Origin of the sequence: Vreelandella piezotolerans, from assembly GCF_012427705.1 — a bacterium.
GTDB lineage: Bacteria > Pseudomonadota > Gammaproteobacteria > Pseudomonadales > Halomonadaceae > Vreelandella > Vreelandella piezotolerans.
Genome location: NZ_CP048602.1, coordinates 2241245 through 2298915 on the forward strand (window position 1 = coordinate 2241245; position 57671 = coordinate 2298915).

The 57671-nt window shown below is 57.8% G+C and carries 53 protein-coding genes (1 of these 53 cut by a window edge); 7 read left to right on the forward strand and 46 right to left on the reverse strand.

The window, feature by feature from the left end; translation table 11 throughout:
- The 10 genes from GYM47_RS10310 to GYM47_RS10355 all read right to left on the reverse strand — a co-directional run.
- Nucleotides 1–1330 carry the 5' portion of a MotA/TolQ/ExbB proton channel family protein gene (locus tag GYM47_RS10310; RefSeq protein ID WP_153843669.1) on the reverse strand. It extends 32 nt beyond the left edge of the window, so the window shows 1330 of its 1362 coding nt (coding positions 1–1330); it begins with the start codon at nt 1328–1330; its stop codon lies beyond the left edge, outside the window.
- A complete protein-coding gene (locus GYM47_RS10315) occupies nt 1327–2106 on the reverse strand; it encodes a DUF3450 domain-containing protein (protein WP_153843668.1) in 780 nt (259 codons plus the stop codon). Before GYM47_RS10315 ends, GYM47_RS10310 begins: the two co-directional genes overlap by 4 nt.
- Before the next feature lie 205 nt (nt 2107–2311).
- A complete protein-coding gene (locus GYM47_RS10320; RefSeq protein WP_231125635.1) occupies nt 2312–2719 on the reverse strand; it encodes an NUDIX hydrolase in 408 nt (135 codons plus the stop codon).
- A 43-nt stretch (nt 2720–2762) separates the two neighbouring features.
- Nucleotides 2763–3734, reverse strand: a complete 972-nt coding sequence (nrdF, locus tag GYM47_RS10325) for a class 1b ribonucleoside-diphosphate reductase subunit beta (RefSeq protein WP_139527267.1) — start codon at nt 3732–3734, stop codon at nt 2763–2765.
- A gap of 41 nt (nt 3735–3775) precedes the next feature.
- Nucleotides 3776–5971, reverse strand: coding sequence for a class 1b ribonucleoside-diphosphate reductase subunit alpha (gene nrdE / locus GYM47_RS10330; protein WP_194928585.1), 2196 nt, complete (start codon nt 5969–5971; stop codon nt 3776–3778).
- A complete protein-coding gene (nrdI, locus tag GYM47_RS10335) occupies nt 5938–6387 on the reverse strand; it encodes a class Ib ribonucleoside-diphosphate reductase assembly flavoprotein NrdI (RefSeq protein ID WP_139527266.1) in 450 nt (149 codons plus the stop codon). Before nrdI ends, nrdE begins: the two co-directional genes overlap by 34 nt.
- A gap of 9 nt (nt 6388–6396) precedes the next feature.
- Nucleotides 6397–6618, reverse strand: a complete 222-nt coding sequence (nrdH, locus tag GYM47_RS10340; RefSeq protein ID WP_139527265.1) for a glutaredoxin-like protein NrdH — start codon at nt 6616–6618, stop codon at nt 6397–6399.
- A gap of 252 nt (nt 6619–6870) precedes the next feature.
- Complete coding sequence (locus GYM47_RS10345; RefSeq protein ID WP_153843667.1) at nt 6871–7482, reverse strand: superoxide dismutase; 612 nt, start codon at nt 7480–7482, stop codon at nt 6871–6873.
- A gap of 215 nt (nt 7483–7697) precedes the next feature.
- Nucleotides 7698–8624, reverse strand: a complete 927-nt coding sequence (locus GYM47_RS10350; RefSeq protein WP_168444446.1) for an electron transfer flavoprotein subunit alpha/FixB family protein — start codon at nt 8622–8624, stop codon at nt 7698–7700.
- Between the two features lie 14 nt (nt 8625–8638).
- On the reverse strand, nt 8639–9388 hold the full coding sequence (locus GYM47_RS10355; protein WP_168444453.1) for an electron transfer flavoprotein subunit beta/FixA family protein: 750 nt from the start codon (nt 9386–9388) through the stop codon (nt 8639–8641).
- A gap of 376 nt (nt 9389–9764) precedes the next feature.
- Between GYM47_RS10355 and GYM47_RS10360 the strand changes: the two genes are divergently transcribed.
- Entirely contained in the window at nt 9765–11429 is a 1665-nt protein-coding gene (locus GYM47_RS10360; RefSeq protein WP_153842906.1) for an electron transfer flavoprotein-ubiquinone oxidoreductase, read from the forward strand.
- A 66-nt stretch (nt 11430–11495) separates the two neighbouring features.
- Here the strand turns inward: GYM47_RS10360 and GYM47_RS10365 are convergent, their stop codons facing one another.
- The 18 genes from GYM47_RS10365 to GYM47_RS10450 form a co-directional block, all read right to left on the reverse strand.
- A complete protein-coding gene (locus GYM47_RS10365) occupies nt 11496–12920 on the reverse strand; it encodes a GGDEF domain-containing protein (RefSeq protein WP_153842905.1) in 1425 nt (474 codons plus the stop codon).
- Nucleotides 12921–12996: 76 nt separating this feature from the next.
- Entirely contained in the window at nt 12997–13422 is a 426-nt protein-coding gene (locus tag GYM47_RS10370; RefSeq protein ID WP_139527236.1) for a type 2 periplasmic-binding domain-containing protein, read from the reverse strand.
- A gap of 11 nt (nt 13423–13433) precedes the next feature.
- Complete coding sequence (locus tag GYM47_RS10375) at nt 13434–14663, reverse strand: porin (RefSeq protein WP_153842904.1); 1230 nt, start codon at nt 14661–14663, stop codon at nt 13434–13436.
- 137 nt (nt 14664–14800) lie between these two features.
- The gene (locus GYM47_RS10380) at nt 14801–16999 is read right to left on the reverse strand and encodes an ATP-dependent helicase (RefSeq protein ID WP_153842903.1); all 2199 of its coding nucleotides are present in this window, start codon (nt 16997–16999) and stop codon (nt 14801–14803) included.
- Nucleotides 16996–17556, reverse strand: coding sequence for a DUF1285 domain-containing protein (locus GYM47_RS10385; RefSeq protein WP_139527233.1), 561 nt, complete (start codon nt 17554–17556; stop codon nt 16996–16998). The genes GYM47_RS10380 and GYM47_RS10385 overlap by 4 nt, the downstream gene beginning before the upstream one ends.
- A 26-nt stretch (nt 17557–17582) precedes the next feature.
- The gene (locus GYM47_RS10390) at nt 17583–18416 is read right to left on the reverse strand and encodes a TatD family hydrolase (protein WP_153842902.1); all 834 of its coding nucleotides are present in this window, start codon (nt 18414–18416) and stop codon (nt 17583–17585) included.
- 35 nt (nt 18417–18451) lie between these two features.
- Entirely contained in the window at nt 18452–18787 is a 336-nt protein-coding gene (locus GYM47_RS10395) for a PilZ domain-containing protein (RefSeq protein WP_139527231.1), read from the reverse strand.
- Between the two features lie 23 nt (nt 18788–18810).
- Nucleotides 18811–19794, reverse strand: a complete 984-nt coding sequence (locus tag GYM47_RS10400; protein ID WP_153842901.1) for a DNA polymerase III subunit delta' — start codon at nt 19792–19794, stop codon at nt 18811–18813.
- Nucleotides 19785–20438 (reverse strand): dTMP kinase, encoded by a 654-nt coding sequence (gene tmk / locus GYM47_RS10405; protein WP_153842900.1) that lies wholly within the window; start codon nt 20436–20438, stop codon nt 19785–19787. The genes GYM47_RS10400 and tmk overlap by 10 nt, the downstream gene beginning before the upstream one ends.
- 48 nt (nt 20439–20486) lie before the next feature.
- Entirely contained in the window at nt 20487–21491 is a 1005-nt protein-coding gene (gene mltG / locus GYM47_RS10410; protein WP_153842899.1) for an endolytic transglycosylase MltG, read from the reverse strand.
- 30 nt (nt 21492–21521) lie between these two features.
- Nucleotides 21522–22331 carry an aminodeoxychorismate lyase gene (gene pabC / locus GYM47_RS10415; protein WP_153842898.1) on the reverse strand — a complete coding sequence of 270 codons (810 nt, stop codon included), beginning with the start codon at nt 22329–22331 and terminating at the stop codon, nt 21522–21524.
- A gap of 6 nt (nt 22332–22337) precedes the next feature.
- A complete protein-coding gene (gene fabF, locus GYM47_RS10420; protein WP_153842897.1) occupies nt 22338–23576 on the reverse strand; it encodes a beta-ketoacyl-ACP synthase II in 1239 nt (412 codons plus the stop codon).
- A gap of 194 nt (nt 23577–23770) precedes the next feature.
- Nucleotides 23771–24004, reverse strand: coding sequence for an acyl carrier protein (acpP, locus tag GYM47_RS10425; protein WP_008956801.1), 234 nt, complete (start codon nt 24002–24004; stop codon nt 23771–23773).
- 124 nt (nt 24005–24128) lie between these two features.
- Entirely contained in the window at nt 24129–24872 is a 744-nt protein-coding gene (gene fabG, locus GYM47_RS10430) for a 3-oxoacyl-ACP reductase FabG (RefSeq protein WP_139527225.1), read from the reverse strand.
- A gap of 52 nt (nt 24873–24924) precedes the next feature.
- Nucleotides 24925–25884 carry an ACP S-malonyltransferase gene (gene fabD, locus GYM47_RS10435; RefSeq protein ID WP_139527224.1) on the reverse strand — a complete coding sequence of 320 codons (960 nt, stop codon included), beginning with the start codon at nt 25882–25884 and terminating at the stop codon, nt 24925–24927.
- A gap of 151 nt (nt 25885–26035) precedes the next feature.
- Nucleotides 26036–27049, reverse strand: coding sequence for a phosphate acyltransferase PlsX (gene plsX, locus GYM47_RS10440; protein WP_153842896.1), 1014 nt, complete (start codon nt 27047–27049; stop codon nt 26036–26038).
- A 39-nt stretch (nt 27050–27088) separates the two neighbouring features.
- The gene (rpmF, locus tag GYM47_RS10445; protein ID WP_009099300.1) at nt 27089–27259 is read right to left on the reverse strand and encodes a 50S ribosomal protein L32; all 171 of its coding nucleotides are present in this window, start codon (nt 27257–27259) and stop codon (nt 27089–27091) included.
- A gap of 36 nt (nt 27260–27295) precedes the next feature.
- Nucleotides 27296–27844: a YceD family protein gene (locus GYM47_RS10450; protein ID WP_139527222.1), complete on the reverse strand. Its 549-nt coding sequence runs from the start codon at nt 27842–27844 to the stop codon at nt 27296–27298.
- A gap of 168 nt (nt 27845–28012) precedes the next feature.
- On the opposite strand from GYM47_RS10450, the gene GYM47_RS10455 reads away from it, so the two are divergent.
- Nucleotides 28013–28642, forward strand: a complete 630-nt coding sequence (locus GYM47_RS10455) for a Maf family protein (protein WP_153842922.1) — start codon at nt 28013–28015, stop codon at nt 28640–28642.
- Here GYM47_RS10455 and sppA read toward each other — a convergent pair.
- Genes sppA through GYM47_RS10470 form a run of 3 tightly spaced genes read right to left on the reverse strand, consistent with a single transcriptional unit; the run spans nt 28608 to nt 31377 of the window.
- Complete coding sequence (gene sppA, locus GYM47_RS10460) at nt 28608–29723, reverse strand: signal peptide peptidase SppA (RefSeq protein WP_153842895.1); 1116 nt, start codon at nt 29721–29723, stop codon at nt 28608–28610. The genes GYM47_RS10455 and sppA overlap by 35 nt on opposite strands.
- 30 nt (nt 29724–29753) lie before the next feature.
- Nucleotides 29754–30425 carry an HAD family hydrolase gene (locus GYM47_RS10465; RefSeq protein ID WP_153842894.1) on the reverse strand — a complete coding sequence of 224 codons (672 nt, stop codon included), beginning with the start codon at nt 30423–30425 and terminating at the stop codon, nt 29754–29756.
- Nucleotides 30426–30435: 10 nt separating this feature from the next.
- Nucleotides 30436–31377: an RluA family pseudouridine synthase gene (locus GYM47_RS10470; protein WP_153842893.1), complete on the reverse strand. Its 942-nt coding sequence runs from the start codon at nt 31375–31377 to the stop codon at nt 30436–30438.
- Nucleotides 31378–32067: 690 nt separating this feature from the next.
- Here GYM47_RS10470 and rne point away from each other — a divergent pair.
- On the forward strand, nt 32068–35385 hold the full coding sequence (rne, locus tag GYM47_RS10475; protein ID WP_153842892.1) for a ribonuclease E: 3318 nt from the start codon (nt 32068–32070) through the stop codon (nt 35383–35385).
- 59 nt (nt 35386–35444) lie between these two features.
- Here rne and murB read toward each other — a convergent pair whose 3' ends face one another.
- Genes murB through GYM47_RS10510 form a run of 7 tightly spaced genes read right to left on the reverse strand, consistent with a single transcriptional unit; the run spans nt 35445 to nt 42975 of the window.
- On the reverse strand, nt 35445–36464 hold the full coding sequence (gene murB, locus GYM47_RS10480) for a UDP-N-acetylmuramate dehydrogenase (protein WP_231125576.1): 1020 nt from the start codon (nt 36462–36464) through the stop codon (nt 35445–35447).
- A complete protein-coding gene (locus GYM47_RS10485; RefSeq protein WP_153842891.1) occupies nt 36454–36921 on the reverse strand; it encodes a low molecular weight protein-tyrosine-phosphatase in 468 nt (155 codons plus the stop codon). Before GYM47_RS10485 ends, murB begins: the two co-directional genes overlap by 11 nt.
- A complete protein-coding gene (kdsB, locus tag GYM47_RS10490) occupies nt 36918–37703 on the reverse strand; it encodes a 3-deoxy-manno-octulosonate cytidylyltransferase (RefSeq protein WP_153842890.1) in 786 nt (261 codons plus the stop codon). The genes GYM47_RS10485 and kdsB overlap by 4 nt, the downstream gene beginning before the upstream one ends.
- Nucleotides 37703–37912 carry a Trm112 family protein gene (locus GYM47_RS10495; RefSeq protein WP_139527215.1) on the reverse strand — a complete coding sequence of 70 codons (210 nt, stop codon included), beginning with the start codon at nt 37910–37912 and terminating at the stop codon, nt 37703–37705. Before GYM47_RS10495 ends, kdsB begins: the two co-directional genes overlap by 1 nt.
- Nucleotides 37905–38921, reverse strand: a complete 1017-nt coding sequence (gene lpxK / locus GYM47_RS10500; protein ID WP_153842889.1) for a tetraacyldisaccharide 4'-kinase — start codon at nt 38919–38921, stop codon at nt 37905–37907. The genes GYM47_RS10495 and lpxK overlap by 8 nt, the downstream gene beginning before the upstream one ends.
- Nucleotides 38918–40654: a lipid A export permease/ATP-binding protein MsbA gene (msbA, locus tag GYM47_RS10505; RefSeq protein WP_153842888.1), complete on the reverse strand. Its 1737-nt coding sequence runs from the start codon at nt 40652–40654 to the stop codon at nt 38918–38920. The genes lpxK and msbA overlap by 4 nt, the downstream gene beginning before the upstream one ends.
- Nucleotides 40655–40710: 56 nt before the next feature.
- Nucleotides 40711–42975: a DNA internalization-related competence protein ComEC/Rec2 gene (locus GYM47_RS10510; RefSeq protein WP_153842887.1), complete on the reverse strand. Its 2265-nt coding sequence runs from the start codon at nt 42973–42975 to the stop codon at nt 40711–40713.
- 97 nt (nt 42976–43072) lie between these two features.
- Here GYM47_RS10510 and GYM47_RS10515 point away from each other — a divergent pair, with 97 nt between their 5' ends.
- Complete coding sequence (locus tag GYM47_RS10515) at nt 43073–43624, forward strand: DUF2062 domain-containing protein (protein ID WP_139527211.1); 552 nt, start codon at nt 43073–43075, stop codon at nt 43622–43624.
- A gap of 1 nt (nt 43625) precedes the next feature.
- On the opposite strand, the gene GYM47_RS10520 is transcribed toward GYM47_RS10515, so the two are convergent.
- On the reverse strand, nt 43626–44327 hold the full coding sequence (locus GYM47_RS10520; RefSeq protein ID WP_153842886.1) for an ABC transporter ATP-binding protein: 702 nt from the start codon (nt 44325–44327) through the stop codon (nt 43626–43628).
- Nucleotides 44328–44337: 10 nt separating this feature from the next.
- Nucleotides 44338–45579 (reverse strand): lipoprotein-releasing ABC transporter permease subunit, encoded by a 1242-nt coding sequence (locus GYM47_RS10525; protein ID WP_139527209.1) that lies wholly within the window; start codon nt 45577–45579, stop codon nt 44338–44340.
- Nucleotides 45580–45778: 199 nt separating this feature from the next.
- Here GYM47_RS10525 and GYM47_RS10530 point away from each other — a divergent pair, with 199 nt between their 5' ends.
- Entirely contained in the window at nt 45779–46849 is a 1071-nt protein-coding gene (locus tag GYM47_RS10530; RefSeq protein WP_153842885.1) for an agmatine deiminase family protein, read from the forward strand.
- 10 nt (nt 46850–46859) lie between these two features.
- Nucleotides 46860–47762, forward strand: a complete 903-nt coding sequence (locus GYM47_RS10535) for a carbon-nitrogen hydrolase (protein ID WP_153842884.1) — start codon at nt 46860–46862, stop codon at nt 47760–47762.
- A gap of 113 nt (nt 47763–47875) precedes the next feature.
- Here the strand turns inward: GYM47_RS10535 and GYM47_RS10540 are convergent, their stop codons facing one another.
- The 3 genes from GYM47_RS10540 to secA all read right to left on the reverse strand — a co-directional run bounded on the left by GYM47_RS10540 (nt 47876) and on the right by secA (nt 52898).
- The gene (locus GYM47_RS10540) at nt 47876–48832 is read right to left on the reverse strand and encodes a Nudix family hydrolase (protein WP_231125575.1); all 957 of its coding nucleotides are present in this window, start codon (nt 48830–48832) and stop codon (nt 47876–47878) included.
- Between the two features lie 75 nt (nt 48833–48907).
- Nucleotides 48908–50137, reverse strand: a complete 1230-nt coding sequence (gene argJ, locus GYM47_RS10545) for a bifunctional glutamate N-acetyltransferase/amino-acid acetyltransferase ArgJ (protein WP_139527206.1) — start codon at nt 50135–50137, stop codon at nt 48908–48910.
- Between the two features lie 37 nt (nt 50138–50174).
- Nucleotides 50175–52898: a preprotein translocase subunit SecA gene (gene secA / locus GYM47_RS10550; protein WP_153842883.1), complete on the reverse strand. Its 2724-nt coding sequence runs from the start codon at nt 52896–52898 to the stop codon at nt 50175–50177.
- Between the two features lie 547 nt (nt 52899–53445).
- Between secA and GYM47_RS10555 the strand changes: the two genes are divergently transcribed.
- Nucleotides 53446–53916, forward strand: a complete 471-nt coding sequence (locus GYM47_RS10555; RefSeq protein WP_153842882.1) for a DUF721 domain-containing protein — start codon at nt 53446–53448, stop codon at nt 53914–53916.
- Nucleotides 53917–54028: 112 nt separating this feature from the next.
- On the opposite strand, the gene lpxC is transcribed toward GYM47_RS10555, so the two are convergent.
- The 3 genes from lpxC to ftsA all read right to left on the reverse strand — a co-directional run bounded on the left by lpxC (nt 54029) and on the right by ftsA (nt 57605).
- Nucleotides 54029–54940, reverse strand: coding sequence for a UDP-3-O-acyl-N-acetylglucosamine deacetylase (gene lpxC, locus GYM47_RS10560; protein WP_139527202.1), 912 nt, complete (start codon nt 54938–54940; stop codon nt 54029–54031).
- Nucleotides 54941–55096: 156 nt separating this feature from the next.
- A complete protein-coding gene (gene ftsZ, locus GYM47_RS10565) occupies nt 55097–56281 on the reverse strand; it encodes a cell division protein FtsZ (protein WP_139527201.1) in 1185 nt (394 codons plus the stop codon).
- Between the two features lie 34 nt (nt 56282–56315).
- The gene (gene ftsA, locus GYM47_RS10570; RefSeq protein WP_139527200.1) at nt 56316–57605 is read right to left on the reverse strand and encodes a cell division protein FtsA; all 1290 of its coding nucleotides are present in this window, start codon (nt 57603–57605) and stop codon (nt 56316–56318) included.
- Nucleotides 57606–57671: the final 66 nt, after the last annotated feature.

Here is a 57671-nt window from a genome sequence, read left to right on the forward strand (position 1 = left end):
GCGCTTCCAGATGGTCTGCCAGCGTGGCGCTTGCTTCGCCTTCGATCACCTGAACAATGAAGCGACTGCGGCTAGACAGCGCCGTTTGGGCAAACAGCAGCGGCACTGCCGTGACGAGACCCAACACGGTAGTGACCAGCGCCTGACTGATCCCCCCTGCCATGAGCTGGGGGTCCCCCGTGCCAAAGACCGTGATGGCCTGGAAGGTCACGATCATGCCTGTCACGGTACCCAGCAGACCCATCAGCGGCGCAATGGCGGCCAGCAGCTTGACGATGGGTTGACCACGTTCGATTTTAGGTAGCTCGGCGAGTACCGCCTCATCCAGCCTTGCTTCGAGCGCTTCCGGCGCTTGATGTTTGTCCATTTCTTTAAAGCGCTGCAGAACACGCCCCAAAGGGTTGTCCGCGCTGGGCTGATGCAGCGCTTGACGCTGGCGACGCACGCGGGCGCTGACCACCAACAGATACAGATACTGTGCCAAGGCGACTAGCAGGCCGATGCCCCCTAGCACCACGACCACGTAACCGACGTAACCGCCCTGCTGAAAGCGCTCCCATAGCGTGGGCTGCTGGGCCAGCGCTTCGAGCACGCTGCCCTGGGTAGGGTCGATAGCGAATTCGCGGCTCTCGCCGCTGTGATAAGCCGCTAATAGATCGCGAATATCGGCGGGGGTGCGTGGCACCTCGGCGAGGCCACCTTCCTCATCTTGCCCTTGTCGAAGCAGCGCAGACTCGGTGAACGCAGCGAAATCACCCAGTCGCACGACGCTGCGCGACGCTATGTCACCGCTGGCATCTGCTACCGGTAACGCCAAGCGCTCGGCACGGCCCGTATCCATGGTGAGAGCCGCTAGACGATCAACGACGGCCTCAATGTTTTGCCGTTCGAGCACGTCGACATCGTTCAAACGCGGTGGCAAAGCATCGGCCTCAAGCGTTAGCCAGCTATCGCCGCCTAGCTCGTTGCGAACCTCTTCGCTATGACGCGTTAGCTCCGCCAGTAGCGCCGTTAACGCCTCGCCTTGTTCCGCCTGGCGCTGAGCAAGTGCCTGCGCCTGCTCGTTTTGCTCATCCTGTTGCGCTTCGAGCGCAGCCTGCTGCTCCTCGGCAGCCGAGTGGGCATCACGCGCCTCTTGCAAAGCGGCTTCTAGCGCGTCTTGATCATCCAAGAAAGATTGAAGACGCACCTGGTCACGCGCCTGGGCAGCCTCGCGGGCCTCTCTTAACGAGCTGACATCGTCGCTTTGGGCCATGCCAACGCTGCTGGTCAACACGCCGACCAATAGGGTGAGGCAAAGCCTAGCCTTGGAGCGAGAAAACAGACTCATGGCTGCCCTCCTTGGTCATTAGCCGTGATCGAGAGCGGGAGCTTTAGAAGTTCTGGGGTACGCTGGTCGGCCGCAATCCGCAGTCCATTACGTACCTGGCGACGAGCGGGCTCGTCTAACGCGAGCCAAGTTCTCTCTTCTTTATCCCAGACACCGCCCTCTCGGCCATCCGGTGTCAAGTAATAAAAGCCAATACGGCCAATCCGCAAGTATTCCACCTCCCTGGGGGAAGCGCCCTCTATCTCCAAGCGGCCACGCCAGCTATCAACCTCGCGTCCATAAGCGAGTTCTGCACGCCAAGCTTCGATCAGGCTCGCAATGCGTTCGGCACTACTCGCCTCAGGGCTACCTGCAGACGCCACCCGGGCGAGGCGCTCATCGGTCAAGAAGGGAAGATCTGACTCGATCCATCGAGTGAGCTGTTCGGTCATATCCTGTTCGATCATGGGCAGCGCTGCGCGCGTATCGCTCAAGGTATCCAGCGCTTGATTCAAACGTTGCTGGCGTTCGGCCTCACTGACCAAGCGGCTGCTGAGCGTGGCGTTGGCGGCTTCCATCTGGCGGGTTTCCTGCTCCAGGCGGCGAAGTTCTTCAATGGCGGATCGCGTGGCTTCATCCGCCCTATCGATTTGCTGCTGCAGCTCAGACTGGGCTTGCTGGGCCTCGACACTTTGGGCCGCTTGATCCACCGTCTCATCACTTGCCATGAGCGCACCGCTGGCTAGCACGCCCGCTAGACAGCATCCACGCAAGGCAAAGAAAGGCCTGTTCCGCACGTTATGTCTCCGTCACTGCTCAGCGCGCCATCACGATCGGCGTGCTAAAACTCATTAGGTATAAGAACGATTTGCGTTTAACGCGTGCAGTGCATAGCGTACCACTAATAGAATTAATGACAATATTTATCATTAACATTCAGTCACCAGCGTATTTTCTGCACACAAAAAAGGCGCCTACCGGCGCCTTGATGACTAATTAAAATTAATGGTGATTTGCTACGATATGCTCTTTAGTGAGTGGCGCCAAAGGGAGCTGCCATGCTTCTTCCCGAGTCACCCATTTTGCTTCAGCTATTTCAGCTGCCGCCGTGACACGCTCATCAAGCACAAGGCTAAAGAGATATGCGTCCAACATCACACCTGGCTCATTGGCAGCGGGCGCTGAGTACAATCCGAGTGGAGAGAGACGGTCACTATTCACTATCAGCCCCAACTCCTCATTGAGTTCACGACAAAGAGCCTCTAGGGCAGTTTCTCCTGCATCGATCTTGCCGCCTGGCTGCATGAAAAAAGATGTATTGCGTTTACGCACCAATAGCAATCGACCTGTTGAATCGCTCACTACGGCGGCTGCTATTTTCAATACATTCGCGTTACTTGTTTGCATCATTCATCCACCAGATAACTGACGCCCCCACCCATTGGCAGCACTATCAAAACGCCCAGTCGTCGTCCTCGGTGGCGACGGCTTTACCAATGACATAAGAGGATCCCGACCCTGAGAAGAAGTCGTGGTTCTCGTCCGCGCTGGGCGACAGCGCGGCCATGATCGTTGGGTCTACGTCCGTCACGCTACTGGGGAATAGCGGCTCAAAACCCAGGTTCATCAAGGCTTTGTTAGCGTTGTAGTGAAGAAATTTCTTCACGTCTTCCGTTAGACCCACGTCATCGTACAGCGATTCCGTGTAGCGAACTTCGTTGTCGTAAAGCTCTAGCAGTAGCTCGTAGGCGTAGTCTTTCACTTCCTGCTGCCGCTCGGGCGTCTCTTCTGCCAACGCCTGCTGGAATTTGTAGCCCACGTAATAGCCGTGTACCGCCTCATCACGAATGATCAAACGAATCAGGTCAGCGGTATTGGTCAGTTTGGCGTGACTGGACCAATACATCGGCAGGTAGAAGCCTGAGTAGAACAGGAACGATTCCAGGAAAACACTCGCCACCTTACGCATGAGTGGATCGTCGGAGCGATAGCGATTCAAAATCAGCTCTGACTTCATCTGCAGCGTCGGATTCTCCTCGCTCCAGCGGAAGGCATCGTCCACATCCCGCGTGGCACACAGCGTCGAGAAAATCGAACTGTAGGAGCGGGCATGCACCGACTCCATGAAAGCGATATTGGTATATACCGCTTCTTCATGAGGGGTGCGTGCGTCCTCCATCAACACGGGCGCGCCCACGCTGCTTTGAATGGTATCCAACAGCGTCAGACCGGTAAATACGCGAATGGTCAGCTGCTTCTCCTGCTGCGTCAGCGTATTCCAAGACTGAATGTCGTTGGAGAGGGGCACTTTTTCCGGCAACCAGAAGTTACTGGTCAGACGGTTCCACACTTCAAGGTCTTTATCATCCTGAAGGCGGTTCCAGTTGATCGCATTCACTCGCGACAAACGTTGCATCATGGTCATCAGCGTTCTCTCACAAACATCATCTTAAAAGCGTTACCCGTTCAAAGCGTGCAGGAGACGCAGCCTTCCACCTCGGTGCCTTCTAAAGCACTTTGACGTAGACGGATGTAATAAAGCGTCTTGATGCCTTTACGCCAAGCGTAAATTTGCGCCTTGTTGATATCCCGCGTGGTGGCCGTATCCGGGAAGAACAGTGTCAACGAGAGGCCTTGGTCCACGTGCTTGGACGCTTCTGCGTAAGTATCGATGATTTTTTCAGGGCCGATTTCGTAGGCATCCTGGAAGTAGTCGAAGTTCTCTTCGTTCAAAAAAGGTGCCGGGTAGTAAACGCGACCCAATTTGCCCTCTTTGCGAATTTCAATCTTCGCCGCCACCGGGTGAATGCTCGACGTGGAGTGATTGATGTAAGAGATAGAACCGGTCGGCGGTACCGCTTGCAGGTTACGGTTGTACAGGCCGTGCGCCATCACCGAGGCTTTGAGCGATTGCCAGTCGTCTTGCGTAGGCAGTGCAATGCCGCTGCGCTCGAAGAGATGACGCACTTTCTCGGTACGCGGGAGCCACGCCTGATCGGTGTACTTGTCGAAGAAGGTACCCGACGCATAGGTGGAGTCTTCAAAACCAGTAAAGGTCTCGCCATGCTCAATGGCCAGTCGATTCGACGCGCGAAGCGCATGGAACGCCACGCTATAGAAGTACAGGTTGGTGAAATCCAACCCCTCTTCTGAACCGTAGTAGATATGCTCGCGGGCCAGGAAACCATGCAGGTTCATCTGACCAAGGCCGATGGCGCGAGATTTGGCATTACCTTCAGCGATAGAGGGAACGCTACGCAAGTTGCTCATTTCAGACACGGCGGTGAGGCCACGAATGGCGATCTCGACACTGGTCCCGATATCGCCAGAATCCATCACCTTGGCTATGTTCATCGACCCGAGGTTACAGGAGATATCCTGCCCTACCTGACGGTAGCCGAGATCGTCATCGTACTCGGTGGGCGTATTGACCTGCAGAATCTCAGAGCAGAGATTACTCATGTTGATACGACCCGCAATCGGGTTGGCGCGGTTGACCGTATCTTCGAACATGATGTATGGGTAACCAGACTCGAACTGCAGTTCAGCCAGGGTTTGGAAGAAGGCGCGCGCATTGATCTTATGTTTACGAATGCGCGCATCAGCCACCATTTCATGGTACTTCTCGGTCACGCTGATATCACCAAACGGTACGCCGTAGACGCGCTCGACGTCGTAAGGCGAGAAGAGGTACATATCGTCGTTACGCTTGGCCAGCTCGAAGGTGATGTCAGGAATAGTCACGCCCAGTGATAGCGTTTTGATACGAATTTTCTCGTCCGCGTTTTCACGCTTGGTGTCCAGAAAGCGCAAAATATCCGGGTGGTGAGCGTTGAGATAGACCGCCCCGGCCCCCTGACGAGCGCCCAGCTGGTTAGCGTAAGAGAAGGCGTCTTCGAGCAATTTCATGATCGGGATGATGCCCGATGACTGATTCTCGATACGCTTGATCGGCGCGCCGGATTCGCGAATGTTGCTGAGCAGGAAAGCCACGCCGCCGCCACGCTTGGAGAGCTGCAGCGCAGAGTTGATGGAGCGCCCGATGGACTCCATGTTGTCTTCGATGCGCAGCAAGAAGCAAGAGACCAGCTCGCCCCGTTGACGCTTACCGCAGTTCAGAAAGGTGGGGGTCGCGGGCTGGAAACGACCGCTAATGATCTCGTCGACTAGCGACTTGGCCAGCGCTTCGTCGCCGCGTGCCAAGGTCAGCGCCACCATGCAGACGCGGTCTTCATACCGCTCGAGGTAGCGCTTGCCGTCGAAGGTTTTGAGCGTGTAGCTGGTGTAGTACTTGAACGCACCCAGGAAGCTCGGGAAGCGGAATTTATACGCATACGCTTGCTCGAACAGCGCTTTGACGAACGCGAAGCTGTACTGCGCCAGCACGTCGGCTTCGTAGTACTGCTCTTCCACCAGATAATCCAACTTCTCTTCTAAAGAGTGGAAGAACACCGTGTTCTGATTGACATGCTGAAGGAAGTACTGACGCGCCGCTTCGCGATCCTTGTCCAACTGCAGCTCGCCGTTGGCACCGTACAGGTTCAACATCGCATTCAGCGCATGGTAATCCAGCGTGCGCGCCTCGGTGGCTCCCGCAGCAGGGCGTTGATCTGCCGAGTTTTTTGCAGCTACGTTCTTAGAGACTGAGCTTGACGTTTCCAAAACTCTTCTACTCCTTTGCGGACCTTGGCGACATCGTCATCGGTGCCAAATAATTCAAAACGATAAAGCAGTGGCACCTGGCACTTTTGGGCAATAATTCGCCCCGCCAAACCGTATGCGTCACCAAAATTAGTATTACCAGCAGCAATGACACCCCTTATAAGGTGTCGATTGTGCGCGTCATTTAAAAACTGAATTACCTGCTTTGGCACGGCCCCGTTGGCCGAACCACCCCCATAGGTGGGGGTGATCAATATATAGGGCTGCTCGATGCGTGGCGTAGGGGCTTCACGATTTAACGGTAGCCGCTGTGCACCCAAACCAAGCTTTTCTATGAAACGATGGGTATTGCCTGACTTGGTGGAAAAATAGACCAGCGTACCTGCCTGATTGGCTTCCACGTCAGCCGTGTGCATGGGTGACGATTACGCCAGCGCTTGAATGCGATCCGGGCGGAAGCCCGACCAGTGCTCTTCACCAACCACGACGACCGGTAGTTGACGATATCCAAGCGCTTCGACTTCTGCTTGTGCGCCTGATTCAGCGGTAATGTCGATGACGGTGTAGTCGAGACCCTGCTTATCCAGCGCACGATACGTAGCGGTGCACTGGACGCAGGCAGGCTTGCTATAAATTTGGATTTCCATGGCTATTTTTCCTTTTCATAGCGGCAGTTTTCAGGTAGTGCGCAGCGCTTGCCCTACCTCTCTAAAAGTCACCACGCATACTATATATAGACCAAGAGAAAATCAATTCAAGCATATATGGTATTTTTTCATCCACAGGTTATTGACAGCTCATGCCCAGCGCTATACCCAGGCACAAAAAAACCGCCCCCTGATCAGGGGACGGTTTTAGGCGATGTAAAGCGCTTACATCGCGCTCACGAAGCGTGAGTCTTAGGCGGTGGCGGCTTGGTAACGACGCTCGACATCGTCCCAGTTCACCACATTGAAGAAGGCATCGACGTAGTCGGGGCGCTTGTTCTGGAACTTCAGGTAGTAAGCGTGCTCCCAAACGTCCAGACCGAGTACGGGCGTGTTGCCGTGCATCAACGGGCTATCTTGGTTGAGGGTATTTTCGACGACTAGTTTTTTCTCAGGCGTGACGGACAACCATGCCCAGCCGCTGCCGAAACGGCCCAACGCGGCTTTTTTGAAAGCGTCTTTAAATGCATCCAAGCCGCCCAACTCGGCGTCGATGGCTTTAGCAATATCACCATGCGGCTGGCCGCCACCCTTAGGCGACATCATTTGCCAAAACATGGAGTGATTCGCGTGCCCACCACCGTTATTGATAACGGCTTGACGTTTTTCTTCGGGTACGCGGTCCAGATTGGAGATCAGCTCTTCCACTGGCACATCTTCAAGGCCAGTACCTTCCAGCGCACCATTCAAGTTGGTGACATAGGTATTGTGGTGGCGAGAGTGGTGAATTTCCATCGTCATCGCATCGATGTTCGGCTCGAGTGCATCGTAGGCGTACGGCAGTTCAGGAAGGGTATGTGCCATGCTATCTTCTCCTTGAGTGGCTTCTATTGCGTTCACTACAGTAGGTGTGGTCTTACTTCACCCTTTTCAACCACCGCCACGGCAATTTTTTACCATGGGCGGCAAACCTTTATCCCAGTACCTTAGTCAACTATTGTCAGTTTATCGAACCCGCCCGCAATAAAAAAGCCGACTTCTGGCGAAGTCGGCTTTTGCTAGGCAAGCAGTTCAATAGCTTATAACTTGCTTTCCAACTCCGGCAGGATCTCGAACAGATCCCCTACCAGGCCGTAATCGGCCACCTGGAAGATCGGCGCTTCGTCGTCTTTGTTGATCGCGACGATCACCTTGGAGTCTTTCATGCCCGCCAAGTGTTGAATCGCGCCTGAAATACCCACCGCAATGTACAGCTCCGGCGCAACGATCTTACCGGTCTGGCCGACCTGCATGTCGTTGGGCACGAAGCCGGCATCCACCGCCGCACGAGAAGCGCCAATGGCTGCCCCCAGCTTATCGGCAATGCCGTCGAGCAGCTTGAAGTTCTCGCCGTTGCCCATGCCGCGGCCGCCGGAGATCACCACCTTGGCGCCGCCGAGTTCGGGGCGGTCGCTCTGCGCCAGCTCTTGCTTGACGAAGCGCGATTGGGTGTTGTCGACGACCACGTCCACCGCTTCTACCGTGGCGCTTCCGCCGCTGCCCACCGCATCGAACGCTGTCGTGCGCACGGTGATGACTTTCAGCGCGTCGTCGCTTTTCACCGTCGCGATGGCGTTACCGGCGTAGATCGGACGCAGGAAGGTATCGGCGCTGTCGACACCAATCACGTCCGATAGCTGGCTGACGTCTTTCAGCGCCGCTAGGCGCGGCAGGACGTTCTTACCCGTGGTGGAGGCGCTGGCCAGTACGTGGGTATAGTCGCCCGCCAGCTCCACCAGCAGCGCGCCCATGGGCTCGGCCAGCTGGTGGGCGTACACGGCGTTGTCCGCCACGCGCACTTTGCTCACTCCGTCGAGCTGGGCGGCCGCGTCGGCGGCGGCCTGGACGCCTTCACCGGCCACCAGCACATCGATGTCGCCGCCGATGGCTTGGGCCGCTGCGACGACGTGGGCGGTGGCGCCCGCTAACTGACCTTCATGCAGGTCGGCAAGTACCAGAATGCTCATGAGATCAGCTCCTTTTAAAGCACTTTGGCTTCGTTTTTCAGTTTGTCGATCAGCTCGTCCACCGAGGCGACTTTGACGCCGCCTTTGCGCTCGGCGGGGGATTCCACTTTGAGCAGCGTGACCTTGGAGGCCACCTCGACGCCGTAGTCGGCGGGGGTTTTGACATCCAGCGGCTTTTTCTTGGCCTTCATGATGTCCGGCAGTTTGGCGTAGCGCGGCTCGTTGAGGCGTAGGTCGGTGGTGACGATGGCGGGCAGCGTGAGGGCAACGGTTTGCAAGCCGCCGTCGATTTCACGGGTCACGTTGACCTTGTCGCCGTCTACGGCCACTTCTGAGGCGAACGTACCTTGCGGCAGGTTGGTCAGCGCGGCGAGCATCTGGCCGGTCTGGTTGTTGTCGGTGTCGATGGCTTGCTTACCGAGAATCACCAGGCCCGGCTGCTCGTCGTCCACCACCTTGGCCAGCAGCTTGGCCACCGCCAGCGATTCGGCGCGCTCGTCGGTTTCAATGTGGATGGCGCGGTCGGCCCCTAGCGCCAGCGCGGTGCGCAGCTGCTCTTGGGCGGCCTTGGGGCCGACCGTGACGGCCACGACGTCGGTGGCCACGCCCTTCTCTTTCAGGCGCACCGCCTCTTCCACGGCAATTTCGCAGAAGGGGTTCATGGCCATTTTGACGTTGGTAAGGTCCACATCGGAGTGGTCCGCTTTGACGCGGATTTTGACGTTGTAGTCGATGACGCGTTTCACCGCGACGAGTACTTTCATAGGTTCCTCGCTTGGCTCGTGATAGAGGCCGTTAACCCGAACAGGCGCCGCCACTAACGGGGCAACGCTAAAAAATTCATGCAAGCGTTTGATAGGCTGGTAAATGAAAAACCCTATCAATTTGCCACAGCCTACCCACCATCAACAACTCTCTCTGCGTGCGGCCTTGGTCGTAGCCCATGGGAGTCACTTGCCTAATCGGTATGGATAAAGTGCGCATTTGCCATCGTAGGGGTGACCTGACACGGGTATTATGCCTATCATGGGAGATAACCAGAAGCAAACGACCGTTTTAAATTAAGGCCATCTTTTCATAAGCTAGTGCCTATTCACTAGCCCGACAACGATGGCGCTTATGAGAATAAGGAGAAACCGGGTGGAAAACGTTGAGCGCGATGTAATGGACTTTGACGTTGTCATCGTCGGCGCAGGCCCATCAGGCCTTGCCGCCGCTTGCCGCTTGATGCAACAAGCAAACGAAGCCGAGCAGGAACTCACCGTCTGTGTCGTCGAAAAAGGCTCGGAAGTGGGCGCCCACATTCTATCTGGCGCGGTCTTCGAACCCCGCGCACTGGCAGAGCTGTTTCCTGATTGGGAAGAGCGCGGCGCCCCTCTGACGACGCCCGCCGTTCGCGACGAGGTATATCTGCTCAAAGATGCCGAGAAAGCGCAGAAAATCCCCAATGCGCTCGTTCCCAAAAGCATGCACAACACTGGCGGCGATCTGACGCGCTACGTGATTAGTGCGGGCAACCTGTGCCGCTGGCTGGCGGAACAGGCGGAGTCGCTGGGCGTCGAGATTTTCCCTGGCTTTGCCGCCCAGGAAGTCATCATCGAAGAGGATGTCGTTCGCGGTATTTTGATTGGTGATATGGGCGTGGGTGCCGATGGCACGCCCAAGGATGGCCATATGCCTGGTATGGAGCTGCGCGCTAAGTACACGCTCTTTGCCGAGGGTGCGCGAGGCCACTTGGGCAAGCGACTGATCAACGACTTTTCTCTGAATGAAGGCCGCGATCCGCAGCACTACGGTATTGGCCTGAAAGAGCTGTGGGATGTGCCCGCCGACAAGCACGAACCTGGCCTAGTGGTGCACGGTTCCGGATGGCCGCTAGATAGCAACACCCACGGCGGCTGGTTCCTCTACCATGCAGAGAACCAGCAGGTCGTCGTTGGACTGATCATGGATCTTGGCTACCAAAACCCGTGGCTCTCCCCGTTCGATGAATTCCAACGTATGAAACATCATCCGGAGCTCAGCCAATACCTAGAAGGCGGGAAACGCGTCGCTTACGGCGCACGGGCCATTGCCAAAGGTGGGTTCAACTGCCTGCCGAAAATGACGTTCCCAGGTGGTCTGCTGATTGGCTGCGACGCGGGCACGCTAAACTTTGCCAAAATCAAAGGCCTGCATACCGCCATGAAATCGGGCATGGTGGCTGCCGAGAGCGTCTTCGAGGCCATCAAAGGGGGTGATGAAGGGGGACAAGAGCTCGCCAACTTCACCAGCAAGTGGGAAGCTAGCTGGGCCTACCAGGAGCTAAAAGAGAGTGCGAGCTTCGGACCCGCCATTCATAAATACGGTACGGTAGGTGGCGGTGCCTATAACTTCGTGAATCAACTTCTGGGCAATAAACTACCTAACGTCCATGATACGACGACCGATCATGGGGCGCTGAAGCCGGCCGCTGAGTTCGAGAAAATCGTCTACCCGAAGCCGGATGGCAAGCTATCGTTCGACAAATCCACGTCAGTGTTCTTGTCCAACACGAACCATGAAGAGGATCAGCCTTGCCACCTGCGTCTCGCAGACCCAGACCTACCGATTCGCCATAACCTACCTAAATACGCCGAGCCCGCACAGCGATACTGTCCGGCGGGCGTGTATGAAGTCGTCGAAGACGATCAAGGCCAGCCGCGTTTCCAGATCAACTTCCAAAACTGCGTGCACTGCAAGACTTGCGATATCAAGGACCCTGCCCAGAACATCACCTGGGTAGCACCAGAAGGTGGCGGCGGACCGAACTATCCCAATATGTAAGTCCACCTCGATTGTTGCTGCCCCTTCAAAGGGGCAGCATACATGCCTCTGGCTACCTTCGCGCTCTTACACCGACCACCGCTCATGAAAATACGCGGTGTTCTTGCCCGCCTGCTTGGCGCGATACATGGCGGCATCAGCACGCTTCATCAACGTTTGCTCGTCGGCCCCATCATGGGGAAATAACGCCACACCAATACTGACCGAAATCAAACACGTTTGCCCTTGTAAAGCGAAAGGCTCTTGTATAGCGGTCACCAGCTGTTCGGTAATTCGTGTCACAGGCTCTCGCTGGGTGATGTTTCTCAATAAAATAACGAATTCATCGCCCCCCAGCCGAGCAACGACATCATGTTCGCGCACCGAAGCCAGCAGCCTCTTAGCGACTAGCCGTAGCAACTTATCTCCCGCTTCATGGCCTTGGGTATCGTTGACGCTCTTGAAGCGGTCCAAATCCAAGAACAGCAAGGCAAAGCCTTCTTCTGACTCACGATGCTGCCCAATCGTTTGGTCCACCACATAGCTCAGGTAAGCTCGATTAGGTAGCTGGGTCAGGGTATCGTGAAACGCAAGGTGCTCGATATGGCGGGCGTGGCGCAGCCGTTCATCCATCACTCGCTGACGCTCTCGCTGCAACTGATGGCTAAGCCGCGCCAAGAGCCCAAGAAACATCAGGGCGGCGACACTCACAATCAGCGCGCGCAACCAGTAGCGACGCGCCATCGGGTAAGCACTCGCCAACTGCTCCTCCACCGAGATGCCTACCACGATGGACAGAGGAAAACGAAACAGCGGCCGGACCAAGGTCATTCTCTCGACCTCCATCCAATGCGTGAGGAAGGGCTTATCGTCGCTATTCATAATCTCATCATAGGACGGCAACGCCATGATGGTGCGAGAGGTTAGCTGGGAGCCACTTCGGGCAATACGCGTGACGTTCCCAGCATCCACTAACGCGAGTAACCCGCGCTCCCCCAGTGACCCCGCATCATACCCACTGACGAAGTAGTCAGCACTGACGGTTAACGTCGCCCACTCAGGGACGTTACTCTCATTGCTAAGCTTTCTAGCAAATAGCAGCTGTTGGCGCCCCGCCGCCGAAAACGCCTCGACCACTAACTCGGTTACATCTGGCAGCGTGGGAAAAGTGTCGCCCTGTGTGGCTAGCTCCCAAGGGCTCGTGCTCTCTTTTACCCTTCCTTGACCATCAACGATGCTCACTGAAAAAATCAACCCGGGTGGCAGCAAGTTCCTCTCAGAAAGCGTGGTCAAGATATCTGAACGCTGCTGGCTAGCGACGAAATCGACGAGTTTCAAGGTGGCATCGATCTCTCGCAGCGATCTCAGTACCCTAGCTTCGTAGGTATCTGCTATATCGCCGATCGAATGCTCGATTTGACGCTTTATCGCCGCTTGCTCACGACTGACCAAATAGTGGGTACTGCTTACGATGATCAGCACGATCAAAAGGCCGACCGTACCAAAAAGCACCAATGGTTCGGCTAATCGATCGCGCCACGAATATACCCTATGCTGCGCGTCCAGGCGCAGCGATGGTCCTTTGAGGTTACTCAATCGTCACCACCCGCAACCGATCATCCAAATAACGGGCATCAATGTAGCCAAGGGCGCCGGGGTCGCGAGCGAGCCTCTCTACCACGGCCTGGCTATCGGCAAGCGTTTGAGGCGGCTGGCCTCGACCAGTAAAAATCAACCTCGCCCAATGGGCGCGCAACTGTGCCGGTGTCTTTTCGATGTAGCGACGGTAAAACTCGTCTCGCTCACGTGACCGTTCGGATTGGTCGATAGGCGTTATCGCCGCCCCCCCTTGAAGCCGCGTTCGGCTGTCCAAATAAAGGTCTTTCAGCTCTTGACGCTGGATCCGAGTCAGTCCTGTCTCTGCAGATACCACCACGACCAAGTCAGCAACGCCTGCACAGGGAAGCAAGCCGAGCAGTAAACAACAGCATGCTTGAGATAGTCGCTTTGCCATCGTCACGCTCCTTAAAACACAAAGTCGAGCGCGAGGCTAAACAGATTTATATTGCCCCCTGGCTGGAAATTGGGCTGCTGATTGATCAGCCCGCCAGGGGAACCGGAGCGAAAATCGATATGGTCATATTGTGCCGTTAGCGCCATCCCTGGGCGAAAATCCCAACGCAAACCAAGGGTGCTGCTATCTTGTGATAGCCCAGACGACAGCACGGCATTCAGCGTGCTGTTGAGCACCACGGCCGCCTCAGAAAAGGGAGAGGGATAAAATCCAGGGGTCAGTCCGGGCTCGGATCGATTGCTCAGAACACGGGCGCGTCCGAGTGCCGCATAGGGGGTCCATTGGCCAATGCGATAGCCCGCCGTCAAGTGAGCGTTTTCACTACTGCCCAGGAGAGTCGACGAAGAAAACTTGGCCCACTCCCCCTCCACAAACCATGAACCGGGGTCGTAGTTGACGCCAAAGCTCAAAATGCGGATGGGTTTGCCATCGACTTCATAACGCTCGGCCAAGGTCTCTCCCGGAGGCCCAAAAAGCCGGTAAACATCGAAGAACTGGGTCAACTCATCGGCTTGTACACTGAGCTCGCCATAGCTGGCAAAAAGTGTCGTATTGCCCCACCGCGTATGCTGAGAAAGGCCCCACGAGTCGGAAGAGTCGATATCTCCTGTCTCATACTCCACGCTACCGCCACCATAGCTCAGACGCACATCGTTGATCGCCTCACCCAAATAGTAGCGATAGCGAAGATCGACTCCATCGAAATTGGCGACGGGAACGAGACGATAAATCTCAGCAGGCGGTCTGATCCAAGGGGTAGCAAAACTCACTTTGCGGTACTCGGAATTCATGAAGCTTCCTTGCACCATGCGACCTACGCGAAAGCTTAACGACGGCGTCGCGTCATACTGAAGATAGGCCCACTCGATATCCGGCGAGTAGGAGCCATCGAAGCGTTTTTCGCTGACCACCTGAACGGTCGCGGAGAGGGAAGACGTCGCGGCAAGCGTCGTTTGAAGCCCCAATCGGCTATCAACTTCAGCACTCCACTCCCCGCTGAAACCCGCACCCGAGGAGGCGAACGGATCGGCCACGAAATCGGCATCAGCAATATCTGAATGCACGACACCTAGCGTGCCGAACCCATTCAGGCTAACGCTGGGCAGTGACGTGTCGGCCGATATAACGCCGCTGTAAACCGCAAGGGAAATGGCGCACGACCTGACAAACTGCCTTAGCATGCCGATTACCTGCTGGGTAAATGGTTAACTGCCAAGCATTTAATCGGCCAGACTAGACTAAGTCAAACGCCATTGAACCAATCGGTCCTGACAACAGTTAAAAGAGCCTCCTTGACAAGCTAAACGGAACGTCAACGCTAGCTTGCGGACTCCATGATCTCGATGGGCGCACGACGGGCAATCAAACGTCGCCGGCCGGCTTGGACAAAGCGAACGTCGATGACGGGGTCGGAGGGGTTGCCTTCGACGGCGGCCACTTCACCTTCGCCAAACACCGCATGTAGCAGCCGTTGACCAGGGTAGAAATGGCTGTGTACACGATAACCAGCCACGGTTTCGTTCACCTGAGGTGCCGCCAGGGCAATATCCTCGCGCCCGATCTTTTTCAAGTAGCGCTCGACCAAGCTTGGTGCATTCACCGCTACCGGGTCACTCGGTGGCTGGGCGTGTGCAAGATGCTCGGCAATGCGCATACCGTCTTGCCAGGCACTTTCAGCAATGAAGCGGCTTGGCTTGTGGACACCGCCATCGTGCAGAACGAGCAACTGCTCTTTGGCACGAGTAATGGCGACGTAAAATAGCCTTCGCTCCTCTTCCAATCGCTCGTCGCTCAGGGGGTTATCGTGACTGTAGTAAGGAAAGTCTTCTTCGTTGACCCCGGCCACCGCCACCAAAGGCCATTCGAGGCCTTTGGCACCGTGCACCGTACTGATCAATACGCCACCCGCCTGATTCTCCACGGGGCGCTCGAGCAGTTCGATGAACGCATCGGGGTCTTGTACACTCTCGGCCTGCTCGATCAGTACATCTAGCAGTCGTACGTCCTCCTCCCCCTTGTCGCGTCTCGCAGCGGCACGCTTCAACGTCTTTTCTGCATCGATAACCTCGACCACGTGACTGAGCAGTTTTGCCGGTGGCCAAGCACTCAGCCTCGGCAATTCACACAGCAATTCCCAGCGTTTTTTGAGGGTGCGCCGCTGAAGCGGTTTCAATGCGGCCAGCACGGGTTCATGGCGCTCCGGCCACTGCTGAGTACTCGCAAGCTGGTAGGCCAGGCGCTGCAAGCGCTCTCTGGCAACGAACGGGGTTGGCTGAGCTAATAACAGCAGCAACTGCTCGGGATCCTGTAACAGCTCTGGGCGCCTGGAGAGCTTCAGATAGCCCGCCAATGCCTGCACCAAAGGCAAGCGAAACACAAAGCGGTCTTCTCGCAACATTCGAAAGGGAATACCCGCCTGAAGCAGTGCGAGCTGGAACGGCACCGACAGTGCCCAACTGCGCACGAGCAGGCTGGCATCGCTCAGAGCGCGCCCTTGCGATTGCCAATCGATCAGCGCATCCAGCAAAAAACGGCTGCCTTGACCTGCGTTGATGCGGGTCGCCGGGTTGCGAGCCCCTGCCAAGCAGAGCTGATCAGGCCGTCGGCGGTTGGCCATGATGGCGTGATTGGCCGTAAGCGCCAGCGCGTGCCCATGACGAAAGGTCATTGAGAGCGGATAGTCGGTGGCGTCACCAAACGTCGCGGTAAAGTTTTCCAGCATCGTATCAGGGCGTGCCCCCCGCCACTCGTATATGCACTGGTTGGCATCGCCCACCGCCATAACGCTCGCAGTGGAACCGGCCAGCACGGCGAGCAGTCGTTGCTGAACCGTATTGATGTCCTGATACTCATCGACGATCACGTGATCCAAAAACCCCTCGACGCGCTGGCGAAGTGCGTCATCGGCTTCCAGGGCCTGTACGGGACGGTAGAGCAGATCCGCATAGCTCATCACTCCTTCCGCCTCCAAAAGGCGTTCGGCCTCGGCGAAGGCAGCAGGAAAGTAATCGGTGTCAGGCTCGAACTGAAGCCGCTCGTAGAGGGTCTCGGCAGATAGCATTTCCGCCTTTACCAACCCGCAAAAATGCGCCAGTGCTTCCAGGCGGTCGCCCTCTAGCGCAGCGTCACGGCGCTCCATTTGGTCGGCCAGCACGTTCAAACTAGCCTGACGCAGCAAGCGCTCCATCTGCCACTCGGCAGAGAGTAACCGTCTAGGGGCCAGCGCCCCCCAACGGCACAAGCTTTGCGTCAGACGATGCCCCAGAGAGTGAAACGTGCGCACATCGGGCAGCGGTTGCCCATCTGGGGCCATGGTGGCCAGGCGTCGCTGGAAATCCTCTTTAGCAGAACGATTGAACATCAGCACCAGCATTCGCTTGGGAGCAACGCCGCTCGATAGCAGATGAAGTACTCGAGCGGCCATGGTCGTGGTCTTACCCGCTCCCGCCACGGCGGCAACACGAGCATGCCCTTCGCCATGGTGAACCACTGCTTGCTGTTCGGCCGTTAGCTTCACGGCGCCTCACTTGGCAAGCTATCGCTCCATTGACCAAGTGGATGCCAGCTTCCTGCACTATAGAGTCGGCAAACCGTTTGTCCACTTGCCGCTTCTTCGACGCGGGCTTGCTCCACTAAGCGATAGAACACGTTGCGGTGCAGCCGAGCTGCCAAGCCAAAGCGAATGGCACACTCGGGCGCTAAATCACCTTCAGGTGTCATCGACAGCGATAAGGGATGATCAGCGTCCAGGCGCACCACATCCTCGAACTGGGTGGTCAGCCACCAGGCGTCGTCGCGAAAATCGGCCTCGACGATCACTAATGGACGATCCTCGACGCTGACGCGCCAGCGCTCAGCGGGGGTCACCAGGCAATACCCTTCCGCATCCCGCCGCAAAAGACTGGCAAGCACCTTGGCAATCGCCGGGCGTGCGAAAGGCTTGCCTTCATGCAGCCAAGTGCCATCCGCCTGGATGCGTATGTCGATATCGCCCGTGAGCTCGGGCTGCCAAGTATCGACAGGGGGAATGGTCGCCGAGCCGCCGGATTGCTGAAGTAGCCGATCAATGTTCATTGCCATGCTCCCCAAAAGATAGCGCGTTACACTACCAGCCCAGATCGTGCCAGCGCCTCTTTCACATGGGCAGGCGCATCGGGCACGGCAGCCCGGAAAAGATGGTAGAAGTTCACCGTCGTCTGCATCGCAACTTCATCGACGCTGATGCCTCGTTCACGGGCAATACACTCAGCCACCTCGACGACCCACGCGGGTTCGTTGGGCTTTCCGCGATGGGGAACGGGTGCCAAATAGGGGCTGTCGGTTTCGATGAGCAGCCTATCCAGTGGAAGCTGGCGTGCCAGCGTACGCAGTGACGCAGCGTTACGGAAGGTGATAATACCGGAAAGCGAAATGTAAAAACCCAGCCGCACGGCTTCCCGGGCCATCTCCAGATCTTCGGTGAAGCAGTGAATCACCCCCCCCACCTGAGGATTGCTGTGTTCCCGCAGCAGCGCCAACGTATCGTCTTTCGCCTCACGGGTATGGATGATCACCGGTAGTTCTAATTCGCTTGCGGCCATTAGGTGCCGTTTGAAGCGCTCATGCTGGACGCTTAGCGGTACGCTCTCCTGGTAGTGATAATCCAGCCCGGTCTCGCCAATGGCCACCGCGCCATACTGCTCGGCAGCTTCGACGATCTCGTCCACGCTGGGTTCGTGCGCCGCCTGATACAGCGGGTGCAGACCGGCGGAGATCGCAACGTCAGGGTGCTCTCTGGCAATGGCGGCCAGCCCAGGCAGCTCCTCCAGCGTCGTCGAAATCGCGAGAAACTGGCTAACGTTCGCTTGACGCGCAGCGGCCAGGGTGGCTGCTACGTCGCCACCGTGGGTATGTTCCGATAAACGATCGAGATGGCAGTGAGAGTCGACAAACATGCAGGGCTCTTTGAGTGTATAGAAAAATCGCTGAATTAAAGCGTAAATGAAGGGGGCGCTTTATCGAGCTGGCCCGCCAACAGCGTCTCGATACGGTCGCGAACGGAGTAATCCTGCTGGCTGAAGTGAACGCCGATGCCCGGCATACGCCGACCGCTCACGCCTTCGGGAGATATCCAAATCACCTGTCCTGTCACCGAAAGACGCTCACTCTCCCCTGGCAGGGTCAGCAGCAGCATGACCGACTGCCCCAGGCTGTAGAGTGTTTTCGTCGGTACGAAAATCCCACCTCGGTCCAAAAAGGGCATGTAGGCGGACAACAGCGTTGGTACATCCGGTATCGTCAAAGAGAGCGCTTTTTGGGCAGCCATCACGACCTCGTTACAACCAGTGGTTAGGAGCGTAGCAGCGCAGACCAGCGAACTAGCCACGCTTCCAAAACGAGTTGGGGATTTGGGTTGGCCCCTACGGCGAACAAGCGGCGCTGCTCTCGGGCATAATCCAGCAGCCGGAACCAGTCTTGAACGCGACCGTTTTTTACCGCCTGTCGGTAGAGTGGCACCAAATCAGGATTGTGCAACACGCTCTGCTCGCCGGAAAGCCCCAGACGAATCAAGTCCTCAAGCCAAGCGATACCGTACCATAAGATGGCATCGATCGCCTGGCGGTCCAACCTTGCTGCCTCGGATACCGGCTCTGCCCCGCGCACTAACTGCTCGAAACAGTCGTGAATTTGATGCCTCAGGGCACGCTCGTCGGGAGCGGCAAGCTCCACTGCCAAGAGCGGTAAACCACCGGAGACACGCCACCAAAAGTGCGCCTCATCACCTCCCAGATGCTGCGTCAGCCAGCCTTTACATGCCTCGAACGCTACGCTGGCCAGTGGCCACTGCTGACAGCGTGAGCGAATGGTCGGCAACGTGCGAGACGGCACGTCCGAGAGCAGGATAAAGAGCGTTTTGTCGCCAGGCTCTTCCAAGCTTTTTAACAGCGCATTGGCCGCGGCAACGTTCATCGCTTCCGCCGGGGAAATGACAATGACGCGATAACCGCCCTGCTGCGCCGTTTGCGACACGAACCGATTCACATCGCGAATAGGGTCGATACGAATTTGACGCTTCCCCTCCTCCGGCGACACCCGCAGCAAGTCAGGGTGATAGCCTGACGCCAGCATGGCACAGCTATGACACTGCCCGCAGGCCTGCTCGCTTGGCGCTGCACACAACGCTCTGGCGATCAGCGCCTCCGCTAACTGCTGTTTGCCGACGCCGTGAGCACCGCTGATCAGCAGCGCATGGGGCAAACGTCCGCTATCGGCCAGACGCACCAACTGCTGCCAGGTCGAGTGGTGCCAGGGCAAGACGCCGGTTACTGCCATTGCGCAACCCGCTCTTCCAGCACACGACCCAGCACCATTTGAACGTCTTGCAGCGGCTGGGCCGCGTCAATGAGAGCAAAACGCTCCGGAGCAGATGCAGCTCTCTCAAGGTAAGCCTGGCGAACGTCCATGAAAAATTCGACACGCTCTTGCTCGAACCGGTCACGCTGCGTATTGAGATCGCGTAAACGCCCCTCTAGCCGCACTCTGGCAGCGTCAGGCGGCATATCGAGCAAAAGCGTCAAATCAGGAGAAAGCCCTTTCTGAACGAATGCTTCTAGCTGAGCAATTCGGTACGTATCGATACCTCGCCCACCGCCCTGATAGGCAAAGGTCGCATCGGTAAAACGGTCACAGACCACCCAGGCGCCGCGCGCCAGGGCTGGCAGAATTTTCTCCGCCAAATGCTGTGCACGGGCGGCAAAGACGAGCAACAACTCCGCATCGACACTGAGCGGCTCGTTGGGCGCAGGGTCTAGCAACAGCTCGCGAATGGCCTCCGCGCGCGCCGTGCCTCCGGGTTCCCGCGTGCGCACCACATCGATTCCACGCGATGTCAGCCACGCTTCGACGAACGCCACGTTGGTCGACTTACCGACCCCTTCACCGCCTTCCAGCGTGATGAAGCGCCCACGCTTACTCATTGCTGCCCCTTACTCAATTGATACGCCATCTTGGTCGATGGCAGCGATTTAACGATTACGAATATAGCGGTTGACGGCATTATTGTGCTCACGCAGGGTACGTGAAAAATGGTGGGTGCCATCTCCCCGCGACACAAAGTAGAGTGTTTCACCAGGTTGCGGATTCACCGCAGCTTCCAACGAGGCACGCCCTGGCATGGCGATGGGTGTCGGCGGCATACCATCGATCACGTACGTGTTGTAGGGAGTCGCTTCCCTCAGGTCGGCACGGGTAATCCGCCCTTCGTAGCGCTCGCCCATTCCATAAATGACCGTAGGGTCCGTTTGAAGACGCATGCCGCGCTCCATACGCCGCTTGAAAACGCCGGCAATTTCCCGACGCTCTTCCGGCGCTCCGGTTTCGCGTTCGATTAACGAGGCCATGATGAGTGCTTCGTAAGGAGACTCGATAGTGAGATCCTCATCCCGCTCTGCCCAGACCTCTTCCAAAATACGCTCCATCCGCTGCAGGGACTGACGCAAGATATCCACATCGCTCATGCCCAAATGGTAGCGATAGGTATCGGGAAAGAACCAACCTTCTGGATGAGCTCCCTCACGCCCCAAAAGCGTCATGATCGCTTCGTCACTCATGCCAGTCGTGCGATGCTCGAGCTTGGGGGCCGTATCGAGCAACGTGCGCATCTGGCGAAACGTCCAACCTTCCGGTACGGTCAACGAGTATGTCACCACGTTATTGCTGCCCAATAACGCAATGACATCCAGTCCGCTCATCCCGGGCATCAGCCGATACTCTCCCACCCGCAGTTGCGGCACCTGCTCTGGGTCGATACGAGCCAGCAGTTGATACGCCCAGACGTCTTTCAATACGCCTTGAGAAGCCAGGTCACGTACGACTTGATGAAATCCAGCACCCGCAGGCACTTGGTAAAGCGTGGGTTCCTCAACGACAATGGGTGCCGCAAGGCGCTGCTGCCAATAGGCATAGCCACCTAGCACGGCGGCAATCGCCAGCACTACCAATACCGCTAAGACGGCAAATAACCGTTTCACGTTGATACCTCGATCATGTTATGGGGTTGCCTACGATAGAAATGTACCTGGATAACCGAGCAGCCGATGCGCCGCGACTTGCAGCGGATCCGCCTTGAAGCGCGGCCACGCCGCTAGTCGACTGCCGTGGGCGTCGCGTAGCTCACGCACGGGCCAAACCCCTTGAACTGAATTACCGACCCAAAGCCGTTCCACGCTTGACAACGCTGCAGCGGACAAACGGCTTTCGTGGATGAGGCCCTCAGACAGCAAGGCAGCACGCAGGGTGCCCTCTACACCGCAACGATCAATGTAGGGCGTATACAAACGCCCTTCTGACGACCAGAACAGGTTCATACTGGTGGCCTCCACGACATTACTCGCTTGATCGGTCAGCAACCCTTCGGCGATGTCAGGCTCTTGCCACTCCTGACGCGCCAGCACGTTCTCTAGCCGATTGAGATGTTTGATCCCGGCCAGAAGCGGTTGATGCCCCAAACGCAGTTGACACATACGAACGCATACGCCCTCACGCCAGTGCGTTTCGTTTGTCGTAAAGGGCGTACGCCGAGTCATCAGCCGGGGCGCTACCTGGTTAGGAATCGCGTAGCCACGACCACCACTCCCACGGGTCAAAATGAGCTTGAGAACCTCGAGAGCGGCCCTAGGGGGGGCTTGCCACGCCTGAGACAGCTGCCGAGCAGACGGCAATGGAATATTCAAACGTTGGCAGCCCTTTGACAACCGGGCGTGATGGTACTCCCACAGCACGGGCTGCCCATCACGTAGCAAGACGGTTTCGAATAGACCATCGCCATACGCCAGCCCGCGGTCATCGAAAGGCACCTGGGGCATCGGCATCAAGGCTTATACCTTTTTGAACAACAGCGAGCCGTTCGTGCCACCAAAACCAAACGAGTTCGACAGCGTTACATCGATACGCATGTCACGAGCGGTATGGGGGACGTAGTCGAGATTGCAGCCCTCCTGAGGGTTGTCCAGGTTGATGGTGGGCGGCGCAACCTGATCACGAATGGCCAGAATGCTGAAAACGGCTTCAACGGCGCCAGCAGCTCCCAGCAAGTGACCAATCATCGACTTGGTGGAGCTTACGGCCACGTGCTGAGCCGCATGACCCAACACTTTCTCGATCGCACGGCTCTCCGCCAAATCACCAGCCGCCGTCGACGTACCGTGAGCATTGATATAATGCACGGCCGATGGATCAATGGCGGCATCTTTGATCGCATTACTCATAGAGAGCGCCGCGCCACGGCCGTCCTCTGGAGGTGCCGTCATATGATAGGCATCATCACTCATTCCAAAGCCTGCAAGCTCCGCATAAATGTGGGCTCCACGTGCTTTGGCATGCTCGTACTCTTCTAACACCAACACGCCCGCACCATCCGAGAGCACGAAGCCATCGCGCCCGGCATCCCAAGGACGGCTTGCCGCTTCAGGGTCGTCATTGCGTGTGGAAAGCGCACGCGCCGCCGAGAAACCGCCCAAACCCAGCGGCGTCGTGGCCATTTCCGCACCGCCACAAATCATCACGTCTGCATCGCCGTAGGCGATGGTACGTGCGCTGTAGCCAATATTATGCGTACCGGTGGTGCATGCCGTCGTAATGGCAATATTCGGCCCTTTGAAGCCGTGCTGGATCGCCATGTTGCCCGAGATCATATTGATGATGGACCCCGGCACAAAGAACGGCGACACGCGGCGCGCGCCGCCTTTATTGAGCGCATTGTGGTTATGTTCAATCATTGGCAAGCCGCCGATGCCTGAACCGATAGCCACACCGATGCGCTCGGCGTTCTCGTCGTTACACTCTATGCCTGAATCCTGGATGGCCTGCGCACCGGCCGCCATGCCGTACTGAATGAACAGATCCATCTTGCGTGCATCTTTGGGGTTCAAGTAGGGGCTGATATCGAAATTCTTTACCGAACCACCAAAGCGTGTATTGAAGCCACTGGTATCGAAGTGCTCGATAGGCGCAATGCCACTTTTCCCCGCGACGATATTGGCCCACGACTCGTCTACGCTATTGCCCACTGGGGTCACCAGGCCTAACCCAGTTACCACTACCCTTCTTCGCGCCATCAGCTTTCCTCCAGGCATCCATGGTGACACGACCCATCTGGGTCATTTGCTGCAGAAATTTGGTGACTAGTATAACGGAGTTTGAACGTTATATTCATTGAGAGCGTAAAGCAAAAAAGCCGTCCCCTATCAGGACGGCTTTTTTAATACGGGCGGGAGACACCCCACCCTGACTCTTCGCGATGATCGCGCCCTTACTGGTGGGCGTTTACGTAGTCGATCGCTTCTTGAACCGTGGTGATTTTTTCGGCTTCTTCGTCAGGAATTTCAGTATCGAATTCCTCTTCCAATGCCATCACCAGTTCAACGGTGTCCAGAGAGTCGGCACCCAGGTCTTCAGTGAAAGAAGAGCTGTTCTGGATGTCTTCTTCTTTAACGTTCAGGCGCTCTGCCACTACTTTTTTTACGCGCTCTTCAATAGTACTCATCAACGTACTCCAGTCGTTCACATTAGCCGTTATAGATAACCAGCTATTTGGAAACCGCAAGCCAAAAGCTGCGGGGTAGTTTATAGACGCCCTTAGGTTGACGCAACCGCCAAACCCAAGGCCATCAACGCATATTCATACCGCCATTCACGTGCAGCGTTTCACCAGTGATATACCCTGCAGCGTCACTCGTCAAAAAGCCAACGGCAGCAGCAATCTCTTCTGGCCCGCCCAGACGTGCCAAAGGAATCTGTTTCAGCAACATGTCGTGCTGTGCTTCGGGCAGCGATTCAGTCATATCAGTGGCGATAAAACCCGGCGCAACGGCATTGACCGTGATGGCACGTGACGCCACCTCGCGCGCAAGTGCACGACTAAAGCCCTCCATGCCAGCCTTGGCCGCTGCATAGTTCGCTTGACCCAAGTTACCCATGGTCGCGACGACCGAACTGATCGATACGATTCGACCAAAGCGCGCCTTGGTCATGCCACGCAGGCAAGCCTTGCTCACACGGTAGACGGATTTGAGGTTGGTATCCATCACGGAATCCCACTCCTCCTCTTTCATCCGCATGAGGAGGTTATCACGGGTAATCCCTGCATTGTTAACCAAAATCGTGGGTGCCCCGAAACGCTCACCGATCGTCTTTAACACCTCATCGATACTCGCCTGATCGGTGACATTCAGGCACATGCCTGCGCCTTCAATGCCATTGGCTTTTAAATCGGCATCGATTTTCTCAGCACCAGCGTCGCTAGTGGCCGTACCGATGACGATACGGCCCTGACGACCAAGCTCGTGAGCAATGGCACGACCAATGCCGCGGCTTGCTCCCGTTACTAGGGCGACACGTTTCTCTTGCGTCATAACACGTTTCCTTCCACTGAACTAAGCAAGGGTAGCTGATATTCGCCGTTTATCACGCATTACCCGCCAATGTTTCGCGCGCAAGCTCGAGCGCTGCGTCCAAACTGTCGGGGTCGTTGACCGCCAACCCCTTGGCACCACGCACGATACGCTTGTTGAGACCGGTCAGCACCTTGCCCGGGCCACATTCGATGAAGACATTAGCACCTTGCTCTGCCATGGCTTCAACGCAAGAGGACCATCGCACAGGTTGATAGAGCTGCTCGATCAAGCGCGTACGAAGCGTGTCGACATCCGCATGGGCTTGGGCGTCGACGTTTTGGATGACGGTGTAGCGAGGCGTGCGTAGCTCGATCGATTGCATCGCATTGGCCAAACGCTCGGCAGCGGGGCGCATCAACGCACAGTGGGACGGTACAGAAACGGGCAAAGCCAGTGCACGCTTGGCACCGGCCTCTTGGCAGGCCGTAATGGCACGCTCAACCGCCGCTTTACTGCCAGCGATGACCACCTGCCCAGGAGAGTTATAATTCACGGCCGATACGACGTCACCCTGGGCGGCGCTAGCGCAGGCGGCTTCAACAACGGCATCGTCAAGACCAAGTATCGCAGCCATGCCGCCTTCGCCAGCGGGAACGGCCTCCTGCATGGCTTCACCACGTAGACGAACGAGCTGCACACCTTCGGCAAAGCCCATCACGCCCGCGCAGACCATCGCACTGTACTCGCCAAGGCTATGACCTGCCATTACGCTAGGGCGAGGGCCTTCCAGCTCCTGCCAAACTCGCCAGATAGCCACGCTGGATGTGAGCAGCGCTGGCTGGGTGCAAGCCGTTGCATTCAGTGCATCTTCGGGGCCTTCCTGGACGACCTTCCATAGGTCATAGCCCAGCGCATCGGACGCTTCCTCAAATGTCGTTCCCACCACACTATAGCGCTCGGCCAGCTCCCGCAGCATTCCAAGCTGCTGAGAGCCTTGCCCGGGAAAAATGAGGGCAAGGGGTTGAGACATGTCGTTCACCTTTGCTCTTGTAGGCATTTGCTCAGTTGAGCGATAGGCGTAGTCATCGGTAACGCTGACGCGCAGCGAACGGCATCTCCAATGGCCACCGATAACCCGCAAAAATCGTACGACGTTTTGTGGCGTCTTGCTTGCCTTCGGTTCAAGACCAGCGACTGGCAAGCTGGGTTGGCAGATCGCGTTCTACTTCTTGCAGGGCTCGCTGAATAGCGTAGTAGAACCCATCTGCACCGGCACTCCCATGGCTCTTCACCACAATTCGTTTTAGCCCAAGTAGGCTTGCGCCGTTATAACGTACGGGGTCAAGCTCCTGCTTGAGCCGTTTCAGCACAGGTTTGGCCAGTACACTTGCCAAACGTCCACATAGGCGTGATTCAAACGCCCACTGCACACGCTCAACCAACATACGAGTCAAACCTTCGCTCGCCTTCAACGTCACGTTACCGACAAAGCCATCGCACACCATGACATCGATCTCGCCTTGAAAGATGTCGCCACCTTCCGCATAGCCTAGATATACAAATGGCAGTGAGGATGCACACTCCCGAAGCAAGTGATCCGTCTCCCGCACGGTCACACTGCCTTTTGTGGCCTCTGCCCCAACGTTCAATAACGCAACGCGAGGACGGTCGATCCCATCTATGCAGTGCGCCATAGCAGCCCCTAATACGGCAAAATCAACGAGCCGTGAGGCGGGGGAATCTACATTTGCCCCCAAATCCAGCAGGTAGCAACGTCGACCGCCCCGTGAGGGTATGGCAGTACTGATAGCGGGCCGGGAGAACCCAGAGATCATGCCAAGCTCACGCCGCGACAGCGCGACTAACGCCGCGGTATTGCCAGCACTGAGCCCGGCATGGGCGCCACCTTCTGCTACATAGCGCAGCATGCGCGCCATGCTCGTCTCGTGCCCACGCCGCAGCGCCCAGGCAGCCGATGCGCTGGGCGGCACTGCATCAGAAACATCGCAGGCGACTAAACGTGACGCTGCCGCAGCCAAAGGCTGCGGCAAGCGCGAAAGTTCAGCGATGATACGCTGACGCGGGCCGAACAGGGTGAGTTCAATGTCAGGTCGCTCGATGACCGCCTTTGCAGAGCCTTCGATAATGGCACGAGGGCCTTGGTCACCCCCCATGACATCGATCGCTAGGCGCATTGCACCCACGCTGTTATGCCACTCGTAAAGTGTTAAGGCTTAAACCTCAACCACCTTACGGCCGCGATAGAAACCATCGGGAGAAACATGGTGACGCAGATGAGTGGTGCCCGTTTCTTTGTCTTGAGACAGAGTCGGTGCGCTCAGCGCATCGTGACTACGACGCATGCCGCGCTTGGAACGAGTTTTACGGTTCTGTTGAACTGCCATGAGTGTTTACTCCAAGGTATGTAGGGTAAGTGATGCTTACTTTTTGCCTTTCAAAGCGCCACTGCTTTTCAAAGCATTGAGCACCGCGAAAGGATTCTTGGCTGAAGCGGACTCGTCCGCCGCGCCTTCGGTCTTGCTGACCAGCTGCTCCGCCGAGACATGGCATTCGGTCTCATCGTGGTAGACCACCTGGGGAAGGCTGAGAATGAGCTCATCCTCGACCACCGTCAGCAGGTCCAGCTGTTCGTTTTCCACCAGCACCGGCTCATGACTGGCAGGCAGCTCGGCGGCCAAGGCTTCGTCGGTAATCATCCCAAGCAGGAAGTCACTGGAAACGTCTTGGCTAAGCGGCACCATACAGCGACGACAAGGCAGTGCCAGCGTCGCTTGCAAATGGCCACGAATTTCGCGGCGACCTTGGGCATCGACACCAAACTCGAGTACGACATGACAGTCGCCCGTTTGGTCGCCTGCTTCTTCAGCAAGGCGGGGCAGCTTATTCAGCGCCACTAAGCCTTCGAGTCGTTCGCGGCGGGCTGCAAGCTTATAAGGCTCAACCCGGCTGGGGAGTTGTGAGGTCAACATAGGCGCGCAATGATAGGCACTCGCCCCCCTGGTGTCAAAGCTCATAGCATAATTCTTATCGATAGCTCGGTGAAAACGGGGCTATTAGGCATGTCGCCGCGCTTTCGCTACACTCAATGCCCGTGCTGATGGCGCCATCCCAGTCAAAAGGAGACGACAGTGCCGCAAATGCAAAACGCCCCCCTCGTCCTTGCGTCTAGCTCTCGCTTTCGCCAAGCGCTGCTAGACCGTCTGCAGCTACCTTACCAATGTCACTCCCCTGACATCGACGAGACGCCCCTCGATTACGAATCCCCGCAGGCACTCGTTCACCGCCTTGCGCTGAGCAAAGCCAACGCGGTGGCCGAGCGTTTCCCCCACCACTGTATCATTGGCTCTGATCAAATTGCCCTGTTCGAAGGTGACATTCTCGGCAAACCACACACACCGGAGCGCGCACGTGCCAATCTGGCGCGTTTTTCGGGCCGTAAGGTCACGTTCTTGACGGGACTCGCTCTGGTCGACACGCGACATCAGCGCCACCACGTGCATATCGAGCCGTTCGAGGTGGTATTCCGCACCTTGAGCGAACAGGAAATAGAACGTTACGTTGCCCTTGAGCAACCCCTCGATAGCGCCGGAAGCTTTCGCATGGAGGGGTTGGGAATCACACTATTCGAGCGTCTGGAGGGCCGTGACCCCAACGCATTGATCGGACTGCCCCTCATCGCCCTTTGCGACATGCTTCGCCACGTGGGCATGAACCCCTTGGCGACGTCTGACGCTACTGGGCCTGAAACTTTATCGGCGCATGACTAGTGTGCACACCCAGCACCTCGGCAGCCGCTTGAGTAAATCGGCGCGTTAGCCGCTCGAAGGGATCTAAACGAGGCGTGTAGTTCTCCCAGGACGCCTCGCCCACCTGAGCACGGGCAACCTGCTCTAGACTCGCCAACTCATCGACCAACCCTAAGCCAAGCGCCTGCTCGCCGCTCCAGACTAGCCCGGAAAAAATATCCGGGTTATCGCTCAAACGCTCTCCGCGCCCCGCTCGCACATCACCAATGAATTGCTCATGCGTTTGGGTGAGCACGCTTTGCCAAAAGCGCGCCACGTCCTCGTCCAACGGCTGAAAGGGGTCTAGAAACGCCTTGTTCTCACCCGCCGTCATGACTCGGCGCTCGACTCCCAGCTCGGCAATGGCTTCTTGAAAGCCAAATCCCGCATAAATCACGCCAATCGATCCCACCAAGCTGGCCGGAGACGCAACGATCTCGTCTGCCGCCGACGCAACGTAGTAAGCACCGCTGGCACCGATATCTTCGATCACTGCAATGATCGGCTTATCGCCCTGCTCGCGCAGGCGCATGATTTCGGTATAAATACGTTGAGACTGGACAGGACTTCCTCCCGGGCTGTCGATGTGCAGCACCACGGCGACAACACCGGCATTGTCCCAGGCTCGATTCAAACCTTGGATGATGCGCTCCGCATTGGCAGGCGCATCGCTGGCAATCACTCCGTGCACTTCTATCAACGCCAAGTGTTGCTGCGCGGGCACTGCAGCGGTAGGTTCTGCCAAAAATACCCGATAGAGCGTCGTCGTCAGCGAGATGAGCACCAGCGCGAGTAACATCAACCTAAAGAATAGCTTCCAGCGGCGGCTTCTACGCTGCTCGGTCAGCACACCACCGATCCAACGATCCATCATCTCAAGCTGAGCTAGCCGCTGACGCTCTCTTAGGGTCTCTGCATCGTCCTCTTGGTGATCTGTCTGCGCTGCCCGCTTTTGCTGCGCAGGCACTTCAGGTCCTTGCGTCCAGCGATCATGCTCACTCGATGGATCACGGCTGCTGGGTGCCTCTCCATGGCGCTCGTCACGCCGCTGATCATCACTCATCGTCGACTCCTACGTTGCGTGTATTCACGTCTAGGCCTGTCTGCATAGCGGCTCGCAGTAGAGCCAATCGAACAGTGACGGTATGTCGTCAGCCACCCACACGGGCTGGCTAGCCGCCAGACGAGCGGGCGTGTGCACACCGTAGGTCACCCCCACCCGATCCATCCCCAGGGCGCGGGCCATCTCCAAATCGTATTCGGTGTCTCCCACCATAACAGCGCGCTCTACTGGCACCTGCAGCTCGGCCAAAATCTCCTCTAGCATCTGGGGATGTGGCTTTGAACGCGTCTCATCGGCCGTGCGGCTCGCGTGAAAAAACTCGCCGCTCCCCGTCTCACGAAAGATTCGATCGAGACCGCGACGACTTTTACCCGTCGCGACCGCAAGACGTTGCTGGGGTCGCTCCCGCAATCTCGCCAGCTGCGCCTCTACCCCGTCGAAAAAAGGCATTGGCGTCGTATTGCCCTCTACAAAGTGATGGGAGTAACGCTGGCGCAGCCGCTCGGCCTGCTCGGACGCAATGCCCGGGCATAGCTTGGCGATTGCCTCAGGCAACCCTAAACCGATGATGTCTTCGATGGCACTGACGTCCAGTTCGCCCCACTCGGCATCCATCGCCGCCGCCTGCATGCAAGCGACGATTTTGGGCACGGAATTCATTAGCGTGCCGTCCCAGTCGAAAATAATCAGCTCGTAACGCATAGCATTTCTCTCATTGACGTGCGCGCTTGAGCGTCTCTTCAAGTGCCTCTGGAAGCGGCGCTTTAACCGTCACAGGTCTGCCGTTACCAGGCTCTGGAAAGGTCAGCGAGCGAGCATGTAGAAAGAGGCGGCCCAAGCCCAATTGCTTGGTCAGCACTGCGCTTTCACGGGTCGCGTATTTATCATCACCCAATAGCGCATGCCCTGCATGGGCAGCGTGCACGCGAATTTGGTGAGTGCGACCGGTCACTGGCTCCGCTTCGATCAGCGTGACTTTTTCGAACGTCTCGACCACGGAGAAGTGAGTGCGTGACACCTTACCATTGGGGTCTACCCGCACGCGCCGCTCGCCGTTGCCTGCATCGAAACGATCCAGCCGCGCGCTTTCGTAGGTTTTGCGGGCAGGCCAGCGTCCGGCCACCAGCGCCAAATAGCGTTTGTCCATGCCGTGTTTTTTCAAAGACTCGTTGAGAGTAACCAACGCATCACGGGACTTGGCGAGCAGTAAACAGCCGGAAGTATCGCGATCGAGACGATGCACCAACTCCAAGAACGTCAGGTCGTCACGCACTTGGCGAAGAGCCTCGATCAAGCCAATCTTGACACCACTTCCCCCATGGACGGCCAAGCCCGACGGCTTGTTCATCACCATCCAGTCGGGCCCTTCCATGATCACGCTGCCCACCAGCAGGTCGCGCAGATTATCGCTGACTTCTTTCACCGCCTCTTTAGGGGCAAGACGCAGCGGCGGCACTCGCACCAAATCACCCGACTGCAGGCGATAATCGACTTTGACCCGTTTTTTATTGACCCGAACTTCCCCTTTACGAACGATACGGTAAATCAGTGCGCGGGGAGCCCCTTTTAATCGGGTCATCAAAAAATTATCGATTCTCTGACCTGCTTGTTCCGGGGCGATTTCCACCCACTGTACTTCACGCCCTTCGGACATTGCCGCTTACTCCTGGTGACATTCTTTGACGTCAGATTAAAAACGGCATTCTAACGTAGAGCTCCCGGCATTGCGTCAATTGCTGGTGGTTGTCTTTACTGTTATATTCCAAAGCGCTCATCGGCCAACGTGGCCGGGCCGAACGTGGCCCGCTTTTATAACATTGGTATAAAGAAGGATGTTCCACGTTTTGGCTTCGCACCTGCACGACCAACACGCAGGTCAGAGCGCACTCAGTAGTGATAAGTGTACGCACTACCTACTGACAACGTATTGAAATGCAGTAACTCTGTCGTTTGACACCCGTCGGACGAGAGAGAACGTCAGGCTCGGCCAGAAACGGCGGGCCCGTCACTAATTAAACGTTACGCCTCAGCCTTGCAGCCTCTTTTCGTCACAAGTCGTTGCAACGCTAGGGCGCTAAGATCAACGCTGTGCCGATACCGGCGTTGGCGAATCGATGAATGCCAGGTGTAGGCGGTGTCAGCAGAGCCGGATGGACGTGACAGCCACCGAAACATGTTCTGCCGCCGCCACGTACTCAACGCCCTTTCGGCCGGGTCGGCACGACTGCCTTCCCGGCTTAATGCGTCAGCATAACCATGCGCCGAGCACAAGCACGCAGCACCCAGCGATTCGCCGACGCACGCTTTCAAAAGTATGTCGGCACGCCATGCTACGTGAGACAACATGAAACGGATGCTAATTAACGCGACCCAGCCTGAAGAGCTGCGGGTCGCACTGGTAGATGGACAGCGCCTTTACGATTTGGATATCGAATCCGGCGCTCGGGAACAGAAAAAAGCCAATATTTATCGGGGTAAGATCACCCGAGTAGAACCCTCTCTCGAAGCCGCGTTCGTGGACTTTGGTGCCGAGCGCCACGGTTTCCTTCCTCTGAAAGAGATCTCGCGCGAATACTTCATCAAAGACGTCTCTGGTCGCCCTAGCATCAAAGAGGTGCTAAAAGAGGGCCAGGAAGTCATCGTTCAGGTCGATAAAGAGGAACGCGGCAACAAAGGCGCAGCGCTGACCACTTTTATCAGTCTCGCGGGTCGCTTTTTGGTGTTGATGCCCAACAACCCACGCGCAGGAGGGATTTCACGCCGTATCGAGGGCGATGACCGCAGCCAGCTCAAAGATGCAATGGGTCAGCTCACCGTTCCTGATAAAATGGGACTGATCGTTCGTACGGCCGGCATCGGACGTAGCTCCGAGGAGCTACAGTGGGACTTGGATTACCTCGTTCAGGTGTGGGAGTCCATCACGACGGAAGCAGGCAAACGCTCGGCACCGTTTCTGATTTACCGTGAATCCAACGTCATCATTCGCGCCATGCGCGACTACCTGCGCCAGGATATCGGCGAGGTATTGATCGATAGCCCCGAGATTCACGCCGAGGCGCTGGCGTTCATTCGCCAGGTCATGCCCTCGTACCAACAGAAGATCAAGCTCTACGCGGACGAAGTTCCGCTCTTCTCCCGTTTCCAGATCGAGTCGCAAATCGAAACCGCCTATCAGCGGGAAGTGAAGCTGCCATCAGGCGGCTCGATCGTGATCGACCACACCGAAGCGCTGGTCTCAATCGACATCAACTCCGCCCGTGCCACGCGGGGTAGCGATATCGAGGAAACGGCACTGCAAACCAACTCGGAAGCCGCCGACGAGATCGCCCGACAGCTGCGCCTGCGGGATATTGGTGGCTTGGTCGTCATCGACTTTATCGACATGGGGCCCGCGCGCAACCAGCGTGAAGTCGAAAACCGCATGCGCGATGCCTTGAAGCTGGATCGCGCGCGGGTTCAAATCGGTCGCATTTCTCGCTTTGGTCTGATGGAAATGTCGCGCCAGCGCCTGCGCCCTTCTCTCGGCGAAACCAGCGGCGTGGTGTGCCCGCGCTGCAACGGCCAGGGCACCATTCGGGACGTACGCTCACTATCACTCTCGATCATGCGTCTAATCGAAGAAGAAGCCATGAAAGAGCGCAGCGCCCAAATACGCGCCATCTTGCCAGTGTCCGTGGCCACCTACTTGCTGAACGAAAAGCGCAGCGTGCTGGCAGACATAGAGTCACGCCAAGGGGTTCGCGTGGTCCTGCTTCCCAGCCCTGACATGGACACGCCGCATTATGATGTCCAGCGCCTGCGGGATGATCATTTAGACGAAGATGATAGCCACTCGCTCTCCAGTTTCGAGCTGTCGACCGACACCGACGTCGGCAAAGAGCCAGACCCAAGCTTTGCGCCCCCTGCGCAGCGTGCCGAAGCTGCCGTGAAGAGCGTCGTACATAACGCCCCGGCGCCTGCATCGCTACAAACCGAAGAAGCGCCTGCCAAGGTAGCCGCCGCTCCAGCGCCGACCGCCGAGCAGCCCAGCGTACTCGGCCGCTTCATTCGCGGCTTCGCCAAGCTATTGGGCGGAGACGACAGCGCTCAGCAGACGGCTAAAGAGGCAGAAGCGCCACGCAAGCAGTCCGAGCAGCCAAGCCGCCCGTCACGCAACGAGCGCCGCAGCAAACCGGCCCAGGAGCGTAGCGACAGCACGCCCAAGCAGGAACAGCGCAGCGATAACGCCAAGAACGATCAGCGCAGCAACTCAGCAGGCAACACCGGGCCACGTAGCGAGGACGTTAGCGACAAGCGCAGCGGCCCAAGCCGTACGCGTAACCGCCGCCGCCACCCCCAACAGGACGATAGCAAAGGCCAAGAGAACGCGAAAAACCCGCGTCAGCAGAGTCCTAAAGAGGCCCAGAAAGAGACGTCCAAAGAAGAGTCTGGCAAACCTCAGGAGCCTCGTCGCGACAAGCCACGGGACGGCAAACCCAAGCAGGATAAGCAAGAGGAGCGCGCACCTGCGGCGCAAGCCGACGACGGACAGCAGGATGACGGCAAGCCAAAGCGCACCCGCAACAACCCGCGTAACCGCTCGCGTAAACAGGCACTCAATCCGCAGGCGGAAGCCGAGCAGTTGAAGCTGCAAGCCGAAGCCGCAAAGGCTCCCCAAGCCACTGATGGCATGGCCGACACAGCGCCTGCTGACGTGACACCCACGGTTGAGGCCTCCACACAGACAGCCGAAGCCTCTCAGGCAACGGCCACCGAGGCACCGACTGATGCCGCGACCCTACGAAGCGATCAGGCCGACCAGACGTCCGAAGTGAGCGCTGGCGAAGGTACTGGCGGAAGCACTGGAGAGAGCACCAAAGAGAGCACTCCCACAGAGCGCGCAGTCAACAGTGCCGACAAAGTTCGCAAACCGACGCGCCAGCGTCGTCAATCCAAGCCGGAAGCCACCGCTCAAGAAGCAGCGGCACCGAGCAGACCGCAGCCCGAGCCCGCCTCCACGGAAGCAGCTAGCCACGCGGAGCCTGACGACGCTACTACAGAACGCGCACGCACCGCGGACGTGCAGCAAGAACCCCACGTAGAGTCGTCAGCAGTTGAGGTGCCCAAAGCCGAAGTGCCGGATGCAAGCGTTGACGATGCGAGCGATGCTCAGGCTCAGCCAACTGATCACGCAAAGGCGCCGCAGGCCACGAACGCGCCTCAAGCGCCCGCGGCCACTCCGGCAGAGACCGAGGCAAGCAGCGCTGCGCCTGACAAAGCACACGCCCAAGCGGCGAAGACCGACGTATCGGTAGCGCCAGTAGCAGACGTCGATGCCCAGCCCACGGCAGAAGCGGAGCAGGACAACGTTGACACAGCGCCCTCTGCGAAGCCTGAAGACGACGCATCGACCTCCGAGGCGGCCACGCCGGCAAGCGAACGAACTGCCGAGAAGACGCCCAGCGATGCCGTCGCCGACGAAGCGACATCAGCGACTGCCAACGCGTCCGAGCAGAAACCCGCGGCCACTGCCTCGACCGACGAGGTGTCTGCGCCAGCGCCAGCTAGCATTGCCACCGACGAAGAAGCGCCTAAACCCCGCCGTCGTCGCCGTCGTGCCCATAACGATCCGCGTGAGCTGCGCAAGCAGCAGAACGCTCAAGGTCAGAACTCGCAAGAGTAACGGCCAAGCACAAAAAACCCCGCCTCGGCGGGGTTTTTTATAGCTACTCGATGTTTTGCTTAAACCACGCGAGGCTCGGGCTCCAGCGTGACGGCAAACCGATCGTATACAGCGTTTGCCACGCTTTCAGCAAAACGCAGCAGCCCAGGACGGTCGCCTCCCCCGAAGTGCACGAGTACCAGGGCTTGACGCTCATGCACGCCGAAAGCGCCGTCACGATAGCCCTTCAAGCCACACTGATCGATCAGCCATCCTGCCGCCAGCTTGGTTTGGTGTTGAGCTTGAGGAAAGTGCGGCATCTGCGGATATGTCTGTAGAAGGCGTTGCGCTTGAGACTCGTCCACCACCGGGTTCTTGAAGAAGCTACCCGCATTGGCGAGCACGGCCGGGTCTGGCAGCTTCTCTCGACGAATGGCGCAAACCGCCTGAGCGACCGCCAGTGGCGTGGGTGAAGCCGTCACACGAGAGGCCAAATCGCCATAGCCCAGCACGGGACGTGGGCACTCGGAGAGCCGAAGTGCCAGTTGAGTAATCACCACTCGACCAGCCAGTGCCCGTTTGAAGATACTATCTCGATAGCCGAACTGACAGGCCTGAGCGCTCAACCAGCGCACCTCGCCCGTGGCCAATTCGACCACCTGGACACCTTCCAGCACATCGCTCAGTTCGACGCCGTAGGCCCCAATGTTCTGTACCGGCGCCGCACCGCAATCACCTGGAATGAGCGCTAGATTCTCCGTCCCCCAAAGCCCTCTGGCCGCCAAGGCCATGACCAGCGAGTGCCAGTTGACGCCAGCGCCGACGAACGCCACGACGCTCTCGTTCTGGCGCTCCAACCACCAGTGGCAAAGCGCTGGGCGCAGCGCCATGCCCATGAGAGTAGGTGGCAAAAGTACGTTGCTGCCACCGCCGAGCAGCGTTATGGGCCACTGCCGAGCATGAGCATGGTGAAGCGCCGCCTGTAGGCTCGTTAGCGAAGTGGGCGCGGCATAGTGCTCCACCTGACAAGGCAGACGCAGCGTATTGGCGGCAGACAAATCCACCCAGGCTGCTGGTTGATTCACAGCGTCAGCGACCACGGGTCAACTCGTCGATCAATCCGGCACTGGCCTGCTCGATCATGTCCAATACCTGCTCAAATCCCTCCTCTCCGCCGTAGTAGGGGTCAGGCACATCCGTATTGGGCAACCCGGCATACGCCAATAGCAACCCTGTTTTGGCTTGACTATCGGCGGGCTGTAACGCATGAATGGCCGCCAAGTTATCACGATCCATACCTAGCACGTAATCAAACGCATGGAAGTCGTTCGCGGTTAGCTGTCGGGCACGCAGGTGGCTGATGTCCACGCCACGCCGACGTGCGGCCGCCTGGGCACGCAGGTCAGGGGCTTTACCCACGTGCCAATCGCCTACGCCGCAGGAGTCGATGTCGACAAGATGAGTGAGCCCTGCCCGCGCCAACGCCTGCTGAAATACGCCTTCCGCCGTGGGCGAACGGCAGATGTTGCCCAGACAAACGAACAGTACGCGTGTCATGACCGCCCCTCCTCTACCGCCAAAAGCGCTCTGACACGCGCTAGATCCTCTTGCGTATCCACACCGGCAGGATTCACCGCGCTGGCCAACGCCACTTGAATCGCGTAGCCATGCTGGAGAGCGCGAAGCTGCTCTAACTGCTCCAATTGCTCCAGCGTAGAGGTCGGCAAATCCTGATAAGCTGCCAAAAAGCTTGCCCGATAGGCATAGATACCGATATGGCGTAGCCATGCATCGGTTTCCAATAGGTTGGGCTGGCGTGTGAAGTGCTCCCGATCCCACGGAATCGGTGCTCGAGAGAAATAAAGCGCACGCCCTTGCAACGAGCGCACGACTTTCACCACGTTAGGATTGAAGAGCGTATCTACATCCGTGATCGGTTCCGCCAACGTGGCCATCGCAGCATCGGGATCATCGGCCAAGCGATGCGCCACTTGGTCGATGAGTACGGGAGGAATAAGCGGCTCATCACCTTGGACATTGACTACCAGCGTCTCGTCGTCGAGACCGAGCTGCTCGACCACCTCGGCCAGTCGATCAGTACCCGACGGGTGATCGTCGCGCGTCATGACGACGTCTGCACCGTAAGACAGCATGGCGTCGCGAATGCGATCATCATCGGTGGCGACCACGACGCGGCTTGCCTGACTTTTGCTGGCACGTCGCCACACATGCGCCACCATCGGCTCTCCCGCAATGTCTAGGAGCGGCTTCCCCGGCAGCCGTGAGGAGCCAAAACGAGCGGGTACTACGGCGATGAACGGCGTCGACGTGTCTCCCATCACGCCTCCCCAGTGCGGCCAGGCGAAGTAGCGAGTTTTTCATCGGCATCCATGCGTCGCGCCTCTTCAGGCAGCATGACAGGAATGCCGTCCTGGATAGGGTACGCCAATCCGTCGTAATGGCAGCAAAGCTCCTGCGCGTCTCGGTCATACTTCAGTTTGCCGTTACATAGTGGGCAAACCAGCATCGCCAATAATTCCTTATCCATCGGTGCTTCCCCTTTGTGTCAAGTCGGACAGCTTATTGAGCAGCCAGTCCTCGAATGCGTGTGGAAGCTGCGCTTCCACGTCTAATACCCAGCTATCAGGCGGTGCAAACGCCTGACACTTCACGGCGTCTTTGGCCGTCATGATAACGGGGCGTTTCGATACGAACTGAAAGGTGCTGGTATCGAAAGGCTGATGGTCATTCAAAGGGTGCATCGCTCCGCTAACACCCAATGATCGAAGCGTATCGAAAAAGCGCTGAGGATTGCCAATTCCCGCCATCGCATCGACAGGAAGAGAAAATGGCAGCGGCTGAAGTGGCCACTCCTGCCCAGTCTTCAAGTAGCGCCAACGCGTGGGTACAAGTGTCATGGGCACCCCCTCAATACCCAGCGGACGCTGAGGAGTTCCGTTGATGATCACTGCATCTACGCTCGCCAACCGCGCCGGCGCCTCCCTCAGTGGACCCGCCGGAAGACAACGGCGATTGCCGAGCCCTCTAGCACCATCAACCACCACTAACTCAATATCGCGTCCCATCGCCAAGTGCTGCAAGCCATCATCGCTAATTAACACGTCGCACCCCTGCCGCATCAGCATATCGGCCCCGCGTGACCTCTGCGGATCGGCAACGACCGGTACCCCGGTCTGCTGAGCTAGCATGAGCGGCTCGTCACCGCTATGATGCGGGTCGGTTGACGGCGTTACCAGCAAGGGATAGACCGGCGCCTTTCCGCCATAGCCACGTGTGACGATACCCGGTGAAAACCCTTGCATTTTGAGCCAACGGCTTAGCCATGCGACCAGTGGCGACTTACCGGTTCCCCCCAAGGTAATATTACCGACCATGATCACCGGCACTGGCGCTCGCCATGTTGGCTTATCACCACGACGGTAAAGCGCCGCTCTCCGCCTCATGAGATAACGGTATAAAAAGCCGAGCGGATAGAGCGGCGTCAGCCACGCGCTGCCTTCATAGGCGGCTTTCAGCCAGCGCTGCGACAAGCTCATTCACTCTCCTGAAACTGAAGCTGATGGAGGGCTGCGTAGGCACCGCCTTTTTCCAACAGCTCAAAGTGCGTCCCCTGCTCCACGATGCGTCCCTGATCCATCACCAGGATACGGTCGGCACGCTCGATGGTGGAGAGGCGATGGGCGATCACTAGCGTGGTTCGCCCCTGACAGACGTGTTCCAGCGCTTTTTGAATATAGCGCTCGGATTCGGTATCGAGGGCGGAGGTCGCTTCATCCAAGATCAAAATAGGCGCATCTTTGAAGATCGCCCGAGCGATGGCAAGCCGCTGGCGCTGACCGCCTGAAAGCATGACACCATTCTCCCCTACTTTCGTCGCGTAGCCTTCGGGCAGCTTTTCGATGAACTCGCTGGCATAGGCGGCTTCGGCGGCGGCTTTGATAGCGACAGGATCAGGATCTGCCTCCCCATAGGCAATGTTGGCGGCAATCGATGCGTTAAACAGCGTTACCTGCTGGGAGACCAAAGCAATGTTCTGGCGCAACGGGCCTAAGGCATACTCGTCAGCATTGACGCCATCGATCAAGATACGCCCTTCACTCGGTCGATAGAAGCGCGGTAGCAGGCTCACTAAAGTGGATTTTCCGCTCCCCGAGCGCCCCACGATCGCCACCAACTCGCCGGGGGCAACGTCGAGATCAATGTGGTGCAGCACATTCGGGTGGTCGTCGTCATAGCGAAAGCTGACATCCTCGATCACCACGTGGCCACTTAGTTTGTTGGGTAAGCGTTTGCCCTCGTCTTGTTCAGGCGTCAGATCCAACAAGCCAAACAGCTCGGACGCCGCGGCAATGCCTTTCTGAATCTCACCGTTGATTTCGGTGAGCTGACGAACCGGTTTGATCATCAGCGCCGCTGCCGTAATGAAGGCAACGAATTCACCTGGCGTCATGTCTTCCATGAGTGAAGGTGCCATGGCCAGCCAAACCAATAGCGCCATGGAAATCGCCACCAGCATTAGCACCACAGGCGAGCTGACCGCGCGCGTCATGGCCTCCTTCATGCTTTGGCGACGGTTCTCTTCACTGACCCGTTCGAAACGCTGCTTCTCATACGCTTCTGCACCGTGGGTACGCACCACTCTATAACCGGAGAGCGCCTCTGAAGCAACGTGCGTCACATCACCCATGGAGTGCTGAATGCGCTTGGAGATACGTCGAAAGCGCTTGCTTACATAGCTCACGACACCCGCAATGATTGGCGTGACGCCCAGAAACAGCAGTGTCAGCATCCAGTTGGTCCAGAATAGATAACCGATCAGCCCAATGACGAACAGCCCTTCTCGTAAAATGATCGTGACCGCATTGGTGGCGGCGCCCGCTACCTGCTCGACATGATAAGTGACGCGTGAGACCAGATGGCCGCTAGAGTGGTGATCGAAGAAGCGCCCCGGCAGGTGCAACAAATGGGCAAATACGTCGCAGCGCAGGGTGTGAATGACATAGCGTCCAACGTAAGCCATGAAATAGGTGCTCAAGAACGTTCCTAGTCCGCGAGAGGCGAACATGAGCACGACGAACAGCGGCAAAAACAAACGAAAAGCGGCATCCGGATTCTGGATGCCGTCAATCAGTCGCTTCATCATCTCCGCCAGCGCCGTGCTCGATGCGGCATAAATCACGAACCCTACCACCGCTAACGCAAACGCACGCCAGTGTGGCTTTACGTACCCCAATAACCTTCTATATAACATCCAACCTGAATCAGTCACACGCGCTCCCGGCAGTAGTGTGCAGTGTCGGCGATTCTACCTGATGGTGGCCCGCTTCAACACCGCTGATGACCACCTGCAAGAACGCTCAGAGGCCGCAGCTCAATAGGCTGTTGCGGGATAAGCGAAAAACGCAGTGCGCCATCGTGGGCAGTACTCCACAGGCAGCTCTTCTGCTGGCGAAAGCGACGCACCACCTCATCGGCGGGATGCCCGAACGGATTACCCCTTCCTGCGCTAAACACGACGTGGCGGGGAGAGGTATCGCGCACGAACTGAACGCTAGAGCTTGTCGAGCTGCCGTGATGCCCTGCCACTAAGACGCTTACCGGGCCATCGAGCTGGTTGAGCAGCTGTCGCTCGATCTGTCGCCCGACATCTCCTGTCAGTAGCAAACGATGTTCGCCGACCTCTACCACCAACACGCAGGAGCGGTCGTTCGAGGAGAGCGCATTCTCCCCTTTCGGTGGCCAAAGGATACGATAGCGAACACCGTCCTGTTGCCACTGCTGCCCCTGCTGGCAAGGGTGACTGTCCACCGGCAACACTTCCCCCTCAGGAGCCCACCACTGGCGGACGCGGTGTTCGGACAGCAGTGCTTCGATGCCACCGGCATGGTCGGTGTCCGCGTGACTGACGATGACTCGATCAATGAGCTGGCCAGGGGGCCACAGGCTTTGCAGAGGCATGAAGCCGCTACGAAAACGCGGCCCCGTATCATATAACATCCGATAATGGGCGCTGCGCAGCTCGACCAACTGACCTTGCCCCACGTCATAGACGGTTACGTCCAGCCGTCCAGGGGCTAGCGTCGGCTCTCTAGGCCATAAGGGGAGTGTCGCGACGAGCGCCAGTGATGCGATACCCAGCCAACGCGGAATGGCGGGCAGCCCCCAGCACAGCGATACCAGCACTAGGCTACCCGCCAGGGGATAGACCATCGATGAGGGCGGCTGCCAAAGAGGTGCTGCATCGACCGCGAGGCGCAACAGCCAGTGGAACCCTCCCAACGCCTGCTCGAACGCCCACCAAGTCAGCGCGCCTAGGCCAGGTAGCGGTGAGAGTAGCCAACCAAGCAGCGCGCTAGGCACCATTATCGAGCTAACCCACGGCACGGCGATCAGATTGACCAGCGGCGCCACGGGGGCTACTCGCCCGAATGCCAGCAGCACTGCAGCGGCCATCAACGGCGCGAGCAACAGTTGCGAACGCAGCAGCGCCCAGCACCACCCCCTTATTCCCACGGGTCGGGGACGCCCTTGCCATAAGAGAATGAGCCAGCCAACCGCCAGAAACGATAGCCATAGCCCTGGCCGCCAAAGCGCGAGAGGATCGAAGAATAGTACCAGCGCTAAGGCTAACCACCACGCCTGCCAGGAGCCGGGGGCATGGCGTCCACTAAGCACCCATAGACCCAGCAGGGTCATGATCATCGCCCGCATCGCCGGGGGTGCCAGTCCCGCCAGTGCCGCATAGGCAATGGCCGCTGCCCCCGCCAACCACCAGGGCCATGTTCGCAGGCGCCAATCAGTGGGTGTTATCAGACGGGCGCCATAGCGACCCAATAGCAGCACGAAAGAGGCCACCAACCCCACGTGAAGGCCAGAAATCACCACCAGATGCGTGGTCCCCGTAGCGTTCAACAGCGTCCAGTCGTCTTGCGTGAGCTGTTCGCTATCGCCCAGCGTCAATGCCGCCAACCACCGCTGGGTGCGAGGCGCCAAAGGACTTTGTGCCAAATAATCCTGCGCCCAAGACCGCAATCGGGGCGTCGCCGCAGCCAGCTTCTGGGGCGCAGGATTCGCGCGTACGTAACCCGTGGCATGTATCCCTTCGCGCCACAGCCACTGCTCGTAATTGAACGTATGCGGATTGAGAAATCCAGAGGGCGGGCGCAGCCGCACGGTCATCCGCCAGCGCTCGCCTGGGGTGAAAGCATGGTCGTATGCGCTAACCCTGACACTTCCCAATCGCTCGCAACTAGGTAAGTGTCGAGGGGCCGTACAGCGTTCGACCTTCAAGCGCAGCCGCCTTGCGCCCGGCTGCTCTTGCACCTCAGTGATGTAGGCGTCGATGACGATATCCTGCCCGCTCAGTCCGACGGGCAGTTGGCGTGACCACTCTTGCTGAATGCTCACCGCAACGACTGCAGCAATGAACAGCCACGGTAACGCGTTAGGACGAGAAGCCAGACACAGCAGCACGCCCATGCCCATGACGGATGGAAGCCACCATGGGCCGCTCTGCGCCCCGGTCCACCACGCGAAAAAACCGCCTATCAGCGCCGCGACTGCCGCGGGCATCGCGATGCCTTGGCCCATGCACCCCTCCCTGGTGGCTCACCATTCCTGCATGCGCCATAGCCGAAGCCCTGCGCGATATGGATAATAGCAACAACTTATTTCAAGAGTACCTGACATGCCGCGCCGTTTCCTGCAGCGCTACATGCCAAAGCCCGACACATTAAAGCGTCAGCGCTCGCTGCGCTTCATTGCACCGCTAATTGCGGACCCGGGCCTATGGCTACTGACCCGACGCAGCGTGGCCAACGCGTTCAGCGTCGGGTTGTTCTGTGCAATGCTGCCCATCCCCTTTCAGATGGTAGTGGCAGCATTGGGCGCGCGGCTGAGCCGTTGTAACTTGGCCCTCTCGGTCGGCCTGGTATGGGTCACCAACCCGCTCACCATGCCGCTGATTTTTTACGTCAATTATCGCATCGGTACGTTTTTGCTAGGCGCCCCTGCGCGGGAGGCTCCTTCACGTATTTCGACGCGCTGGATTGCCGAGCAGATGCACGACATTCTGCCGCCACTGTTGCTGGGATCATTGATCACAGCCCTCGTACTGGCCATTGTTGCGAACATCGGGATTCGCTTAATCTGGCGCTGGCACGTCTCCCATAACTGGAAACGCCGCCGCCTTAAAAGACGGCGGCGCCGAGCCCGCATCGAATCGGAGTTTGACGATTGACTCACCTCGCCTGAGCCACCAGGCGGCCTCCATCCAACTTCATCACCCGATCTTGGTGGGCGGCAAGGCTCACATCGTGAGTAACGATCACAAAGGCACAGGCGCTCTCCTTGGCCAGCTCGTCCATCAAGCTCAGAATGGTGGCAGCGGTAGCTTGGTCGAGGTTACCCGTTGGCTCGTCCATCAAAACCAGACTTGGGTCTGTGACGAGTGCTCGGGCAATCGCTACCCGCTGGCGCTCGCCTCCAGACAGCTCACCTGGCTTATGATCGGCGCGAGCCTTCATACCTACCCGCTCCAGTAACCCCATGGCACGCTGCTCGGCAGCTTTTTTCGACTGACCACGAATGATCAGCGGCAGTGCCGCGTTCTCGACGGCCGTGAATTCCGCCAGCAGGTGGTGGAATTGATATACGAAACCGATGTACTGGTTGCGAAAGCGGCCCAGTGCGGCTTCGTTCAATCCCGACAGCGGTTCGCCGCCAATCACCACGCTGCCTGAGCTGGGTCGATCCAGCCCTCCCAGCAAGTTCAACAGGGTCGTCTTGCCCGACCCGGAACTACCCACGATCGCGACGCGCTCGCCCGCGTGCACGGTGAGTTCGAGCTGATCCAGCACGGTCAGATCCTGTGGGCCTTCGCTGTAAACGCGGGTAAGCTCGCGGCATTCCAACATGATGGCGTTGGCGTTGGTTGGCGTCATCTGAGCCTCCTTATTCATAGCGAAGTACATCGGCAGGCTGAACTCGGGCGGCTCGCCATGCAGGGTAAAGCGTCGAGAGGAAGGTTAGACCAAACGCGGCCAGCACGATGTCACGCACGTCGCTCCACACCAACCGAGATGGAAGATCGCTGATAAAATAAACCCCCGCATCCAGGAACTGAATGCCAAAGGCACTCTCGAACCAGGCGATCAGGTCGGCAATGGTCAGCGCCAGCACGATACCCACCGCAACGCCAACGGCAATGCCGATCAATCCAATCGCCAGTCCCTGCACGATGAAAATCCCCATGATCGACCGCGGGGTGGCACCAATGGTGCGTAAAATGGCAATATCGGCGCGCTTGTCGGTGACCACCATCACCAGCGTCGAGACGATATTGAAAGCGGCAACGGCGATGATCACCGTCAATAGCAGCGCGATCATGCGCTTTTCCATCTGAATCGCTTGAAAGAGGTTTCCTTGGGAAAACGTCCAGTCGGTGCCACGATAGCCAGGGCCCAGCTCATTGACGATGGCTTGGGTTTCACTACCGGCAATGAACAGGTCATCCAGCTCCAGGCGTAACCCACCCACTGCATCACCCATGCGAGCCAGCGTTTGCATGTCTTCAATGTTGGCATAGGCAAGGCTCGCATCGAGATCGGCCCCGACGCTAAAGATACCGCTCACGGTAAACCGCTTGAGTCGTGGAAATACGCCTGCCGGTGTAATCGAGGCTTCAGGCACCAGCAACGTCACACGGTCCCCTACTCCCACGCCCAACCGACGTGCAAGCATAGAGCCCAACACGACATTCCACTCGCCGGGCACGAGATCGGCCAACTCCCCCTGACGCATATGCTCGCCAATGATGGAGACGCGATCTTCCCAGTCAGGGTGAATGCCATTGACCATCGCCCCTTGATTACGGCCTCCGGCAGAGAACATGCCCTGTTGCTCGACGTAGGGCGCCGCACCGATCACCCGCTCACGCTGCATTAGCCGCTCAGCTAACGCTTCCCACTCCACCAGCCCTTCTTGGGATTCGATCTTAGTGTGGGGCACCATACCCAGAATGCGCGTACGCAGCTCGTGATCGAAGCCGTTCATCACCGACAAGACGAGAATCAACACCGCCACGCCCAGCATCAGTCCCAGCATCGACGTCAGAGAGATAAATGAAATGAAATGGTTCCGGCGTTTAGCGCGCACATAGCGCAGCCCCACCAGAAAAGGCAAACGATCAAGCATGACGACATTCCTTAATAATGGGCGTCCATGGTACGGTTTTTTTAGCATGGCTGCATGTGCAAACGCAGCCTTAGAGTGGCGGCTACCCACAGCGTTCCCTCGATGGTCAGTAACGCTTGCAAGTTGTGAGGCAACCCCCTAAATTGCGCCCGTTCCTCTTGCCCGCTGGGTAAGCTTATTCTGACTAGAGAGAGCACCGTTGACGTTGGCTACCCATACTCACCGCCTATTGCCCGAGTGGCATCCTCAAGATGGTCTGCAGCTCACTTGGCCCCGCCCTGACGGCGACTGGGCCTATATGCTGGCGCGTATCGAAGCCACGCTAGAGCGAATCGTACTGGCCACCGCGCGCTACCAGAAGGTGATCATTTGCGTGCCCGACGAGGCGACTTACCAGCGTCTGACCGCCACTTTCGAGGCGTATGGAATTCCCCAACAGCAATTGCTGCTCATTGTCGCACCCACCGACGATACCTGGGCGCGGGATCACGGGCCGATCACGGTGTTGGATGACGATGACCAACCGTTGCTGCTGGATTACACCTTTACCGGCTGGGGCGGTAAATTTCCCGCCGAGCGGGACAATCAGCTGACGCAGTGGCTGGCAGACGCAGGCGTATGGGCTTGTCCGGTGGCCTCGCGTGACATGGTACTGGAAGGCGGCGCCATCGAAACCGACGGCGAGGGCACACTGCTCACCACCGAAGCGTGCTTGCTGAATACCAACCGCAACCCGTCACTCTCCCGTGCCGATATCGAAGCGAGATTGGCAGACGACTTTGGTGTCGACCGAATACTATGGCTAACGCACGGGCACTTAGAAGGTGACGATACCGACAGTCATGTGGATACACTGGCTCGTTTTTGTAGCCCCACCACCATTGCCTACGTGCGCTGCGATGATCCCACCGATCGCCACTATACGGCCCTCCAGGCCATGGAACAGGAGCTAAAAGCGTTTCGTCAGCGTAACGGCGAGCCCTACCGGCTCGTTCCGCTTCCCTGGCCCCAGGCCTGTTTCGATCCTGAAGACGGTCATCGCCTGCCAGCCACCTATGCTAACTTTCTGATCATTAACGACGCCGTGCTCGTACCCACTTACGGAGATCCTGCGGATGTCACGGCCCTCCAGGCGCTGGCCGTGGCGTTCCCGGAACATACTCTGATTCCCATCGAGTGCGTCAGCGTGATTCGACAGCACGGCAGCCTGCACTGCTTAACCATGCAGCTACCCAAAGGTACGCTTGTGCCTGCGACCACTCACTCTTAAGGAGAGCAGCATGTCTCAGACACTCAACGTGGCGGTGATTCAACAAGCCGCATGGCCGGACAAAGCGCGCAGTCTAGCCGAAAGCGAAGCGGGCATTCGCAAAGCAGCGAGCCAAGGAGCACAGCTCGTACTATTACAAGAGCTGCACGCCACCCACTACTTCTGCCAATACGAAGACCCGGCACTGTTCGATCTTGCCGAACCACTGGACGGCCCCACCGGCCAGCGGCTAGCGGCACTGGCCAAAGAGCTGGATATCGTGCTAGTAGGCTCGCTGTTCGAGAAACGCGCAGCGGGGCTTTACCACAATACTGCCGTGGTCTACGACCGTGCTCAGGGGCGAGTGGGTCAGTATCGTAAGATGCACATTCCCGACGACCCAGGGTTCTACGAAAAGTTTTACTTCACCCCTGGCGACGCCGACGACACCCGCAAAGAGGGCTTTACGCCCATCGACACGTCCGTGGGGCGGTTAGGGATTTTGGTGTGCTGGGACCAGTGGTATCCGGAAGCGGCGCGCCTGATGGCGCTGGCGGGTGCCGAGCTGCTGCTCTATCCCACCGCCATTGGCTGGGACCCTAACGACGACGACGCCGAAAAGGCGCGCCAAAAAGAGGCGTGGACGCTCATTCAGCGAGCCCATGGCGTTGCCAACGGTCTGCCAGTCCTGGTGGCCAACCGCGTCGGCCTTGAAGCGGATCACTCCGGCGTGGGCGACGGTATCGCTTTTTGGGGCGGTAGCTTTATTTGCGGCCCACAAGGCGAGCTGTTAGCACATGCGGGTGAAGAGACCGAGCAGTTGGTCGTAAGCCTGGATATGGCGCGTAGCGAAAACACCCGACGTATTTGGCCCTACCTGCGCGACCGCCGGGTCGACGCCTATGGCGACCTGACCCGCCGCTACCGCGACTAGGTATTTACTTCTCCCTAACAACTAATAACGCCTGCCCTGTGACCAGAGCAGGCGTTTTACTATTGGCGATCAGACAAGCGTACCTACAGCAAGAGTACCCACGGCAAAAGTACTTACTTCCAAAAATCGCGAATAGAGGCGATGCCTTGCGCGCCCACCGCGCGCGCGTGGTTGGCGTCGAAGCGGGTCATGCCGCCCAGCGCGAACACCGGCATACCGGCCCGCTCCACCAGTTGTTGGAAGTCGTGCCAGCCCATGGGGGCCACTTCCGGGTGCGAAGGCGTAGTGCGTAGCGGCGACAGGGTGACGAAATCACACCCCAACACGGCCGCTTGGGAGAGCTGCTTCTGGTCATGCGTTGATGCCGACAGCCACTTGTTTTCGGCAATCGGGCGACGATCCAGCTCCATCAACCGCGCACTGGTCAGATGGATGCCATCGGCATCGACCTGCTCCAAGAGCGTAGGCTCACCGTTGAGCAGCAGTTTTGCCCCATATTCACGGCAAAGCGTGAGCGCACGCTCGGCACGAGCCACGTAGGCTGCCTCATCCAAACTTTTGGCACGCAGCTGAACAAGACGAATATTGTCTTCGCGCAGAGCGCGCTCGAGCAGCGCTGCGAAGCGCTCGACGTCAGGCTCTTCACCGGTAATCAAATACTCGGTAGGTAGCATCACAGCGCGGAGGATCGGCAGGTTCGCTGCCGGGAACGGGTAGTTCACCAGCTCGTTCATCGGCACCCACCGCACCGCTTGACCCTCACGGCCAAACGGCTCGCCGGCGAACTCATGCACCTGCCATACGTCGAGCAAGATATGCTTATCAGGGTACTCGTGGTGAACGCGAATGAGCGGCTGAGCACGGACGATCTCCACGCCCAACTCTTCATGCAGCTCACGTTTCAGGCCTTCTAACCCAGTTTCATAGGGGGCCAGTTTACCGCCAGGAAACTCCCATAAACCGCCGTGATCGACGTTGGAAGGCCGACGCGCGATCAGCACGTGCTTTTGATCGGCGCTGATCATTGCAGCCGCCGCAACATGAACCCGTCGTTTTACCATTACACTCATTACGTCTAATCCACTTTGTGCGCACCGCCATGCTTGCACGGCGCTATCTCGCTGCGTTAGCACGTTGCCACAGACTTAGCTGCGGTAATCCGCGTTGATGGACACATAGTCATGGGACAGATCCGAGGTCCACACAGTGGCCGCCTCGTCACCACGCCCCAAATTAATGCGAATTGTAATCTCTTCCTCGGCCATGACAGCACTGCCAGCTGCCTCGGTGTAGCTATTAGCACGGCCACCGTTCTCCACCAGTCGCACATCGCCCAAATCGATGACGACACGGCTGACATCGAACGACTCCACCGGTGCCCGCCCCACTGCCGCTAAAATACGCCCCCAGTTGGCATCGGAAGCATAAAGGGCGGTTTTGACCAGCGGCGAATGGGCCACGGTAAATGCTACGTCCAGCGCCTCTTGGCGCGTGCAGGCATCGTTCACCTGCAGGGTGATGAATTTAGTCGCCCCCTCGCCATCGCGGATGATCGACTGAGCTAGCTCGGTCATCACTCGCTGCAGTGCATTGCGGAACACGACAATATGCTCGTCGCTTTCGATACGCGCCCCCGTGCCCGTCGCTGCCAGCATGCAGGCATCGTTGGTAGAGGTATCGCTATCCACGGTGATGCAGTTGAAAGAGCGATCCACCGTTTCCCGGAGTAGCGAGGCGAGTAAGGGCTGCTCAATCGCCGCGTCGGTAACGACGAATCCCAGCATGGTCGCCATGTTGGGTTTGATCATGCCCGACCCTTTGGTAATACCGTTGATGGTCACCTGCTGGTCGCCAATCGCCACGCTAACCGTCGCGCCTTTTGCGCGAGTGTCGGTAGTAAGAATGCCTTCCCCTGCCTGCTGCCAGGCTTGACTTGAATCAGCCAACGACCCCAGCGCATTTGGCAAACCCGCCAAAAGGCGGGCCATGGGCAATGGCTCGCCAATCACGCCAGTCGAGAACGGCAGTACCTGGGTGGCGTCCACCCCGGCTTGCTCGGCCACCGCGGCGCAGCTGGCATAGGCATCCTGCAGTCCTGACTCACCCGTACCCGCATTGGCATTGCCGGTATTGATCAGCCAGTACCGGGCAGACAGACCGTTCTTTGCACACGCCTCAAGGTGTGTCTTAGCCACCACCACGGGAGCGGCACAAAACGCATTGCGCGTGAACACACCGGCGACGGTGGCCGCCTCAGGCAGCTCGATCACGACCATGTCACGGCGGTCCGGCTTCTTGATGCCCGCCTTTGCAGTCCCTAGACGCACCCCGTCAAGAGGTGGCAATTCTGGAAAGGGAAGATGTCCCACCGCCATGTTTTTCTCCTTTACGCTCGCTGACGAAAGCGCGTGATTAGCTCAATTTTCCGCAGCACTGCTTGTATTTCTTACCCGAACCACACACGCAAGGATCGTTGCGGCCTACTTTGGGATTTTCACGACGCAGCGGGCGACCGTCGGCACCGGGCGAGGCCTCGCCAGGCTCGGCATCGGGCGCATCGTGGCGGCTGGCAGCCGTGGCTTTTTCACGGGCCAGCTCTTCACGGCGCTTCTGCTCCAGCGCATCGACCTCTTCTGGCTGACGCACCTGAACGTGGCTGAGAATACGCGTGACATCGGCTTTGATGTTGGTCAACAGATGCTGGAACAGCTCGAAGGACTCGCGCTTGTACTCCTGCTTGGGGTTTTTCTGTGCATAGCCACGCAAGTGGATACCGCGACGCAAATGATCCATGGACTGCAGATGCTCTTTCCAGCGGGTATCCAGCACTTGCAGCATCACTTGTTTCTCGAAGCGACGAATCAGCGCTTCACCAGCGGACTCGATCTTCGCCTGGTACGCGTCGCGGTGCATGGTTTGCAGGCGCTCGCGCAGCTTCTCTTCACTGAAGCGCTCATCCTCGTCCGCCCACTGCACGACCGGAGCATCGAGATTGAACTCCGTTTTCAGATGCGCTTCCAGCCCAGGAAGATCCCACTGCTCAGCCAGACTTTGTGGGGGCACGTAGTCGCTAATCGCCTCCTCCATGACCTCCTCACGAATACCTAACACAGCGGCGGAGACATCGTCGGAGGCGAGAATTTCGTTACGCTGCTCATAGATGACGCGGCGCTGGTCGTTGGCGACGTCATCGTACTCCAGTAGCTGCTTACGGATATCGAAGTTACGGCCTTCGACTTTCTTCTGCGCGCGCTCGACCGCGTTAGAGACCATTTTGTGCTCGATGGCCTCGCCACGCTCGAGCCCCAACGCCTGCATCAAACGCTTCACGCGATCCGAGCCAAACAGACGCATCAGGCTATCTTCCAAGGAGAGGAAGAAGCGTGTCGAGCCAGGATCCCCCTGACGCCCGGCGCGACCGCGAAGCTGGTTATCGATACGCCGTGATTCGTGCCGCTCGGAACCCACGACGTGCAGGCCACCCGCTTCCAAGACCGCATCATGGCGCTTTTGCCATTCGGCCTTGAGCGTATCGATTTGGGCTTGACTGGGGTTTTGCAGCTTGGCTGCCTCGGCCTCCCAGTTGCCACCCAACATGATGTCCGTCCCACGCCCCGCCATGTTGGTGGCGATGGTAATGGCACCTGGTCGGCCCGCCTGGGCGATGATTTCCGCTTCGCTTTGGTGCTGTTTTGCGTTGAGCACGTTAAATTTCAAGCCTGCATTGCGCATCAGGCGTGCGAGGTACTCGGACGTTTCGATCGACGCCGTACCGACCAGCACAGGACGACCAGCCTCTGTTTCTGCCTTGACGTCTTTGATGATGGCTTCGTACTTCTCTTCGGCGCTCAGGTAGACGAGATCATTGAGATCCTTGCGCGCCAACGGACGGTTGGTAGGGATGACGATGACGTCCAGACCGTAAATTTGACGGAATTCGAACGCTTCGGTGTCCGCCGTGCCCGTCATGCCCGACAGCTTTTCATACAGACGAAAGTAGTTCTGGAAGGTAGTGGATGCCAGCGTCTGACTTTCACGCTGAACCGTCACCCCTTCTTTGGCTTCGACGGCCTGGTGCAACCCCTCGGACCAACGACGCCCAGGCATGGTACGACCGGTATGTTCGTCGACGATCACGACCTGACCTTCCGCAACGATGTAGTCCACGTCGAGGTGGTAGAGGTGACGCGCACGTAGCGCCGAGTGCATGTGCTGCAGCAAGTTGAGGTTTTGCGCAGCATAAAGCGATTCGCCCTCCCCCAGCAGCCCCTCGGCCCGCATGAGTTCTTCGACCTTATTGTGTCCTTGCTCGGTCAGTTCTACCTGTTTCTGCTTTTCGTCGAGCACGAAATCGCCGCTCACTGGCGCTTCGTCATCTTCGGAGACTTCCCCCTGCTCGAGCTGCTGAGCCAAACGATTCACGATGCCGTAGAGGTCCGTATTTTCGTCCACCGCACCGGAGATGATCAGCGGTGTGCGCGCTTCATCGATCAAGATGGAGTCGACTTCGTCCACAATGGCGTAGTGCAAACCGCGCTGGACTTTGTCTTCCAGCGAGAACGCCATGTTGTCGCGTAGGTAGTCGAAGCCAAATTCGTTATTGGTGCCGTAGGTAATATCGCATTGATACGCGTGACGCTTCTCTTCCCCCGTCTGTCCGGCGAAAATAACACCCACCGTGAGCCCTAGAAATTCATACAGGGGGCGCATCCATTCGGCATCGCGACGGGCGAGGTAGTCGTTCACGGTCACGACATGAACGCCTTTGCGAGTCAGCGCGTTCAAATAGACCGCGAGCGTGGCGACCAGGGTTTTACCTTCACCAGTCTTCATTTCGGCGATACGGCCGCGGTGTAGGGTCATACCCCCCACCATCTGCACGTCGAAATGACGCATCCCCATCACCCGCTTACTGGCCTCGCGCACCACAGCAAACGCATCGGGCAAGAGGCTGTCCAGCGTTGCCCCTTCGTCTAGACGCTGACGTAGTTCTGGAGTTTTTGCTTGAAGCTCTGCATCGCTTAGGCCCGCCAGGGTCTCTTCCAATGCATTGATGCTCTGCACACTTTTTTGCATGCGCTTGACTTCACGGTCGTTCTTGGAGCCGACCACTTTACGTAACAAATTATTAATCATGAAATTTCCAAATCATCGTGAGCGCCCCATCCAGGTACGCTCAGGTATCAGGCAAAAAGGGTGGTAATCAAGCGAGGCATTATCGAGTAGGCGGGCCACGGGGCGTCACGACATCGCTTGCGGCGACGAGCGGGAGCGCAAACCGAAGAAAAGGTAACGGGCGACGGAAGGATTGGGGCTCTCGTCGCGTTTGGCGATGAAACCAGCGGCGAAGCGCGCGCCGTTTCTTCGCGATCCAATGAGACTGCGCGCGAAGCATGGCAGGCATCCAAAAGCAGATGCAAACACCACGGTCGCTGCTTCTCAACGCGTCGGATGGGTGTAAACTAGCGGGTAGTAAACAACTCACCAGCAAACCAGCCAACCACCAACGCGCCAGGCCATAGCGTCGAGGACGCTTTAGCGAAGCGGATTCGATCTCTGACGTTGATGACATGCTGTGGACTGGCTCCTGAGCGTGTTAGGCTCTGTCTATTGGCGGTCAATCACAGGTGATGCACGTAGTAACCAGTACGACGCCACTCGCAACACCCTAGGAATCAAGTTGATGAGTATAAAGGTTAAGCGTTCTCGCGCACAGCCCATTGCCCAACTGCTAACCAAGTCAGGCGGCGTCGGCCAGCTCATGCGACAATCACGCTTGATCGATCAAGCACAGCGGCATCTCCGTGCTCATTTACCCGAAGAGATGCGTGAACATATTTTCGTAGGCGGTTTTAGCAATGGGCGCTTGACCCTCATCAGCGGGCAAGCGAGCTGGCTGACGTGGCTACGCTACGAACAATCTCGCCTGTTATCGCTGCTTCACCAGCTCCCTGGCTTTGAGGGAGTGACAGGGTTCACCCTTAAAGTGCGCCCCGTACGCCCCATCGAGTCACCCAGACGCTTCACGCGAACGCTTTCCGACAGTGCGGGCAAAACCCTGGCCGAATGCGCCAAAGACGCTGACAGCCTCAGCCTCAAACATGCCCTAGAGCGCCTGGCCTCTCACGCTCGCCCGAAAGACACCAAAACGTAATTTAAAAGCGCCTCCCCTTACACGCAAAAAGCACCGCCGAAGCAGTGCTTTATAGATGGGGAGCCATGTCACGTTTTCAACTCAACGCCCCAGACATTTTTATTTTGACGAATTACGCCATCGCTGGAGCCGCATAAGAGATGGGTGCCACGGCTTTCTCTTCTTCGAACGTGACAATTTCATAGGCATCAGGCTGAGCCATTAGCTCACGGCACAGCTGGTTATTGAGCGCATGGCCTGATTTCACGCCGCGGAATTCGCCAATCAAACTATAGCCCAACTGATACAGGTCACCGATGGCATCTAGCACCTTGTGTTTGACGAACTCATCTTCATAGCGCAGGCCACCTTCATTGACGATACGGTAATCATCAACAACGATCGCATTCTCGAGGCTGCCCCCAAGAGCCAAATTGTTGGAGCGAAGGTACTCGAGATCGCGCATGAAGCCAAAAGTTCGCGCACGGGAGACTTCTTTGACGAACGACGTGGTCGAAAAGTCGATCAGCGCAGTTTGCTTCTGCTGCTCGAAAACCGGATGGTCGAAATCGATGGCAAACGACACTTTAAAACCTTGGTGAGGCAAAAAAGTGGCTTCTTTATCACCATCGGTCACACCAATGCGGCGCTTGATGCGAATGAATTTCTTGGCCGCCTCTTGCTCCAAAATGCCCGCAGACTGAATCAAAAAGACAAATGGGCTGGCGCTACCATCCATGATGGGCACTTCCGGGGCACTGATATCGACGTAGGCATTATCGATGCCCAAGCCCGCAAAGGCGGACATAAGGTGCTCGACGGTCGCGACTTTGACACCTTCATAAGAGAGCGCCGTGCACAGCGTGGTGTCTTCAACCAGTTCGGCACGGGCAGGCACATGTACCACGGGATCCAGATCGGTTCTGACAAACACAATGCCGGTGTTGGCCGGTGCCGGACGCAAAGCCATATGGACTTTTTTGCCGGAGTGCAGACCCACTCCAGTGGCGCGAATGACGTTTTGTAGTGTGCGTTGTCTGATCATGGGTAGTGGTCAAGCTCTAATGACGGCGGCTTGCAGCAAGCTGCTACAGGATCCGCAAAGGAAGAAAGTTATCAAACAGTGTTCACTTTAACAGCAAACGAGCGTTTTAACCAATAAAACTCTCGTTTGCTGCTGCAATGAACCCGATGGCGGGGGTTAATCCGCTTGACGACGCAGGAACGCGGGGATATCCAAGTAGTCGTCGGCATCCGCTGCACGACGCTTTTCAGCACGCGGCTTTGGCGCTGCATCGGGAGCTTCGGCGCGTGCCGTGGCTTGCTGGCGCATGACAGTGGGTTGCTGCAATTTACGATAATCGGAACCACCGGCTTCCGCCGCAGAGCGACGAGCCGGTTCTCGCGCCGCCGTCGCCTTGGCTTTGCTACCATCCAGTCCGGCCGCCACCACCGTAACGCGCAGCTCATCGGACATTTCCATATCGATGGAGGTACCCACCACGATGGTCGCCTCTTGAGATGCAAATTCTTGGACCGTTGCACCCACATCGTTGAATTCGCCGATGGAAAGATCCGGGCCTGCGGTAATGTTGACCAGAATACCGCGCGCGCCATGAAGATCGATATCCTCGAGTAGCGGGCTGCGAATGGCTTTTTCAGCGGCTTCACGGGCGCGGTTTTCCCCCGTAGCGCCGCCGGTCCCCATCATGGCCATGCCCATTTCTGACATGACGGTGCGCACATCGGCAAAGTCCACGTTGATGATCCCTGGGCTGGTGATCAGCTCTGCAATACCCTGCACCGCGCCCAGCAGCACATCGTTGGCTGCGCTGAACGCCGTCAGCAGCGTGGCGTTCTTGCCTAGGACCGACAGCAGCTTTTCGTTGGGAATAGTGATCAACGAGTCGACATGCTCGGAGAGCTCTTTCATTCCCTCTTCTGCCGCACGCATTCGCTTGGGCCCTTCGAAGGGGAAGGGGCGTGTCACCACGGCCACCGTCAAAATGCCAAGCTCTTTGGCGACTTGCGCTACGACGGGCGCCCCGCCAGTGCCGGTGCCGCCGCCCATACCTGCCGTAATGAAGACCATGTCGGCGCCGCTCAGCAGTTCGGCAATGCGCTCACGGTCTTCCATGGCCGCCTGCCGCCCTACTTCAGGGTTAGCACCTGCCCCGAGCCCTTTGGTGATTTCACCACCCAACTGCAGCACCGTCTTTGCCGATACGCGCTTGAGGGCCTGAGCATCGGTGTTGGCGCAAATGAACTCGACGCCTTCGATGTTGCTTTCGACCATATGGTTGACAGCGTTACCGCCACCGCCGCCAACGCCCACTACTTTGATGACCGCACTGCTCGAGGGTGCGTTATCTACCAATTCGAACATAAGCCCCGTCTCCTGAACCGCGCTTGCGGCCCTATCAGAAATTTCCTTTGAACCAGCCTTTGATTCTTGCCAGCGCCGAATGGCCATCCTTGATATCACGCCGGGCTAATTCGTTACGCCCTTTATGGGCCGCAACGCCTCCCCCGTGGCTTTCTAGGCCTTGCCCATGACGCGTTTCCTGCAGTGCATAATGCAGCAAACCAACGCCCGTCGCATAGATAGGATTGCGAACCACATCTGCCAAGCCTCTGACATTTTGCGGGCAGGCAATACGAACCGGCATGTGAAATATCTCTTCTGCCAGCTCGCTTACACCCTCCATGCGCGAAGTGCCGCCGGTGAGCACCACACCCGCAGCCACCATATCTTCATAGCCGCTGCGGCGTAATTCGTCTCTTACCAAGGTAAACAGCTCTTCGTAACGCGGCTCGACCACCTCTGCCAGCGCTTGGCGTGACAGATCTCTGGCCGGACGATCACCGACACTGGGAACCTTGATCATCTCATCACTTGCCGCTAACTGGGTTAGCGCGCAAGCATACTTCACTTTGATCTCTTCAGCGTGCTGCGTCGGGGTACGTAACGCCATAGCAATATCGTTAGTGACTTGATCACCGGCAATGGGAATCACCGCCGTATGACGAATGGCACCTTCGCTGAAAATCGCCATATCGGTCGTGCCGCCACCAATATCGACCATGCACACCCCGAGCTCTCGCTCGTCTTCGGTCAGCACGGCCATACTCGACGCCAGCTGTTCGAGAATGATCGCGTCGACATCCAAACCACAGCGTCGTACGCACTTCTCGATATTCTGGACGGCGTTGAGGGCTGCCGTGACCAAATGCACTTGCGCTTCCAGACGAACGCCCGACATGCCCAGCGGCTCTCGGATGCCCCCTTGGGCGTCGATCGAGAACTCCTGAGGCAATACGTGCAGTACGCGTTGGCCTTCGGAGATCGCCCGCGCGCGAGCAGAATCGATCACCCGGTCGATATCGGACGGCGTCACTTCACGCTCTTTAATGGCCACTACGCCATCGGAGTTCATCGAGCTAATATGACTGCCCGCCACACCCACATACACCGAGTGGATATCGCAACCTGCCATCAACTCCGCCTCTTCGACAGCACGTTGAATCGACTGAACCGTTGATTCGATGTTGATGACGACACCACGCTTCATGCCGCGCGACGGATGAGAACCGATACCGGCAATTTCAATTCCACCGTCATCGGTGGGTTGACCGACTATTGCGACGACCTTGGACGTTCCAATGTCCAGCCCGACAACCATATTGGATGCGTTGGGTGAGCCTGCCATGAGTCGGTAAATCTCCTTGCCATTGTTTTAATGAATACGGCGGGTACATTATTTGCCTGAGCAAAA

Bases quoted from the DNA above. Each gene is read 5' to 3' on its own strand.
- GYM47_RS10320 (WP_231125635.1), bottom strand. From the start codon at position 2,719: ATGATGCAAACAAGTAACGCGAATGTATTGAAAATAGCAGCCGCCGTA.
- nrdF (WP_139527267.1), bottom strand. From the start codon at position 3,734: ATGACCATGATGCAACGTTTGTCGCGAGTGAATGCGATCAACTGGAAC.
- nrdI (WP_139527266.1), bottom strand. From the start codon at position 6,387: ATGCACACGGCTGACGTGGAAGCCAATCAGGCAGGTACGCTGGTCTAT.
- nrdH (WP_139527265.1), bottom strand. From the start codon at position 6,618: ATGGAAATCCAAATTTATAGCAAGCCTGCCTGCGTCCAGTGCACCGCT.
- GYM47_RS10345 (WP_153843667.1), bottom strand. From the start codon at position 7,482: ATGGCACATACCCTTCCTGAACTGCCGTACGCCTACGATGCACTCGAG.
- GYM47_RS10350 (WP_168444446.1), bottom strand. From the start codon at position 8,624: ATGAGCATTCTGGTACTTGCCGACCTGCATGAAGGTCAGTTAGCGGGC.
- GYM47_RS10355 (WP_168444453.1), bottom strand. From the start codon at position 9,388: ATGAAAGTACTCGTCGCGGTGAAACGCGTCATCGACTACAACGTCAAA.
- GYM47_RS10370 (WP_139527236.1), bottom strand. From the start codon at position 13,422: ATGGCAAAGCGACTATCTCAAGCATGCTGTTGTTTACTGCTCGGCTTG.
- GYM47_RS10375 (WP_153842904.1), bottom strand. From the start codon at position 14,663: ATGCTAAGGCAGTTTGTCAGGTCGTGCGCCATTTCCCTTGCGGTTTAC.
- GYM47_RS10385 (WP_139527233.1), bottom strand. From the start codon at position 17,556: ATGAACATTGATCGGCTACTTCAGCAATCCGGCGGCTCGGCGACCATT.
- GYM47_RS10390 (WP_153842902.1), bottom strand. From the start codon at position 18,416: ATGTTTGTCGACTCTCACTGCCATCTCGATCGTTTATCGGAACATACC.
- GYM47_RS10395 (WP_139527231.1), bottom strand. From the start codon at position 18,787: ATGGCTGCCCAAAAAGCGCTCTCTTTGACGATACCGGATGTACCAACG.
- GYM47_RS10400 (WP_153842901.1), bottom strand. From the start codon at position 19,794: ATGGCAGTAACCGGCGTCTTGCCCTGGCACCACTCGACCTGGCAGCAG.
- tmk (WP_153842900.1), bottom strand. From the start codon at position 20,438: ATGAGTAAGCGTGGGCGCTTCATCACGCTGGAAGGCGGTGAAGGGGTC.
- pabC (WP_153842898.1), bottom strand. From the start codon at position 22,331: ATGCCGATGCCCCAGGTGCCTTTCGATGACCGCGGGCTGGCGTATGGC.
- fabF (WP_153842897.1), bottom strand. From the start codon at position 23,576: ATGGCGCGAAGAAGGGTAGTGGTAACTGGGTTAGGCCTGGTGACCCCA.
- acpP (WP_008956801.1), bottom strand. From the start codon at position 24,004: ATGAGTACTATTGAAGAGCGCGTAAAAAAAGTAGTGGCAGAGCGCCTG.
- fabG (WP_139527225.1), bottom strand. From the start codon at position 24,872: ATGACGCAAGAGAAACGTGTCGCCCTAGTAACGGGAGCAAGCCGCGGC.
- fabD (WP_139527224.1), bottom strand. From the start codon at position 25,884: ATGTCTCAACCCCTTGCCCTCATTTTTCCCGGGCAAGGCTCTCAGCAG.
- plsX (WP_153842896.1), bottom strand. From the start codon at position 27,049: ATGCGCCTAGCGATCGATGTCATGGGGGGTGACCAAGGCCCTCGTGCC.
- rpmF (WP_009099300.1), bottom strand. From the start codon at position 27,259: ATGGCAGTTCAACAGAACCGTAAAACTCGTTCCAAGCGCGGCATGCGT.
- GYM47_RS10450 (WP_139527222.1), bottom strand. From the start codon at position 27,844: ATGTTGACCTCACAACTCCCCAGCCGGGTTGAGCCTTATAAGCTTGCA.
- GYM47_RS10455 (WP_153842922.1), top strand. From the start codon at position 28,013: ATGCAAAACGCCCCCCTCGTCCTTGCGTCTAGCTCTCGCTTTCGCCAA.
- sppA (WP_153842895.1), bottom strand. From the start codon at position 29,723: ATGAGTGATGATCAGCGGCGTGACGAGCGCCATGGAGAGGCACCCAGC.
- GYM47_RS10465 (WP_153842894.1), bottom strand. From the start codon at position 30,425: ATGCGTTACGAGCTGATTATTTTCGACTGGGACGGCACGCTAATGAAT.
- GYM47_RS10470 (WP_153842893.1), bottom strand. From the start codon at position 31,377: ATGTCCGAAGGGCGTGAAGTACAGTGGGTGGAAATCGCCCCGGAACAA.
- rne (WP_153842892.1), top strand. From the start codon at position 32,068: ATGAAACGGATGCTAATTAACGCGACCCAGCCTGAAGAGCTGCGGGTC.
- GYM47_RS10485 (WP_153842891.1), bottom strand. From the start codon at position 36,921: ATGACACGCGTACTGTTCGTTTGTCTGGGCAACATCTGCCGTTCGCCC.
- kdsB (WP_153842890.1), bottom strand. From the start codon at position 37,703: ATGGGAGACACGTCGACGCCGTTCATCGCCGTAGTACCCGCTCGTTTT.
- GYM47_RS10495 (WP_139527215.1), bottom strand. From the start codon at position 37,912: ATGGATAAGGAATTATTGGCGATGCTGGTTTGCCCACTATGTAACGGC.
- lpxK (WP_153842889.1), bottom strand. From the start codon at position 38,921: ATGAGCTTGTCGCAGCGCTGGCTGAAAGCCGCCTATGAAGGCAGCGCG.
- GYM47_RS10510 (WP_153842887.1), bottom strand. From the start codon at position 42,975: ATGGGCCAAGGCATCGCGATGCCCGCGGCAGTCGCGGCGCTGATAGGC.
- GYM47_RS10515 (WP_139527211.1), top strand. From the start codon at position 43,073: ATGCCGCGCCGTTTCCTGCAGCGCTACATGCCAAAGCCCGACACATTA.
- GYM47_RS10520 (WP_153842886.1), bottom strand. From the start codon at position 44,327: ATGACGCCAACCAACGCCAACGCCATCATGTTGGAATGCCGCGAGCTT.
- GYM47_RS10525 (WP_139527209.1), bottom strand. From the start codon at position 45,579: ATGCTTGATCGTTTGCCTTTTCTGGTGGGGCTGCGCTATGTGCGCGCT.
- GYM47_RS10535 (WP_153842884.1), top strand. From the start codon at position 46,860: ATGTCTCAGACACTCAACGTGGCGGTGATTCAACAAGCCGCATGGCCG.
- GYM47_RS10540 (WP_231125575.1), bottom strand. From the start codon at position 48,832: ATGAGTGTAATGGTAAAACGACGGGTTCATGTTGCGGCGGCTGCAATG.
- argJ (WP_139527206.1), bottom strand. From the start codon at position 50,137: ATGGCGGTGGGACATCTTCCCTTTCCAGAATTGCCACCTCTTGACGGG.
- secA (WP_153842883.1), bottom strand. From the start codon at position 52,898: ATGATTAATAATTTGTTACGTAAAGTGGTCGGCTCCAAGAACGACCGT.
- GYM47_RS10555 (WP_153842882.1), top strand. From the start codon at position 53,446: ATGAGTATAAAGGTTAAGCGTTCTCGCGCACAGCCCATTGCCCAACTG.
- lpxC (WP_139527202.1), bottom strand. From the start codon at position 54,940: ATGATCAGACAACGCACACTACAAAACGTCATTCGCGCCACTGGAGTG.
- ftsZ (WP_139527201.1), bottom strand. From the start codon at position 56,281: ATGTTCGAATTGGTAGATAACGCACCCTCGAGCAGTGCGGTCATCAAA.
- ftsA (WP_139527200.1), bottom strand. From the start codon at position 57,605: ATGGCAGGCTCACCCAACGCATCCAATATGGTTGTCGGGCTGGACATT.